The organism is Pseudomonas sp. RIT-PI-S, assembly GCF_025642975.1.
Lineage (GTDB): Bacteria > Pseudomonadota > Gammaproteobacteria > Pseudomonadales > Pseudomonadaceae > Aquipseudomonas.
In genome coordinates this window covers 56,075-113,745 of sequence record NZ_JANZKJ010000005.1, presented here as the reverse complement: position 1 = coordinate 113,745, position 57,671 = coordinate 56,075, and the positions used below count along the sequence as shown (strand labels likewise).

At 64.3% G+C, this 57,671-nt stretch carries 31 protein-coding genes and 1 pseudogene (2 of these 32 running past the window's edge); 16 read left to right on the top strand and 16 right to left on the bottom strand.

Features of this window, described 5'->3' with window-relative positions:
- Window positions 1-49: the 5' portion of a dihydrofolate reductase family protein gene (locus OGL93_RS09675; RefSeq protein ID WP_263262419.1), read on the bottom strand. The gene continues 638 nt to the left of window position 1, outside the view; the window shows 49 of its 687 coding nt (coding positions 1-49); its start codon is at window positions 47-49; its stop codon lies beyond the left edge, outside the window.
- 211 nt (window positions 50-260) lie between these two features.
- Between OGL93_RS09675 and cyoB the strand changes: the two genes are divergently transcribed.
- On the top strand, window positions 261-2,246 hold the full coding sequence (cyoB, locus tag OGL93_RS09670; protein WP_263262418.1) for a cytochrome o ubiquinol oxidase subunit I: 1,986 nt from the start codon (window positions 261-263) through the stop codon (window positions 2,244-2,246).
- A 379-nt stretch (window positions 2,247-2,625) separates the two neighbouring features.
- Here cyoB and OGL93_RS09665 read toward each other — a convergent pair whose 3' ends face one another.
- On the bottom strand, window positions 2,626-2,886 hold the full coding sequence (locus tag OGL93_RS09665) for a hypothetical protein (RefSeq protein WP_263262417.1): 261 nt from the start codon (window positions 2,884-2,886) through the stop codon (window positions 2,626-2,628).
- Between the two features lie 814 nt (window positions 2,887-3,700).
- Between OGL93_RS09665 and OGL93_RS09660 the strand changes: the two genes are divergently transcribed.
- The 6 genes from OGL93_RS09660 to OGL93_RS09635 are packed head-to-tail and all read left to right on the top strand — an operon-like array spanning window position 3,701 to window position 28,575.
- Window positions 3,701-13,444, top strand: a complete 9,744-nt coding sequence (locus tag OGL93_RS09660; RefSeq protein ID WP_263262416.1) for a non-ribosomal peptide synthetase — start codon at window positions 3,701-3,703, stop codon at window positions 13,442-13,444.
- Entirely contained in the window at window positions 13,441-17,577 is a 4,137-nt protein-coding gene (locus OGL93_RS09655; RefSeq protein WP_263262415.1) for an amino acid adenylation domain-containing protein, read from the top strand. Before OGL93_RS09660 ends, OGL93_RS09655 begins: the two co-directional genes overlap by 4 nt.
- Entirely contained in the window at window positions 17,574-26,792 is a 9,219-nt protein-coding gene (locus OGL93_RS09650) for a non-ribosomal peptide synthetase (protein WP_263262414.1), read from the top strand. The genes OGL93_RS09655 and OGL93_RS09650 overlap by 4 nt, the downstream gene beginning before the upstream one ends.
- Entirely contained in the window at window positions 26,782-27,489 is a 708-nt protein-coding gene (locus tag OGL93_RS09645; protein ID WP_263262413.1) for a hypothetical protein, read from the top strand. The genes OGL93_RS09650 and OGL93_RS09645 overlap by 11 nt, the downstream gene beginning before the upstream one ends.
- Window positions 27,486-27,692, top strand: coding sequence for an MbtH family NRPS accessory protein (locus OGL93_RS09640; protein ID WP_263262412.1), 207 nt, complete (start codon window positions 27,486-27,488; stop codon window positions 27,690-27,692). The genes OGL93_RS09645 and OGL93_RS09640 overlap by 4 nt, the downstream gene beginning before the upstream one ends.
- 10 nt (window positions 27,693-27,702) lie before the next feature.
- Window positions 27,703-28,575 carry a TauD/TfdA family dioxygenase gene (locus OGL93_RS09635; RefSeq protein ID WP_263262411.1) on the top strand — a complete coding sequence of 291 codons (873 nt, stop codon included), beginning with the start codon at window positions 27,703-27,705 and terminating at the stop codon, window positions 28,573-28,575.
- Window positions 28,576-29,083: 508 nt separating this feature from the next.
- Here OGL93_RS09635 and OGL93_RS09630 read toward each other — a convergent pair.
- The 7 genes from OGL93_RS09630 to OGL93_RS09600 all read right to left on the bottom strand — a co-directional run bounded on the left by OGL93_RS09630 (window position 29,084) and on the right by OGL93_RS09600 (window position 35,775).
- Window positions 29,084-29,779 carry a hypothetical protein gene (locus OGL93_RS09630; protein ID WP_263262410.1) on the bottom strand — a complete coding sequence of 232 codons (696 nt, stop codon included), beginning with the start codon at window positions 29,777-29,779 and terminating at the stop codon, window positions 29,084-29,086.
- The gene (locus tag OGL93_RS09625) at window positions 29,742-30,785 is read right to left on the bottom strand and encodes a GSCFA domain-containing protein (RefSeq protein ID WP_263262409.1); all 1,044 of its coding nucleotides are present in this window, start codon (window positions 30,783-30,785) and stop codon (window positions 29,742-29,744) included. The genes OGL93_RS09630 and OGL93_RS09625 overlap by 38 nt, the downstream gene beginning before the upstream one ends.
- Window positions 30,786-30,856: 71 nt before the next feature.
- Window positions 30,857-32,092: an MFS transporter gene (locus OGL93_RS09620; RefSeq protein WP_263262408.1), complete on the bottom strand. Its 1,236-nt coding sequence runs from the start codon at window positions 32,090-32,092 to the stop codon at window positions 30,857-30,859.
- Window positions 32,089-32,613 (bottom strand): GNAT family protein, encoded by a 525-nt coding sequence (locus OGL93_RS09615; RefSeq protein ID WP_263262407.1) that lies wholly within the window; start codon window positions 32,611-32,613, stop codon window positions 32,089-32,091. Before OGL93_RS09615 ends, OGL93_RS09620 begins: the two co-directional genes overlap by 4 nt.
- Window positions 32,614-32,697: 84 nt before the next feature.
- Window positions 32,698-33,219, bottom strand: a complete 522-nt coding sequence (locus OGL93_RS09610) for a GNAT family N-acetyltransferase (protein WP_263262406.1) — start codon at window positions 33,217-33,219, stop codon at window positions 32,698-32,700.
- Between the two features lie 121 nt (window positions 33,220-33,340).
- Window positions 33,341-34,144, bottom strand: coding sequence for a 2-oxo-tetronate isomerase (gene otnI, locus OGL93_RS09605; protein WP_263262405.1), 804 nt, complete (start codon window positions 34,142-34,144; stop codon window positions 33,341-33,343).
- 320 nt (window positions 34,145-34,464) lie between these two features.
- A complete protein-coding gene (locus tag OGL93_RS09600) occupies window positions 34,465-35,775 on the bottom strand; it encodes an MFS transporter (RefSeq protein WP_263262404.1) in 1,311 nt (436 codons plus the stop codon).
- A 170-nt stretch (window positions 35,776-35,945) separates the two neighbouring features.
- Between OGL93_RS09600 and OGL93_RS09595 the strand changes: the two genes are divergently transcribed.
- Both OGL93_RS09595 and OGL93_RS09590 read left to right on the top strand, forming a co-directional pair.
- Window positions 35,946-37,046, top strand: a complete 1,101-nt coding sequence (locus tag OGL93_RS09595; protein WP_263262403.1) for a sugar diacid recognition domain-containing protein — start codon at window positions 35,946-35,948, stop codon at window positions 37,044-37,046.
- Between the two features lie 97 nt (window positions 37,047-37,143).
- Window positions 37,144-38,289, top strand: coding sequence for a glycerate kinase (locus OGL93_RS09590; RefSeq protein ID WP_263262402.1), 1,146 nt, complete (start codon window positions 37,144-37,146; stop codon window positions 38,287-38,289).
- Window positions 38,290-38,346: 57 nt separating this feature from the next.
- Here the strand turns inward: OGL93_RS09590 and OGL93_RS09585 are convergent, their stop codons facing one another.
- Together OGL93_RS09585 and OGL93_RS09580 are read right to left on the bottom strand one after the other, a co-directional pair.
- Window positions 38,347-39,975 (bottom strand): HAMP domain-containing methyl-accepting chemotaxis protein, encoded by a 1,629-nt coding sequence (locus tag OGL93_RS09585; RefSeq protein WP_263262401.1) that lies wholly within the window; start codon window positions 39,973-39,975, stop codon window positions 38,347-38,349.
- A gap of 147 nt (window positions 39,976-40,122) precedes the next feature.
- The gene (locus OGL93_RS09580; RefSeq protein WP_263262533.1) at window positions 40,123-41,109 is read right to left on the bottom strand and encodes an NAD(P)H-quinone oxidoreductase; all 987 of its coding nucleotides are present in this window, start codon (window positions 41,107-41,109) and stop codon (window positions 40,123-40,125) included.
- 225 nt (window positions 41,110-41,334) lie between these two features.
- On the opposite strand from OGL93_RS09580, the gene OGL93_RS09575 reads away from it, so the two are divergent.
- Both OGL93_RS09575 and OGL93_RS09570 read left to right on the top strand, forming a co-directional pair.
- Window positions 41,335-43,548 carry an OsmC domain/YcaO domain-containing protein gene (locus OGL93_RS09575; RefSeq protein ID WP_263262400.1) on the top strand — a complete coding sequence of 738 codons (2,214 nt, stop codon included), beginning with the start codon at window positions 41,335-41,337 and terminating at the stop codon, window positions 43,546-43,548.
- A complete protein-coding gene (locus OGL93_RS09570; RefSeq protein WP_263262399.1) occupies window positions 43,545-44,168 on the top strand; it encodes a dTMP kinase in 624 nt (207 codons plus the stop codon). Before OGL93_RS09575 ends, OGL93_RS09570 begins: the two co-directional genes overlap by 4 nt.
- Before the next feature lie 51 nt (window positions 44,169-44,219).
- Here OGL93_RS09570 and OGL93_RS09565 read toward each other — a convergent pair whose 3' ends face one another.
- Entirely contained in the window at window positions 44,220-44,756 is a 537-nt protein-coding gene (locus OGL93_RS09565) for a GNAT family N-acetyltransferase (protein WP_263262398.1), read from the bottom strand.
- A gap of 103 nt (window positions 44,757-44,859) precedes the next feature.
- Window positions 44,860-45,186 (bottom strand): hypothetical protein, encoded by a 327-nt coding sequence (locus OGL93_RS09560; RefSeq protein WP_263262397.1) that lies wholly within the window; start codon window positions 45,184-45,186, stop codon window positions 44,860-44,862.
- Window positions 45,187-46,025: 839 nt separating this feature from the next.
- Between OGL93_RS09560 and OGL93_RS09555 the strand changes: the two genes are divergently transcribed.
- From OGL93_RS09555 to OGL93_RS09545, 3 genes and pseudogenes are all read left to right on the top strand, one after another.
- Window positions 46,026-46,241, top strand: a complete 216-nt coding sequence (locus OGL93_RS09555; RefSeq protein ID WP_263262396.1) for a hypothetical protein — start codon at window positions 46,026-46,028, stop codon at window positions 46,239-46,241.
- A gap of 51 nt (window positions 46,242-46,292) precedes the next feature.
- Window positions 46,293-47,000 (top strand): annotated as a pseudogene (locus OGL93_RS09550) (transposase); the annotation flags it as partial.
- A 327-nt stretch (window positions 47,001-47,327) separates the two neighbouring features.
- Complete coding sequence (locus tag OGL93_RS09545; protein ID WP_263262395.1) at window positions 47,328-47,810, top strand: hypothetical protein; 483 nt, start codon at window positions 47,328-47,330, stop codon at window positions 47,808-47,810.
- 499 nt (window positions 47,811-48,309) lie between these two features.
- Here OGL93_RS09545 and OGL93_RS09540 read toward each other — a convergent pair whose 3' ends face one another.
- From OGL93_RS09540 to OGL93_RS09530, 3 genes are all read right to left on the bottom strand, one after another.
- Entirely contained in the window at window positions 48,310-49,065 is a 756-nt protein-coding gene (locus OGL93_RS09540) for a hypothetical protein (RefSeq protein WP_263262394.1), read from the bottom strand.
- A 195-nt stretch (window positions 49,066-49,260) separates the two neighbouring features.
- Complete coding sequence (locus OGL93_RS09535; protein WP_263262393.1) at window positions 49,261-49,671, bottom strand: hypothetical protein; 411 nt, start codon at window positions 49,669-49,671, stop codon at window positions 49,261-49,263.
- A gap of 551 nt (window positions 49,672-50,222) precedes the next feature.
- The gene (locus OGL93_RS09530; RefSeq protein ID WP_263262392.1) at window positions 50,223-56,063 is read right to left on the bottom strand and encodes a DUF3320 domain-containing protein; all 5,841 of its coding nucleotides are present in this window, start codon (window positions 56,061-56,063) and stop codon (window positions 50,223-50,225) included.
- Between the two features lie 1,137 nt (window positions 56,064-57,200).
- Between OGL93_RS09530 and OGL93_RS09525 the strand changes: the two genes are divergently transcribed.
- Both OGL93_RS09525 and tnpB read left to right on the top strand, forming a co-directional pair.
- Window positions 57,201-57,536 carry a transposase gene (locus OGL93_RS09525; protein WP_263262391.1) on the top strand — a complete coding sequence of 112 codons (336 nt, stop codon included), beginning with the start codon at window positions 57,201-57,203 and terminating at the stop codon, window positions 57,534-57,536.
- Window positions 57,533-57,671 carry the beginning of an IS66 family insertion sequence element accessory protein TnpB gene (tnpB, locus tag OGL93_RS09520; RefSeq protein WP_263262390.1) on the top strand. The gene runs 197 nt beyond the window's last position, so only the first 139 of its 336 coding nucleotides appear in the window; its start codon is at window positions 57,533-57,535; its stop codon lies beyond the right edge, outside the window. Before OGL93_RS09525 ends, tnpB begins: the two co-directional genes overlap by 4 nt.

Sequence of the window (57,671 nt, the reverse complement as noted above, 5' to 3'; positions counted from 1 at the left end):
CATGGCCGTCCACAGACGACATCATGTGGCAGATGACATAGGGCTGCATAAGCGACTCCTCGGAAGGTAAGCGATCTACAACCGACTCGGAGGAGGGTGCGCGGGTTCAGTGCACCTCCCGGGCAACTGCCGGAGGGGCCAGCGCAAAGGAAACTGATCCGTTTTTTTTAACAACAACTGGAACTGACGGTATCAGTTCCCAGGGTTCATCATGCGCGCGCCCCCAAACGGGGCGGAAATGAACCCACCGGGGACAGCAGATGTTTGGAAAACTCACCTTGTCGGCCGTGCCTTGGCATGAGCCGATCGTCATGATCACGCTGGCCTGCGTGGCCCTCTTGGGCATCGCCCTGGCGGCCGCGCTGACGTATTACCGAAAATGGGGCTACTTGTGGCGCGAATGGCTGACCAGCGTCGATCACAAGCGCATTGGCGTGATGTATATCGTGGTGGCGCTGGTGATGCTGCTGCGCGGCTTCGCCGACGCCATCATGATGCGCAGCCAGCTGGCCCTGGCCACCGATGGCAGCCCCGGCTACCTGCCGCCGGAGCACTACGACCAGATATTCTCCGCCCACGGCGTGATCATGATCATCTTCATGGCGATGCCGTTCTTCACGGGCTTGATGAACATCATCCTGCCGTTGCAGATCGGCGCCCGTGACGTCGCCTTCCCGTTCCTGAACTCGCTGAGCTTCTGGTTGCTGGTGTCCGGCGCGGCGCTGGTAAACGTATCGCTGGGCCTGGGCGAATTCGCCAAGACCGGCTGGGTCGCGTACCCGCCGTTGTCGGAGCTGAGCTTCAGCCCCGGTGTCGGCGTGGACTATTACATCTGGGCGCTGCAGATCTCCGGCATCGGCACTACCCTCACCGGCATCAACTTCCTGGTCACCGTGCTGAAGATGCGCGCCCCCGGCATGAAGCTGATGGACATGCCGATCTTCACCTGGACCTGTTCCTGGGCGAACGTACTGATCGTCAGCTCCTTCCCGATCCTCACCGCCGCGCTGTTCATGCTCACCCTGGACCGCTACCTGGGCTTCCACCTGTTCACCAACGAGTTGGGCGGCAACCCGATGATGTACGTGAACCTGTTCTGGGCCTGGGGCCACCCGGAGGTGTACATCCTGGTGCTGCCGGCGTTCGGGATTTATTCGGAAGTGGTGTCGACCTTCTCCGGCAAGGCGTTGTTCGGCCACAAGTCGATGATCTACGCCAGTGGCGCGATCACCTTCCTGGGCTTCATGGTATGGCTGCACCACTTCTTCACCATGGGTTCCGGGGCGAACGTGAACGCCTTCTTCGGCATGGCCACGGCGCTGATTTCCGTGCCCACCGGGGTGAAGCTGTTCAACTGGCTGTTCACCATGTACCGCGGGCGCCTGCGCTTTACCACGCCCATGTGGTGGACCCTGAGCTTCCTGGTGACCTTCTCCATCGGCGGCATCACCGGGGTGTTGCTGTCCATCCCAGGGGCAGACTTCGTGCTGCACAACAGCCTGTTCGTGGTGGCGCATTTTCATAACGTGATCATCGGCGGCGCGGTGTTCGGCTACCTGGCCGGGATGACCTTCTGGTTCCCGAAAGTGTTCGGCTTCCGCCTGCAAGAGGGTTGGGGCAAGGCCGCCATCGTGCTGTGGACGGTCGGCTTCTACCTGGCCTTCATGCCGCTGTACGTGCTGGGCTTCATGGGCATGACGCGCCGCCTGAACGCCACCGACAACCCGCTATGGACACCCTGGCTGCACCTGGCGATGGTCGGCGCGGTGCTGATCGCCCTGGGGATCGCCTGCCAGCTGATCCAGCTGTACGTGAGCATCCGCGACCGCGACGCCCGGCGCGACTTGACCGGCGACCCCTGGGATGGCCGCACCCTGGAATGGGCGACCAGCTCGCCGCCGCCAATATACAACTTCGCCGTGCTGCCGCAGGTCAGCGGCATCGACACCTACCATGGGCATAAACGCCAGGGGCAGCACACGCCGCCACGCTACCGCCCGATCCATATGCCTAACAACACCAGCACCGGCGTGTTCATGGGCGCGTTCATCACCGCCATGGGCTTCGCGTTGGTGTGGCACATCTGGTGGCTGGCCCTGGCCGGGGTGGTGTGCACCATCGGTGCCTTCGTGTTGCACGCGGCCAAGGATGACCCCGGCTATTACATCCCGGTAGAAGACATCGAGCGGATTGAAGGCCGTCGCGCTACCGCCCCGGCCCGGAAGAAAGCGCCGTTGCCGGCGTAACATGCAGATAAGCCATCCGGGCCCCGTTGCCCGGATGCGCGGCACCACCCCCTCTTGGCCAGCACGATGACGCTGCTGCCAGCGGCCTGGGCGTACGCGTACGTGTCAGCGCCCTCGTGCTCAATACACATCCTCCCGACACACTCTTCTATGTCCACTAGGCGCTGGTGAAGACCCAGCGCCGCCTCTGGTCTGGTCACCCCTCGGCTTTGTCCCCGTCTATCTCGCCCCTTGCTTCACTCCCGCAAGGGCAGAGGCGCGCCTGGACGCGGTCGCTTCTGCGAGCGGGTTAACTCAGGAAGAGTGCGAATCAGAATGACCTTTCAGCCCGATGACCAAGCAGATCAATGGATTACCCAAAGTGGAGGCGAGACAGAGATCACTGACCCGACGGCATGGAAGAACAGCATCTTGCAGGTGCTAAACGAGCTGCATAAGTGCCTTCCTTGAAAGCGAACAGGTGGTTCAACCAGTTGAACGTTTTAGCGTTGAAGCGCAAGCCGTTTTGCCAGAACCAGGGCAGATTGCCGAGGCCCGTTAAATCCACCGGAATCAACTGCTGCATGCCAAGCGCCGTGGCGACGGGCTTGGCGGCGGTTTGAAGTTGCTCTAGAACGGTTTGTTTAAGGTCGTTGCTCATTGCCGGGATCTCCTGAAAGTACGCTCAGCCGACGCGTCATATATACGCACCGGTCCGCTGTCGCTGTGTTCAAGGGCGACGCTTCGAGAATCCCAAACCACTCCATTTCCAATAAGTAACGTTACGGTTAATTAACGTAATGCTCGAGGTGTAACATCGCCCATTCCAAGCCCATAGCAGCCATCTCAAAACGCCATGTCGCCGTAAACTGCATGCCAACCGCGCTGCGTCAACCCCCGGCACCGCGAAAAAAATTTATCAAGGCTGAATAAAGGATCAGCTACAGGCTGGGTTACTGAAAGAACAATAAAATCATTTGCTTAGAACGATAGTGGCAAATTAGTAGTTCCTTATTCAGTCAGATTTTTCTGATCGGTTTTTGAACTAACTTCCCACTTTTCGTTTGCGTCATCCGCAAACTTCATGGTTATTATCCGCGGCGCGCCGGGCCATAAGCCCGGTGCCAAGCGGTCGCCTGCGCCCACCCACGCGGCGACCACAGCCGATCGGGTCCACCCTAGCGCTGACACCCCGCGCGGGCCGTACCCCGTCGTTGATCCTCAAACGAAAGGTGAGGTTTCAATTGATCAAGCGGTATGCAAGCGCTCCCCCCACCGTATGCGCCTTGAGCAGTGTGGCGTATCGCGCCCACCAGCCTTGGGCCTCCCTGATCGGCTTGAGCACGTCCACCACCGTGAGCGCCCGCGCTCGCGGCGCGCCACCCGCCAGAGGGCAATGCCCGCCCCTCGGCGCCGCTGCCTGACCCCGACTCACGCCTCCCCAAAACAACAACAAGTCCTGGACGGGAACGCCGATGTTCGACCGTATTTCCTTGCGTGGCACCACCGCGCCCCACGTTGACGCTGGATCCAACGCTCCTTCGAACGAAGCCGTTCGCTGGCGGGCAAGCCTGAGCGCGGCACCCGTGCTGTTGGCCTTGCCCGGTGACAGGCCGCGCGCCGCCCGCCGAAGCCCGGGCTGTGCCGCCTTGGCCCTCGGTGTGGAAGCAGAGCTCAGCCGGCAGCTTCACGCCTTGGCGCAGCGCCATGCCGCCGATCTGGGCACCGTGCTGCTCGCTGCCTGGGGGGTGCTGCTGGCGCGCTTGGCTGGGCAAGGCGAAGTGGTGATCGCCGTGCAGGCTGGCCCCCTTGAACACCCGCTGGCGCTGCACCTTGCCGTGGATGATGGCCCTGACACGGCCCGCTTGCTTGGCCGAGCCAGCGAGGCGCTGGGGCAGGCGAGCCAACACTCACACCTGCCGCTCGAGCAACTGGCACAGGACCTTGGCATCGAGCGCAGCGCAGCCTATCCACCCTTGGCCCAGGTGCTGTTCGCCTGGAACGCGGCGGCCCCTGAGCCGTCGGCGTTCGAGCTGGCCCTGGAACTGGCCGACACGCAGGGCACGGTCAGCGGCCACCTGCACTACGCCACCGCGTTGTTCGACGAATCCAGTGCTCAGCGCTTCGCCGGCTACCTCTGCCAACTGCTGGCCGGCATGGTCGCTCAGCCTGAGCGGTCGGTACTGGCCCTGAACCTGCTAGGCGAGGCCGAGCACCAGCGCCTGGTGCACACCTGGAACGCAACGCAGCGGCCCTTCGATAACGACCGCTGTGTGCATCAGTTGTTTGAAGCCCAGGCCGCCGCCAACCCCGAGGCGGTGGCCGTGCGCTATGCGGGCGAGGCGCTCAGTTATGGCCAGCTCAATGCCCAGGCCAACCGCCTGGCCCATCACCTGCGCGGCCTTGGGGTTGGGCCGGACGCGCGGGTGGGGGTGTGCCTGGAGCGCTCGTTGGCCATGCCGGTGAGCGTGCTGGCCGTGCTCAAGGCCGGCGCGGCCTATGTGCCGCTGGACCCGACCTACCCACGGGCGCGCCTGGCGCACATGCTGGTGGACAGCGCGCCGCCGGTGGTGCTGACCCACGGCCCGGCGCAGGCCGCCTTGAGCGCCGCGCTGGAGGACCTGCCGCGGCAGCCGGCCCTGCTTGACCTGGGCCAGCCCGAGGCCTGGGCGGCGCAACCCGCCTGTGATCCGGACCCGAGCGCGCTAGGGCTGACCCCGCGCCACCTGGCTTACGTGATCTACACCTCCGGTTCCACCGGCACGCCCAAAGGGGTGATGGTGGAACACCGCGGCCTGCTGGCGGTGAGCGCTGCCTGGGAAACCCTCTACCGCCTGGGCGGCCCGCTCAACCACTTGCAAATGGCCGGGTTCTCCTTCGACGTGTTTAGCGCGGACCTGATCCGCGCCCTGGGCTTTGGTGGCACCCTGGTGTTGTGCCCCCAGGCCGCCTTGCTCGACCCGCCCAGCCTCTACCGCTTGCTGCAAGAACAGCGCATCGGCTTCGCCGACTTCGTACCCGCGGTGCTCGACCCCCTGTTGGCATGGCTGGAGGAAACCGGGCAGCACCTGACGTTCCTGCGCACGTTGGTGTGCGGTTCCGACATCTGGAGCGGCCAGAGCGCGCGGCGCCTGCGCCTGCGTTGTGGCGACAGCGTGCAACTGGTGCAGGCCTATGGGGTGACCGAGGCAAGCATCGACAGCACCTGCTACGAACTGGGCAGCGCCGACGCCATCGACAACGTGCTGCCGATTGGCCGGCCCCTGGCCAATACCCGGCTGTACCTGCTCGACCCGCTGGGCGCGCCAGTGCCCACTGGCGTAGCTGGCGAGTTGCACCTCGGCGGCGCTGGCGTCGCACGGGGCTACCTGAACCTGCCCGCGCTCACCGCCGAACGCTTTATCGACAGCCCCTTCGTGGCGGGCGAACGCCTTTACCGCAGCGGCGACCTGGCGCGCTACCGGCCAGATGGCAACCTGGAGTTCCTCGGCCGTAATGACTTCCAGGCGAAATTGCGCGGATTGCGCCTGGAGCTGGGGGACATCGAAGCGCAACTGGCCGCCGTGCCGGGCGTGGCGCAGAGCCTGGTGTTGCTGCGCCAGGACGCCCCCGGCGAGCCACGTCTGGTGGCCTACTACCGCCCGCGTGATGGCGCAGCCCTAACCCCCGGCGAGCTGCGCGAACACCTGGCCGCCCAGTTGCCCGGCTACATGGTGCCCAGCGCATTCGTGTGCCTGGCCGCGCTGCCAGTGACTGCCAATGGCAAGCTCGACCGCACGGCATTACCCGCACCCAGCGCCGAGGCGTTCGGCCAGCGGCACTACCAGGCCCCGCAGGGCCCGCTGGAAACCGCGCTGGCCAAGATCTGGGCCGAGGTGCTGGGGGCCGAGCGGGTCGGCCGCGAGGATCACTTTTTCGACCTGGGCGGCCACTCGCTGCTGGTAATGCGGGTGCTGGCCCAAGTGCGCCAGGGTTTGCACCTGCACGTGGCGCCCTCCGCGCTGTTCGCCGCGCCGACCTTGGCCGGCTTTGCCCATGTGCTCGAAGGCAGCCAGGGCCGCCCGCGGGCGGGGATCGTTACCGCCGAACGCCATGGCCCGCAGCCGCTGTCGTCGGCGCAGCAACGGCTGTGGTTCCTGGCGCAGATGAAGGGTGGCAACGCGGCCTACCACATGCCGCTGAACCTGCGCGTGCGCGGGCCATTGCAGCCGGCTGCGCTGGAACACGCCTTCACTCAGCTGGTGGCCAGGCATGACGCCCTGCGCACCACCTTCAGCGCTGTGGAAGGGGAAGGGCGGCAGCACGTGGCGCCGCCGGGGCAAGCGTTCACGCTGGCGCTGCTCGACCTGCAAGGCCACGCCGATGCCGAAGCACGTTTGGCCGCGCTGATCGACGAGGAAAGCCACGCGCCCTTCGACCTCGAACACGGCCCCTTGCTGCGCGCCCGCCTGGCGCGGCTGGGCCACGACCACCACGTGCTGTTGCTGACCCAGCACCACATCGTCTCCGATGGCTGGTCGGTGGGCGTGCTCACCCGCGAACTGGGCGAACTGTATGCCGCCGCCTGCCAGGGCCGCGACGCCGCGCTGCCGCCGTTACCAGTGCGTTATGTGGACTACGCCGCCTGGCAGCGGCAGTGGCTGGCCGGTGATGAACTGGCCCGGCAGGTGGGGTTCTGGCAGCGCACCTTGAGCGGCGCGCCGGTGCTGTTGGAACTGCCCACCGACCATAAGCGCCCGCCGGTGCAGACCTACCAGGGTGGCTTCGTGCCGCTGGTGTTCGACACCACCCTGACCGCCCGCCTCAAAGCGTTGAGTCGGGAGCAGGGCGTGACCCTGTTCATGACCCTGCTGGCAGGCTGGGCACTGGTGTTGGCGCGGCTGTCCGGGCAGGCGGACGTGGTCATCGGCGTGCCTTCGGCCAACCGGGCGCAGCCGGAGCTGGAAGGCTTGCTCGGCTTCTTCGTCAACACCCTGGCCCTGCGCATGACCGTTACCGGCGCACCTACCGTGGCCGATTGGCTGGGCCAGGCCCGCCAGGTGGCGCTGCATGCCCAGGAACATCAAGACCTCCCCTTCGAGCAGGTGGTAGAGGCCCTTAACCCGCCGCGCAGCCTGGCCCACAGCCCGTTGTTCCAGGTGCTGTTCGCCTGGGAGCAAGACCAAGGCCCAGACCTGGCCCTGGCCGGCCTTGAGGTCAGCCCGGTGACGGGCAACCACAGGGTGGCCAAGTTCGACCTGCAACTGGCCCTCAGCGAGCGAGAAGGGCAGATCGTTGGTGGGTTGGAATACGCTTCCAGCCTGTTCGAGCGCGCCAGCGTGGAAGGTTTTGGCGAGTACTTGCGCCGCGTGCTGGGGCAGATGGCCGAGCAGGCGGAGCAGCCCCTGGCGGCGCTCGACCTGCTCAGTGTCGAGCAGCGCTACCAGGTGGTCGAAGGGTTCAACCAGAGCGCCCGTGACCACGGCCCATTGCCCGGCTTCGTCACCCGTTTCGAAGCCATGGCGCGGCGAGCCCCCGAGGCGCTGGCACTGGTGGCGGGCAGCGAGCGCTGGACCTACGCCCAGCTCAACCAGGCCGCCAACCGCCTGGCCCACCACCTGATCAGCCTGGGCGTGGGCCCGGAGCAACGGGTGGGGGTTAGCCTTTCGCGCTCGCCAGCGATGGTGCTCGGCGTGCTGGCCATTCTCAAGGCGGGGGCGGCCTATGTGCCGTTCGACCCGGCCTATCCGCGCGAGCGGCTGGCCTTTATGTTCGCCGACGCCGCGCCGCGGGTGCTGTTGACCCAGGCCAGCCTGCGTGACGAACTGCCGTTGAACGAGGGCGTCCAGGTGCGCTGCCTGGACAGCGACACGCCAGCCTGGGCGCAGGCTGCCAGCACAGACCCGCAGGTCGCGGTCAGCCCTGATCACCTGGCCTACGTGCTCTATACCTCCGGCTCCACCGGCCGCCCCAAGGGCGTGGCGCACAGCCGTGCCGCGCTGGATAACCTCATCGCCTGGCAGCTCGAACAGCCGGCCTACCAAGGCCAGGCGCCCCGGCGTGCCCTGCAGTTCGCCTCGCTGAACTTCGACGTGTCGTTCCAGGAAATCTTCAGCACCCTGTGCAGCGGCGGCAGCCTGCTGCTGCTGAACGAGAACAGCCGCAAGGACCTCGCCAGCCTGCGCGCGACCTTGGTCGCCGAGGGTGTGCAGCGGGCCTTCCTGCCGTTCGCCGTGCTGCAACAGCTTGCCGGCTTCAGTGAGCCGCAGGCGCAGGCGCCCGCACCCGCCGGGGGCTGCGAGATCGTCACCGCCGGGGAAGCGTTACAGGTCAACGATGAGCTGCGCGCCTTTGTCCGCGGCCTTGGCGGCAGCCAGCTGCACAACCAATACGGGCCTACCGAGACCCACGTGGTCAGCCAGTTCAGCCTGGCCTGCGCCACCGCCGGGCAGTGGCCGGAGGCGCCGCCCATTGGCCGGCCCATCGACAACGCGCGGTTATACGTGCTCGACGCGAGCATGAACCCCGTGCCAGTGGGCGTGACCGGAGAGCTGTACATCGCCGGCGCCTGCCTGGCCCGGGGCTACCTGAACCGGCCGGGGCTCACCGCCGAGCGCTTCCTGCCCGACCCCTTCAGCACGGCCCCGGGCGCCCGGCTGTACCGCAGCGGTGACCTGGCGCGGTTCCGCGCCGACGGCAACATCGAGTACCTGGGGCGAAGCGACCAGCAGGTCAAGCTGCGCGGCTTTCGCGTGGAGCTGGGCGAGATCGACAGCCTGTTGCATCAGCAGCCCGGCGTACGTGAAGCCGCCGTGTTGCTGCGCGAAGACGCGCCCGGTGACCCGCGGCTGGTGGCCTACGTGGCCGGCGAGGCCCGGGAGGGCGCACTGCGCGCCGCGCTCAAACGCCACCTGCCGGAGCACATGCTGCCCGGCGCCTGGGTGTTCCTGGCGCACCTGCCATTGACCGGCAACGGCAAGCTGGACCGTCGCGCGTTGCCGGCGCCGGAGCGTGCCGCCGGCGCGGCCTATGTAGCGCCTGTGGATGAGCGCGAGCGACAGATGGCCCACGTGTGGGCCGAGGTGCTCAAACGCGAGCGGGTCGGCCGCGACGATCATTTCTTCGAGCTCGGCGGCCACTCCTTGTTGGCCACGCGAATGATCTACGCGCTCAACCAGCGTCTGGGCGGGCAGCTGTCGCTGGGTGACCTGTTTGAGGCGCCGCGCCTGCAAGACCTGGCCGCGCGGCTGGGCGAAACCGCCGGGAAGGGCGACGCGGAGCCGGCCTTCGAGCTGGTGCCGGATCGGGCCGCGCGGCATGAGCCGTTCCCCCTGACCGATATCCAGCAAGCCTACTGGTTCGGCCGGGAGGCGACGGTGGGGCTGGGCGGCGTCAGCGCCCATGGCTACGAAGAGCTGCGCATTCCAGACTTCGACCTGGCGCGCTTCGAGCAGGCGCTGAACCGCATGATCCAGCGCCACGGCATGCTCCGCGTGGTGTTCCGTAGCGATGGCACCCAGCAGGTGCTGGCGCAGGTGCCGACCTACCGCATGCCGGTGCACGACCTGCGCGGGTTGCCCGCCGGGCTGGCCCGGCAGAGCCTGGAGGCCACCCGCGAGCGGCAGTCCCACCAGGTGCTGGACGCGAGCCGCTGGCCGCTGTTCGAGTTCGCCGTAAGCCAGCTGGACGATGGCATCAGCCATTTGCACATCAGCCTGGACGCCCTGATCGTCGACGCCGCCAGCACGCAGATCCTCACCCGCGAGCTGATGGCGTTCTATGCCGACCCCAACCTGGCCCTGCCCGAGCCGGAGTTGACCTTCCGGGACTACGTGCTGGCCGAACAGCAACTGCGCCAGGGTCATGGCTACGAGCGCGCGCTGCGTTTCTGGCGCGAACGCGCCGCCGAGTTGGCACCGGCGCCGGAACTGCCGCTGGCACGCCAGCCGCAAGCCTTGGGCAACCCGCACTTCACCCGCCGCGACCGGGTGTTGGGCGTGGCGCAGTGGGACCAACTCAAGGCGGTGGCCAAGGACTTCGCCATCACCCCTTCGGTGCTGCTGCTCACCGCCTTCAGCCAGGTGCTCGCACTGTGGAGCCGGCAGCCGCGCTTTACCCTGAGCCTGCCGCTGTTCAACCGCCTGCCGTTGCACCCGGACGTGGACGCGATCATCGGCGACTTCACGTCGGTGGTGCTGCTAGAGGTCGCCATCGACGGCGCCGCCAGCTTCCACCACAATGCCCGCGCTGTGCAGGCGCGGCTGTGGCAGGCCATCGACCATTCGCAGGTCAGCGGCGTGCGGGTGCTGCGCGAGCTGTCCCAGGCTCGCGGGGTGCAGCAAACCGCGATGCCGATCGTGTTCAACAGCACGTTGTCCGAGGCGGCACCGGAGCTGGCCGAGTTCAACCTGGCCCACGCCTTGAACGCCAGCCACGAGCACAGCATCACGCAAACCCCGCAAGTGTGGCTCGACCACACCCTGCTGGAGCTGGACGGCTGCCTGCTGTTCAACTGGGACAGCATCGACGACCTGTTCCCGGCAGGGCTTATGGACGCGATGTTCGACGCCTACAACAGCCTGCTCGACCGCCTGGCCGAGCCTGCCAGCTGGGCCGCGAGCACCGCCGACCTGCTGCCGTTGGCGCGCCTGCCGGCCCCGGTGAACAGCCCGGCCGACTGGCCGCTGCTGCACGAATTGTTCGAGCGCCAGGCCCACGCCAGCCCGAACGCCCTGGCCCTGGTGGACCACGAGCGGCAACTGAGCTACAGCCAGTTACGCAGCGAGGCGCGCCAGCTCGGCGCTCGCTTGCAAACCCTGGGGCTGGAGCCCGGCCAACTGGTGGCGGTGACCATGGCCCGGGGCTGGCAGCAACTGGTGGCAACCCTCGGCATTTTGTATGCCGGTGGCGCCTACCTGCCGCTGGACCCCAGCCTGCCGGCCGAACGCAAGCGGCATATTTGCGAGCGGGCCGGTGTTGCCCTGGCGTTAACCCAACCCGCGCTGCTCGACAGCCTGGAGTGGCCGGCCCAGCTTCGCGTGCTGGCGGTCACCGCCTGGGCGGGGGGCGAGCCGTTGCCGTTGCGGCCGGTGGCGGTGGCCCCCGAGGCCCTGGCCTATGTCATCTACACCTCGGGGTCCACTGGCCAGCCCAAGGGGGTGGCCATCGACCACCGGGGCGCGGTCAATACCCTGCTCGACATCAACCGCCGCTTGCGCGTTGGCCCGGCGGACCGCGTGCTGGCCATTTCCTCGCTGAGCTTCGACCTCTCGGTGTACGACTTCTTCGGCACCCTGGCCGCGGGCGCCGCTGTGGTCATCCTCGAACCGCAACAGGCGCTGGACCCGGCCCATTGGCAGGCGCTGGTGGAACGCCACGGCGTGAGCCTGTGGAACTCGGTGCCGGCGCTGTTTGGCATGTGGCTGGAATACCTGGAGGGCGAGGGTAGGGTGATGCCGCCCAGCTTGCGCCTGGCCATGCTCTCCGGTGACTGGATTCCCCTGAACCTGCCCGAGCGCGCCTGGGCGTTGCAGCCCGAGGTGCAGTTGATCAGCCTGGGCGGCGCCACCGAAGCGTCGATCTGGTCGATCTGCTACCCGATCCAGCAGGTGGACCCCGGCTGGCGCAGCATCCCCTACGGCCGCGCCCTCGACCGGCAACGCTTCTATGTGCTGGACGACGCCCTGCAGGTGCGCCCGGCTTGGGTGCCTGGGCAGCTGTACATCGGCGGCATCGGCCTGGCGCAGGGCTATTGGCGAGACGAGGCGCTGAGTGCGGCGAGCTTCTTCCCACACCCGGTGACGGGTGAGCGGCTGTACCGCACCGGCGACCTGGGGCGCTTGCTGCCCGACGGCAACATCGAATTCCTCGGCCGTGAAGACAATCAGGTCAAGGTGCAGGGCTACCGCATCGAACTGGGTGAGATCGAGGCGGTGCTCAACCGCCATCCCGGCGTGGACAGCGCGGTGGTGCGGGTGCTTGGCGCCGCGCTGGAAGAAAAACGCCTGGCCGGCTATGTGCTCAAGGCCGACGCGCAACTGCAAGCGAGCGACATCGGCCATTACCTGGCTGACAAACTGCCGCCTTACATGGTGCCGGGCTCTTTCACCTTCGTGGATGCCTGGCCGCTGTCGGCCAACGGCAAGGTGGACAAGAAGCGCCTGCCTGAGCCTGTGACGCCAGCCGCCGAGGCCATGGGGGCCGGCGACGCCGTGGAGGTACAGGGGCCGGAGGAAGCGCAACTGGTGGCGATCGTGCAAACGGTGCTCAAGCGCGAGCCCATCGCCGGCGATGCCAACCTCCTCAGCCTGGGCGCCACCTCCATCGACATCGTGCGCATCAGCAATGCGCTCTCCAGTGCCCTGGGCTTCCGCCCGCATGTGGCGCAGCTGCTGGCGCAGCCGACCCTGCGTAACTTGCTCGGCCTGTACCGGGCACGCCCTGTGGGGCTGGCCGCCCCAGTCGCGGCGCCGGCCGACGCCGTGGCGGTGATCGAAGATCCGCAGCAACGCGCGCAATTCAAGGCCGAGCAGCGCGGCCGGCGTGCATTCCCCTCGGCTGCGGCGCAAGTGGCCCTCGAGTTGCCCTCCAGCCCAGCCTTTGCCCGACGTTACAGCGACTACCGCTCGGTGCGCCAGTACAGCGCGCAGCCCATGGACACCCAGGCGCTCGCCCAGCTGTTGGCGGCCCTGGCCCAAGGGCGGCTGGAGGGGCAAGTGAAGTACCAGTTCGCCTCGGCGGGCGGGCTCTACCCAATCCAGGCGTACCTGTCGGTCAAGCCTGGGCGAGTGCGTGGCGTGGCGGCGGGGGCCTATTACTACGACCCTTGCCAGCACCGCCTGCTGGCCGTGGGGCAGGGCTCGCTGAGCGCGGATGCCTACGACTACTTCGTTAACCGGCCGCTGTACGACGGCGCCGCCTTCGCGCTGTTCCTGATCGCCGACATGGCGGCGATCCGCCCGCTGTACGGCGAACGCAGCCGCGACTTTTGCCATATCGAGGCGGGTGCCATGGCCCAATTGCTGACCATGAGCGCCGCGGAACACGGCCTGGGCCTGTGCGGGGTGGGCACCCTGGAAGACCAGGCGTTGACCGCGCTGTTCGACCTCGGCCCTGGCCACCAGTTGATTTACTCGATGGTGGGTGGCCTGCGCGATGCCGGCGAAGTGCGCGAGGTGCCGCTCGAAGCCTTTACCGCCGCCCCCGCCGACGACCCCGACATGGAAGAGATCGAACTATGAATGCCCATGAACTGCTGGACCGGTTCGCGCGCCATGGCGTGACCCTCGAAGTGGATGGCGACAAGCTGCGCTGCAAGGCCCCGCGCGGCTTTCTCGACGAGGCCATGCTCGCGGCGCTCAAGCAGCACAAGACGGCGCTGATCGAGCTGTTGGCCGGGCACGACCAGGGCAAGGCGCTGCCGCGCCGGGCCGACCCCGCCGCGCCATGCCCGCTGTCGTTTTCGCAGCGGCAACTGTGGTTCCTGGACCGCCTGGAGCCCGGCAACGCCTTCTATAACGTGCCCTCGGCGGTGATGCTCGAGGGCGCGTTGCAAGTGCCCATGCTGGAGCGGGCGCTCAATGCCCTGGTGCAACGCCATGACGTACTGCGCGCGACCTTTTGCGACATCGACGGCGAGCCGCGCCAGGTGATTCACCCCGCCACACCGTTGCCGCTGCCGGTGGTCGACCTACGAGGGCTGGCGCCCGCGGCGCGGGAGCAAGAAGTGAAGGCACGGGTGGCCCACGAGGCCCGCGCGCCCTTCGACCTGAGCAGTGGCCCGTTGCTGCGGGCGTCGGTGCTGCGCCTGGCCGACGACCGCCACCTATGGCTGTACAGCGTGCACCACATCATCGCCGACGGCTGGTCGATGGGCATCGTGCTGCAGGAAGTGGCCCAGCTGTATGGGGATTTCCTTGCCGGAGAACCCGCCAGCCTGCCACCGCTGCCGGTGCAATACGCGGACTACGCCTGTTGGCAACAACAGCGCTTGAGCGGCGCGGCCCTCGAACGCCAGCTCGACTATTGGCGGGGAGCCCTGGCCGGCGCACCCACGCTTTCGACCCTGCCCGGCGACCGCCCGCGGCCGGCGGTGCAACGGTACCAGGGCGCGACCTTCAGCAGCGCGCTCAGCGGCGCCACCCTGCGCGACCTGCAAGCCTTGGCCCGGCACAGCCAGAGCACCTTGTTCAATGTGCTGCTCGGGGCCCTGGCGGTGCTGTTGTGGCGCCACAGCGGCCAGGCCGACCTGTGCATCGGCACGCCCTTCGCCAACCGCGGCCGCGAGGAACTCGAGCCGTTGATCGGCCACTTCGTCAACACCCTGGTGGTGCGCCAACGGCTGGAGCCACAGCGCACCTTCGCCGAGCTGCTGCGTGGCCTGCGCGAGCAGATGCTCGAGGTGCATGCCCACCAGGACGTGCCTTTCGAGCGCGTGGTGGAGGCGGTCAACCCCAGCCGCCACACCGGCCATTCGCCGCTGTTCCAAGTGATGCTGGTGCTGCAGAACACCCCGGGCGGCGCGGTGCGCATGCCGGGGCTAAGCATCGCCCCTTACGCTACCAGCAGCGCCACTGCCAAGTTCGACCTGGCCTTCGAGTGGGCCGAGCGGGACGGCCAGCTGAACCTGCTGGTGGAGTACAACACCGACCTCTACGACGCCGCGACCATCGAGCGCCTCAGCGGCCATTACCGGCACCTGCTGGCGCAGGTGGCCAGCGACGCCAAGCAACCGATTGCCGCGCTGCCGCTATTGGGCGACGGTGAACGCGAGCAGATCCTGGTGGAGTGGAACCGCAGCGCGGCCTTGAACCAGCCCGCCGGAGGCCTGCACCACCTGATAGAGGCGCAAGTGGCGCGGCGGCCACAGGCCACGGCGGTGGAATTCGAAGGGCAGCGCTTGAGCTATGCGCAGCTCAACGCCCAGGCCAACCGCCTGGCGCGGCACCTGTGCGGGCTGGGCGTGGGCCCGGATGTGCGCGTGGGCGTGTGCATCGAGCGCTCGCTTTCGCTGCCGGTGGCGCTGCTGGCGGTGCTCAAGGCCGGTGGCGCTTATGTGCCGCTGGACCCGAACTACCCGGCCGGGCGCCTGCGCCACATGCTCAGCGACAGCGCGCCCGCCGTGCTGCTCACCCTCGGCCCGGCCCGGGAGGTGCTCGCGCAGGCGCTGGACGGCACCGGCTGCGCCGCGCCGGTGCTGTGCCTGGAGGCCGATGCCCAGGCCTGGGCCGGGCTCGCCGACGGCAACCTGGGCGCGGATGAGCGGGTGCACAGCCCCGATGACCTGGCGTACGTGATCTACACCTCCGGCACCACCGGTTTGCCCAAGGGCGTCATGGTGGCCCATCGCGGCCTGAGCAACTTGCTGCTGTGGTGCCTGCAAGTGTGCGGGGAGGCCGGGGCAATGCTGCACAAGATCCCCTTTGGCTTCGACGCCTCCGCCTGGGAAACCTTCTGGCCGCTGGCCACCGGCGGCCGGCTGGTGATTGCCCGGCCCGGGGGCCACTTCGAGCCGGCCTACCTGGCCGAAGTGGTGCGCGAGCGCGAGGTCACCACCCTGGTGTTCGTGCCGGCCATGCTGCAACTGTTCCTCGAAGAGCCCGCCGTGAGCGGCTGCACCAGCCTGCGCGACGTGTTCTGTGGCGGGGGTGAACTGCCGCCGGCCTTGGCCCGGCGCTTGCGCGAGCGGTTGCCGCAGGCGCGCCTGCATAACGTGTATGGCCCTACCGAAACCACTGTGATCAACAGCGTGTGGACGCTGGAACCGGGCGCCGAAGTGCCGGCCACCCATGTGCCCATCGGCCGGCCCATCGCCAACAACTGCTTTTATGTACTGGACGCGCAAGGCGCGCCCGTGCCGGCCGGGGTCGCCGGGCACCTGCACATCGGTGGCGTGGGGGTGGCAAGGGGTTACCTGGGGCTGCCGCAGCTGACCGCCGAGCGCTTTATCGACAGCCCCTTCGTGCCAGGGGATCGCCTGTACCGCAGCGGCGACCTGGCGCGCTACCGGCCCGATGGCCAACTGGTGTTCCTCGGCCGCGACGACTTCCAGGTCAAGTTGCGTGGCGTGCGCCTGGAGTTGGGGGAAATCGAAGCGCGGCTGGAGGCGTACCCCGGCATTCGCGCGGCCGTGGTGCTGATGCTGGGCGATACCGCCGAGCAGCAACGCCTGGTCGCCTGCTGTGCGCTGGCCACCCCGGTGCAGGAACCGGCGGTGCAGGCGCACCTGGCCGAAACGCTGCCCCTGGGCGTGTTGCCCAATGCCTACCTGTGGCTGAACACCCTGCCGCTGACTCCCAATGGCAAGGTCGACCGTACCGCGCTGGCGGCATTAGCCGAGCAGGACCAGGCCAACCGCCCGGTCAACCTGGCCAGCCCGCGCGACCATATCGAACTGACCCTGTACGGGATCTGGAAGGAACTGCTGCTGGCGCCGCAGATCGGCATCCGCGACAACTTCTTCAGCGTGGGCGGCACCTCCATCGCCGCGATCAAGATGGCCCATCACATCGGCCAGGCGTTCGCCGTGCAAATGCCGGTGCGCGTGGTGCTCAGCCACCCGACCATCGAGGCCCTCGGCGGCTGGCTGCGCGCTGGTGCGCGGCCACCGGCGGCGCACAGCAACCTGATCGAATTCCGCGCGGGCGGCAATGGCCCCGCGGTGGTGTGCATCCACCCCGCCGGCGGCACCGCCTTCTGCTACCTGTCCTTGGCCAAAGTGCTGCCTGAAAGCGCCGGTGTGTATGGCGTGCAAGCGCCGGGGCTGAACCCAGGGGAAGCCACCGAGCCCACGGTCGAGGCCATGGCCGCGGCGTACCTGCGCTTGATCGAACCATTGTTGGGGCGGCCGTTGGTGCTCACCGGGTTGTCCTTCGGCGGCTTGGTGGCCTATGAGATGGCGCGCCGGCTCAACGCCGCCGGCTACCCCCGGCTGAGCCTGGTGCTGCTGGACACGCGGGGCTCCGACGACCCAGGGTTCCGCGAACAGATCGGCACGGTGGACATGGCCGAGTTCCGCGACAAGCTGGTGCGCTTCAACGGCATGTACCCCGGCATCGAAGACGCCCAGGTCGAGCGTTATTTCCACCTCTACAACCACAACCGCCTGGCCATGGCCGCCTACCCCTGTGAGCCCGCCGCCGGCCGGGTGGTGCTGATCCAGGCGCGGGAAGATTTCAGCCGGGAGCAATTGCGCGCGCTGCGTGGCTTTTGGCGCCGACGCGCCAGTGGCTACCTGGCGAAATTGGTTAACGGCGGCCACTGGGACATGCTCGAAAGCGCGGAAATCCAGCGGGTGGCAGACATCATCGGGCGCGAGCTGCAACGTATGGGCACCGCCGAAACCTCGCAAGCATTGCCGCAGGAGGCGAAATGATCGGTTCGTACGCAGCATTCCCAGGCCAGCCTTCGACCCTGCTGGCACGGTTCGCCGAACAGGTGCGGCGCGCGCCGCAAGCCCTGGCGGTGGTCGACCCGGCGCGCAACCTGAGCTATGCCGAACTGGCCGAGGCCAGCGAATGCATCGCCCGGGGCGTGCAAGCGCAGGGCGTTACTCGCGGCCAGGCCGTGGCGCTGTGCATGCCCCGTGGCTGGCAGTGGGTGGCCACCCTGCTGGGCGCCTTGAAGGCCGGCGCCACCGTGGTGCCGCTGGACCGCGCCAGCCCGCTCAGGCGGCGCGAGCAAATGCTCATCGACGCCGGTTGCGTCGGCCTGCTGGGGCTGGAGGAAAGCCCTGGCTGGGCGCTGCCGGCGCCGCTGTGGTACGCCGGCATCGATGCCTTGCTGGACCACCCGGCACAGCCGCCGCAGCCGATGCCCGAAGGGTTCGCCGAGGTGATGTTCCTGTTCTACACCTCAGGCAGCACCGGCACGCCGAAAGCGGTGGAGGTGGGTGAGCGCGGCCTGCTGCGCCTGGCGGAGCCCAGGGGTTATATCGACATCCGCCCCGGCGACCGCTTCGCCTGCCTCTCCAACCCCGCGTTCGACGCCTGTAGCTTCGAGCTGTGGGCGCCGCTGCTCAACGGCGGCTGCTGCGTGATGCTCGCCGAGCAAGACGTGCTCGAAGGCCGCCGCCTGGCCAAGGTGCTCGAGGAGCAGGGCGTGGATAGCCTGTTCATGACCGTGGCATTGTTCAACACCCTCAGTGCCGAGTGGCCGGGGTGTTTCGCCAGCCTGCGCCAAGTGCTGATTGGCGGCGAGCAACTGAGCGCTGCCGCGGTGCGCGCCTGGTATGCGGCGAACCCGCACAGTGACTGCCGCCTCTTCAACGTGTATGGCCCCACCGAGTGCACCACCTTTGCCCTGTGCTACCCGATCCCCCGGGACTTCGCCGCGGCAGTAGTGCCGATTGGCCGACCCTTGCCGGACACCGGCGCGCAGGTGCTGGACGAACGGCAGCGGCCAGTGGCAACGGGTGAGGTCGGGGAGCTGTACTTGTCTGGCAGCGGCGTTGCCCGCGGTTACCGGCAACGCCCCGAGGCCAGCGCACGCGCCTTCGTGCGGCTGCCCGCGCTCGACGGTGGCGCCCAGGTGCACTACCGCAGTGGGGACCGCGTGCGCCAGGGCGCCAATGGCCTGATCGAATACGTCGGCAGGGTCGACCGCCAGGTGAAGATCCGTGGCTTTCGGGTAGAGCCGGGCGAGGTGGAACAAACGCTATTGACGCACCCCGGGGTGGCGCAGGCGTATGTGTGTACGCAGCGCCAAGCGGCCGAAGACCACCAGTTGCTGGCGTTCATCGTGCCGCGCCCGGGGCTTGAGTACCTGGCCTTCAGCGCCTACCTGCGCGAACAGCTGGCGCCCTACATGCGGCCTCAGCGATTGTTCCTGGTGGAGCGGCTGCCGCTGACCGCCAATGGCAAGGTGGACCGCCAGGCGCTGCTGGCAGGGCCGTTGGCGCCCTGGCATGGGCCGTTGGCGCCCTGGCATGGGCCGGCGGAGCAGGCGGCCGACGATGACCCCGCGTCGCCGCTGCAATGGTTGCTGGCCCAGGCCCGTACCCTGCTGGCCCAACCCGCCGTGGGCGCGCAGGACGACTGGCTCGGCAGCGGCGGCAGTTCGCTCAACGCCATGCGCCTGCGCTCGGCTATCCGTGATCGCTGGAACTGTGAAGTCAGCGCGGCCGCCGTGTTGGCCGAGCCCTTCGCCGCGCTGGCGGCAAGGCTGGTCGATGGTCAGGGCGCGGCGGTTTATCCCGTGCCCTCATGCTCCACCGCCCAACGCGCGCCGGCCAGTGCAGAGCAACAGCGCTTGTGGTTGATCCAGCAGCGCACGCCAGAATCGACCGCCTACAACGTGCCGCTGACCCTGCACCTGCCGCAGGATGCAGACCTGGCCGCCGTGGAGCAGGCGCTGACGCAGTTGGTGGCGCGCCACCCAGCCCTGCGCACTGCCTTCGTGCAGGGGCCGGAGGGGCTCGACCAAGTGATCGCCGAGCATGGCGCGGCCTGCCAGGTGTTCGCCGCCGGCCAGTTCACCGAGGCCAGCTGGCCGGCCTTCGCCGAGCTGCTGTTCGCCACGCCCTTCGAGCTGGCCGTGCCTAGCCTGTTCCAGGCCTACCTGTTGCCGCTCGCCGAGGGCAGCAGCCGGCTGTTGCTGCACCTGCACCACATCATTGTCGACGGCTGGTCGCTGAACCTGCTGTTCGACGACCTCGACCGGCTGTACCGCGAGGCTGTGCAAGGCCGTGGCGACGACGAGCCAGCGCCGCGCCTGACCACCGTCGACTTCGCGAACTGGCAACGGCAATGGCGTGGCAGCGCCGCGTACCAGGGCCAGCGTCAGGCCCTGGCCCTCTGGCACCAACGGCAGCCCGCGCCATCGCCCGCGCTGCTGCCGCTGCAAGGCGGCGGCGCGCAGGCCGGGCTTTACCGTCAGGCCCTGGGCGCGGAGCGCGCCGGCGGCCTGGAACGCTTCTGTACCCAGCAGCGGCTGACCCGCTTCGAAGTGCTGTTGGGCGTGTTCACCTGGGGCGTCTATGCGCTGACAGGGTGCGAGCGCCCGCGTATCGCCAGCCCGGTGTCCAACCGGCCGTTGGCGGCCTTCGAACGCACCGTAGGCATGCTTGCCAACACCGTGCTGATTCCCACCGACCTCGACCCGGCCCTGAGCCTGGACGCGCAGCTGCGTCAGCAGGTAGCGGCGGCGCGCCAGGTGCTGGCATTGCAGGACGTTGCCCTGGAAGACCTGGTGCAAGACCTGCGGCTGTCCTCCAGCGCGCCCTTGTTCGACTTTATGTTCGTGCTGGAGAACACCGACTACGCCGCGTTGGCCCGCTCGGCCCTGGGCGCCACCGTCGAGCTGGCGCCAGCGACGCAGGCCAAATGTGCGCTAACGCTGACAGTGGTGGGCGAGGGCGCGGAAGTGGAAAGCTGGTGGGAATTCCACCGGGGGTACTTCAACGAGGCCCAGGTGCAGGCGCTGGATGAGCTGCTGCGCAGCGGCCTCGACCGTTTGCTGGCGCAGCCGACCCTGCCGCTGGGCGACTGGCTGGCGCCGTACCGCCGCGCCTTGCCGCCGGCCAGCGAAGGCGCCCGCGACGAGGCGCCGTTTGCCATCCTGGCCGATTGGTTCGAGCACCAGGCCCGCAGCACGCCGGCGGCCGCCGCAATGATGGACCGCCAGCGGCAGGTGAGCTATGCCGAACTCGACGCCCTGGCCGACGGCCTGGCTGCACGCCTGCTGCGCGAACAGCCCTGGCCCGACCAGAACGGGCCGGTGCAGGTGGTGTTGTTGCTGGAGGCGTCGCTGGAGCATGTGGTGGCGCTGTTGGCGCTGGCCAAGCTGAACATCACCGCGGTGCCGCTGGACCCCGCCTACCCGCTGGCGGTGCAACGGCAAGTGCTGGCGCTGGCGCAACCGCATTGTTTGTTGTTCGCCCGGGCCACCGAAGCCGCGCTGGAACGCCTCGGCGCTGGCCACTGCAATTGCCTGGAAGTAGTGCTGGGCCACACGGCTGTCGCCGAGCCATGGCAACGCCCGCGCCATGGCGGCGAGCGGCCGCTCTACACGCTGTTCACCTCAGGCTCCACTGGCACGCCCAAAGGGGTGCAGGTGATGGACCTAACCCTGTGCAACCTGTTGCAGTGGCAGCGGCGCGAGGGCGGGTTGGCGGCGAGGGCCAGCACCTTACAGTTCTCCATGCTGGCGTTCGACGTGTCGTTCCAGGAAGTGTTCAGCACCCTGTGTGGCGGTGGCTGCTATCACTTGATCACCCCAGGGTGGCGGCAAGACGCCGAGGCGCTGCTGGGCTACCTGGTGGAGGCCCGTATCGAACGGTTGTTCCTGCCCTGTGTGGCCTTGCAGCACCTGGCGCAGACCGCCGTCGCCCGTGGCGTTTATCCCGCCGAGCTGCGCGAGGTGATCACCGCCGGCGAGCAGCTGCTGTGCAGCGAGGCGCTGCGCCGGTGGTTCGAGGGCATGCCGCAGGCGAGCCTGTTCAACCATTACGGCCCCACCGAAACTCACGTGGTGAGCGCCTACCGCTTGCCGCCAGCGCCGGCGAGCTGGCCGCTGCGCGCGCCCATCGGCCAGGCGGTGAGCAATGCCCGCTTGCTGCTGGTGGACGCCCATGACCGCCCCGTACCGGCGGGCAGTCAGGGCCGCCTGTTGGTCGCGGGGCCGATGGTCCAGCGCTGCTACCTGGGCGACCCGGCGTTGAACGCGGCGCGCTTCGTCGAACGGGCTACGGCTGGCGGCGGCCGCCAGCTGTACTACCGCACCGGCGACCTGGCCTGGGCCGATGGCCACGGCTGCTTGCACTACCTGGGCCGCGACGACCAGCAAATCAAGCTCAGCGGGCACCGCCTGGAACTGGGGCAGGTGGAAACGGCGCTGTTGCAGCTGCCGCAGGTGGTCAACGCGGTGGTGACGTTCGAAGCCGAGCCGCCGCGGCTGACCGCCTATGTGCAATTGGACGGCACGGCGGTGCCCGTGCAGGCGCTGGACCGCCAAGTGGCCCAGCACCTGCCGGCGCAGGTGCGCATCGACCAGTACCGGCGCATCGAGCAGTGGCCGCGCACGCCCAGCGGCAAGATCGACCGCAAGGCCCTGGCGGGCGCGGGCGAGGCGCTGAGCCGGCAGCGGGAACCCCAGGCGATGGGCTTGAGCCCCCTGGAGCAGCAACTGAGCGAGCTGTTCCGCGAGGTGATCGGCCACGACATAGGCCCGGACGAAACCTTCTTCGACGCCGGTGCCACCAGCCTTGGGCTGATGCGTTTGCACGCGCGCTATAACCAGGCCCTGGCCACGCCTGTGAGCATGGCAGACCTGTTCGAGCAGGTCAGCATCCGCCGCCTGGCCGCGCACCTGAGCGCCGCACCAGCGGCCACGGCGCCACGGGCGGGCGTGCCGGCCGGGCTGGATCACCAGCCCATGGCGATCATCGGCATGGCCGTGAACGTTGCCGGCGCAAGCGACTTGGGGGCGTTCTGGCGGTTGGTGAGCGGGGGCGAACTGGGCATCGAACGCTTCAGCGCCGCCGACGGCCTGGTGGGCGCGCGCAGCCAGCTCGACGGCCTGCTGGCCTTCGACCCCGATTACTTTGGCATCAGCCGGCAGGAGGCCCGGCTGATGGATCCGCAGCAACGGCACCTGCTGATGGCCTGCGTGCAGGCACTGGAACATGCGGCCATCGTCCCTGGGGACGGCCAGCGCATCGGCTTGATCGCCAGCTGTGGCGAAACCACTTATTTCCAGCAGTTGCTGCGCGCCAGCGCCGAGGGCGACCTGCCGGATGGCTTCCAGCTGGCGTTGCACCACGACAAGGACTTTCTCGCCACCAAGGCCGCTTACCATCTGGGCCTGACTGGCCCGGCGATGAGCGCCCAGGCCGCCTGCGGCAGTTCGCTGATCGCCACGCACCTGGCCAGCGCCTTGCTGCGGCAGGGCGACAGCGACGTGATGCTGGCCGCCGGGGTGTTGATCGACCCCACCCTTACAGAGGGCTACCGCTACCGCTCGCAGCATATTTTCTCCAAGGATGGCTTGTGCCGACCGTTCAGCGAGGACGCCAGCGGCACCATCGGTGCCAGCGGCTATGGCGTGGTGGTGCTCAAGCCGCTGGCCCGGGCACAGGCCGACGGCGACCGTATCTATGCGCTGCTGGAAGGGTCTGCGCTCAACAATGACGGCCACGACAAGCTGAGCTATACGGCGCCCTCGGTGGCCGGCCAGCGCGGGGTGATCGCCGATGCGCTGAACCGCGCCGGAGTGCGCGGCGCCGACATCGGTTATGTGGAGGCCCACGGCACTGGCACCTTGCTCGGCGACCCGGTGGAGGTGGCCGCGCTGAGCGCAGCCTTCGGCGACGCGCCAGCCGGTGCCTGTGCACTGGCCTCGGTGAAGAGCCAGATCGGCCATCTGGGCGCGGCAGCGGGCGTGGTGGGGCTGATTCGCGCCGCGCTCGCGGTGTTCCATGGCGTCATCCCTCCAAACCTGGGGTTCTCTCGGGCCAACCCGCAGATCGACCTGGAGCGCTCGCCGTTCTATGTGCCCACCCAAGCGAGGCCATGGCCCGCTGGCCAGCGGCGCCTGGCAGGGGTGAGCAGCTTCGGCATCGGCGGCACCAACGCCCACGTGGTCATCGGCCAGGCACCGTTGGCGCCAGCACATGCAGAGGTTGAGGACGACACGCAGTTGCTGATGGTCTCGGCCCATAGCCGCTCGGCGCTGCTGCGCGACCTGGAGGCGGTCGATGCCTACTTGCAAGCGTTTCCCGAACACCACGGCGCGCTGCTGCGCTACTTGCAATCCGGCCGGCCGCAACAACGTTGGCGCTTCGCGATGCTGCTGCCGCCGGGCGAACGCTTGCCAACCGCGCCGGTGGTGCACGAAGTCGCCCAGAGCATCATCAATTCAGCCCCGCGCCTGGATGCCACCGGGCAGGCCCCAGCCGAGCTGCTGAGCGCCTGGTACCAGGGGGCGAACCTGGGCTGGCCAGGGCGCGCGGCGCCGCCTCCCTGGGACTTCCCGCCCTCGGCGTTCGACCTGGACAGTTACCGCTTCCAGGCCATTGCCACGCCCCCGTCGGCGGCCGCGGTGGCGTCGGACGATGAGGCCATCGAACGGAAACCGTTGGCCGAGTGGTTCTATCAGCGGCAATGGCTGCGCACGCGCCGGCTAAACGCGCTGGCTCCACTGGTGCGTCGCGAGCTGTTGGTGGTGTGCACTCACGAGGTGATCGAGCCGGCGCTGCTGGTGCAACTGCAAGGCGCTTACCAGCGGGTGGTTCAGGTGCGCGCCGGCAGCGGCTGGCGCGAGCTGGACGCCGACCGCTATGAACTGGACCCATTGGATGCGCAAGCCCTCGCGCGATTGCTCGACGTGCTGCACACCCCGGCCTTGGGCGAGCTGGACTGGCTGCACGCCTTGCCGCTGGCGGTCACCGGTGCGGTGGATGAGCGCAGCCTGGCGGCGGCGCAATGGGCCTGCCTGGATACCCCCTGCGCGCTGTTGCAAGGCTGGGGGCAGCGCGCGCGAACCGCAGCGTTGCGGCTGTGGCTGGTGTCGTGGCAGGCCTGCCCGGTCGACGGCCACGTGGCGCGGCCGGAGCTAGCGGCGCTGGCCGGGGTGAACGAAGTGGCGCCGCAGGAATACCCGGTGCGCTGCCATTGGCTGGACTGGCCGTCGCCCCGCCTGGCCGACCACGCGGCTGAACTCACGGCCTTGTTGGCCGAGCCGAGCGTGGCGCCGAGGCGCATGGCCGTGCGCGGCGGCTACCTGTGGCAACCGCGGTTGCTGCCCAGCCCCCTGCCGGCGGTGCCGCCAAGCACGGATGCCTTGCCCGCGGGCGGCACGTTCCTGGTGCTGGGAGGCAGCGGCGGGATCGGCCGCAGTTTGGGCGAATACCTGTTGCGGGCTCCGCAACGGCGCGTGGTGTTGCTCTCGCGCCAGGGCGAAGTGCCGGCGGCCCTGGCCCACCATGGCGTGCGCGTGCAGGCTGTTGCCGCCGATCTCGGCGACCTGGCGCGCTGGCCCCGGGTGCTGGACGACCTGGCCGAACGCCATGGCCCGTTCGCTGGGGTGATCCACGCTGCGGGCATGGGTGCCGGCAGCCTGATCCGCCTGCGGGACCCTCGGCAACTCGGCGAGGCGATGGCCGCCAAGACCCGCGGCCTGCTCGCGGTGGAAGCGCTGATCGCGCGGATGACGCCGGGCTTCGTGTTGTATTGCTCGTCCATGTCGGCGATGTTCGGCGGCGCCGGCCACCTGGACTACGCGGCGAGCAACGCCATGCTCGACGGCTTCACTTTTTACGCCGGCGGCGCGAGCAACGGTTGCCAGCGCTTGTGCATCGACTGGGACATCTGGCGCGAGGTTGGCATGGCGGTAGGGGCCAGCAGTGGAGACGCCGCGCACCAGCAGCACCTTACGGTGGGCTTGACGGTGGACGAGGGCTGCCAGGTGTTCGAGCGGGCCATGGCGGTGCGTTTGCCGCAACTGCTGGTCAGCACCACTGCCCTGGACAGCGCCCGGCGTTTCTATCCGCGGCGGCAGGGGGTCGCAATGGCGCCGGCGCAGGCCGAACCCGCTGCGCCACAAGCCATCGAGCCCAGCCTGCGCCAACGCCTGCACGGGTGCCTGTGCAAGTGGCTCGGCGTGGAAGCACTGGCCGACGACGACAACCTCTACGACCTGGGCGCGGACTCGTTGACCCTGCTCGACCTCATCGACGAACTGCAGGCGGCCACCGGCGAGGTGTTCCAGTTGTCGCAGTTCAGCCATCAGGTCAGCCTGGGCGAAGTCCTCGCCCTGGTCAGGGCCAGCAGCGAGCGGGCCCGGCCCTCGGCGCGGGACGGCTGGGCCAACGCGGTGTTGCTCGATCCCTGGCATGCCGGCGCTGGCCGCCAGTGGCTGTACCTGATTCACCCGGTGGGCGGCGATGTGCAGGCCTATCGGGAACTGGTGGCGGCGCTGCACCCGGACATCGGCGTGTGCGTGATCGCCGACCCGGCCCTGCGCCTGCCAGACCTGCCGCCGATCAGCCTCGACGAACGCGCGGCAGCCTACCTGCAAGCCATCCAGGCGCGTCATCCGCAAGGCGCCGAATGGCAGGTGGCGGGCTGGTCGTTTGGCGCCTGGGTGGCACAAGCCCTGTGCGCCCTGGCACCCGCCGCAGGGCTGGCGCCGCCACGGCTGTACTTGATCGACCCGCCAGCGCCCGACGCCGGCAAGGCGCTGGCGGCTATCGACGAGCAGGCCATCACCCAGGTGTTCCAGCGCGAGTTCGCCCAGCGTTGGCCCGGCGCCATCGACGGCGCGTTGCCCGCGGACCTGCAAGCCTACCTGCAACGGCTGACCCACTGCTGCCGCAACAACATCGCCAGCATGGCGGCGTTCGAGCCACCCAGCCTTGCGGCCACGCCGACGCAGCTGTTCATCGCTCGCCAGGCGAACCCTTATGGGTTTGGCACGAGCTGGCAGCTGGACGAGCTGAAACGCGCCTGGCAGGGCAAGCTGGGCTGCCTGGAAAGCTGGCAGCCGATGGACACCGACCATTACGGCATCGTCAGCGGCCGCTGGGCACGCGACATCGCCGCCGCCATTAGCGCTGCCACGCAAGGCCGGGAGGGCGCGCGGCATGCGTCCTGAGCAGGCGGCAATGAGCGACCCGCACTGGCTGGCGGTATTGGCGCGCGTATTGGCCGAGGAGGGCGCCCAGGCAGGCGCCGAAGGCGAGCACCCAAGCGTGCTGGCTTGCGAAGGGCTCGCCGACCCGCTGGCGTGGTGTGGGCTGCATGCCTGGTATGCGGACGTTGTGGTGCCGTTGCTCGGTGACGCCCTGGCAGACCAGCGGCCGGCATTGGATCGCCTGCAAAGCCTGCACCGCCGCGCCGCACTGGGGGTGTACGGCGGCCGCGGCGAATGGCGGGCCGCCCTCGCACCCGTGTTGCAGCCGCTGTATCGGCGCGCCTATGCGTACGAGGCGGCCTACGCCCAGGCGTACCAGAGCGCGCTGCACTACGCCGCGGCGACGGCCAACGCCGAGAGCCTTGCCGAGGACTTCGACTCGGCCGAAAGCTTTGCCCGGTATTACGCCCACCTGAGCACCGAGGCTAATGCCGGCGCGTTCGCCAGCGCTCATGCCGCGGCCACCCTGGAACTGGCCGCCAGCGCTTTCGCTCAGCGCGATGGCGATGCCTACGCGGCGATCGCCAGCGCCATGGCCCGGGTATGCGTATGCGCCTGCGCGCGGGAGCCCGCGCAACGGCTGCTGCTCTACCAGCACCTGGCGGCCGGCTTGCTGGGCTGCCTGACCCTTTCAATTCGACCGCGGAACACGACATGACCGAGACGACCTTCGATGTGGTGATCAATGACCAGGGCCAGTATTCCGTGTGGCCGGCGGGCAAGCCGATGGCGCTCGGCTGGCGCGCGGCAGGTATGCGCGGCGAACGCCAGGCCTGCCTGCGTTACATCGACCAGCACTGGACCGACATGCGCCCGCGCTCACTGCGCGAAGCGCCAGGGGCAGGTTCGGCTAACCAATAGGTGAGGGAACATGGATCAATCAGCACTTGACGCAATCGAACGCATCGCCGGCGAGCAGCGCGCACCCTATCGCAGCCTCAGGGTGGAGCGCCTGACCCCGGTGATCGGCGCCGAAATCACCGGCGTCGACCTGGCCCGGCCATTGAGCGACTCACAACTGGCGGAGATCCGCCGCGCGCTGCTGGAAAACCATGTGCTGGTGTTCCGCGACCAGCAGTTGAGCGTGGAGGAGCACAAGGCGTTCGGGCGGCTGTTCGGCACCTTGCGCGCTTTGCCGCTGGAGGACATCGACGGCGACGACCCGGAGCTGGTGGTGATCCGCGCCAACGCGCAGTCGCGCTACGTTGCCGGTGAGGCCTGGCACACCGACGGCACTGCCGACCCGGAACCCTCCATGGGTTCGCTGTTATACGTGAAGGAAACACCGGCCATCGGCTGCGGCGGCGACACGCTGTTCGCCAACATGCACCTGGCGCTGGAGATGCTGTCGCCGGCCATGCAAGGGTTTCTCGGTGGGCTGACGGCGATCCATGACGGGGCGATGCCCTGGAAGGGCTTCGAAACGCCGCCCGGCCTGCCGAAAACCGAACACCCGGTGGTGGTGCGCCACCCTGATACCGGGCGCAAGAGCCTCTTCGTGAACCCCGGCTTCACCTCGCATATCGTTCAGTTGGCCGGCGGTGAGAGCCAGGCGCTGTTGAACATGCTGTTCGACCTGGTGGCACGCGAACCGATCCTGCATTGCCGTGTGCGCTGGGCGCCCAACACCCTGGTGTTCTGGGACAACCGCTGCACCCAGCACCATGCGGTGTGGGACTACTTCCCGCACTCGCGCTACGGCGAACGGGTGACAATCCTCGGCACCCGACCCCAGGGTTCGTAGCCGTTCCCGGGCTTTGCCCGGTCCCACAGTGGGGGGGGGGTGCGCTCTGTGGGGCTGGGTGTGGCTTTTGTGGGAGACCTTGGGGCTTGGCTTGCCTGGCTGGCAGGTTCCCGGGCTTTGCCCGGTCCCACAGTGGGGGCGCGCGCTCTGTGGGCCTGGGTGTGGCTTGTGTGGGAGATTGTAGGGGGTTGGCTTGCATGGCTGGCAGGTTCCCGGGCTTTGCCCGGTCCCACAGGGGGGGTGCGCTCTGTGGGGCTGGGTGTGGCTTGTGTGGGAGACCTTAGGGGTTGGCTTGATGGCTGTCAGGTTCCCGGGCTTTGCCCGGTCCCACAGTGGGGGGTGCGCTCTGTGGGGCTGGGTGTGGCTTGTGTGGGAGGTTGTAGGGGTTGGCTTGCATGGCTGTCAGGTTCCCGGGCTTTGCCCGGTCCCACAGTGGGGGGGTGCGCTCTGTGGGCAGGTGCGGCGTCTGTGGGAGCGGGCGGAGCCCGCGAATGGACGGCGTGCGCGGTTACAGGCCGGCCTGCAACAGCCGTTCGACGATCAAGTCGCCGAACGCCTGGTTGCCGTGCAGGGGGTCGTTCGCTTCGCAGAAGTTGGGATGCTGCAGGCCGCTGTCGTCGTTGGCGGCCGCGCGTACGTCGATCACTTCCACGCCCAGCCCTTGCAAACGATCGATCAGCCATCGCTGCGCGGCCATGAACACCCGTGGGTCCGCGGTGTCTGGCACCCGTTGCGGCGGCAGCACCGCCAGCACCCGGAGCTCGAGCGCTAACGCCTGTTCATAGAACGCCAGGGCCGGCGCCGAGACGGTGGCCATCAGCGCGGCGAACAGCGTGCCGTCGAGAAAGCCAGGGTCGAATTCGCCATCGGGGCCCTGATAGCACAGCCAGTTATGCGCCGTGGCCAGAAAATGCAGGCTCAACCCCACGGTGCTGACCAAGGGTACGTCGAGCTCGCCCAATGCCGGGGCATTGGCTTCGGCCAAGGCCTGGCGGTACAGGCGATCCATTTCAGCCTCGCGGAACATGATGTCCCCCGGTGCCAGGCGGAAGAAGTCCGTGGCGAAATCCCGCCCTGCGCCCAGCGGGCCGCCGCCGCACGGCACGCCTCGGACCTTGGCAGCGTTGCCGATCACGCCGGCGTGGGAATCGCCCAGCAACAGGAACCTAGGGCTTGGCGTAGTAATCGAGCAGGGCGTCTTCACACGCGAGGTCCTCACTGGGCAGGCGATTGCCGGGGGTAGGGGTGGAGCTGAACGCCTGGGTGGCGTCCAGGCCCGCGAAGAACTGCCGCATCACGAACGCCACGCCCTCGGCGGTGACCTCGCGCTGGTTGGGTTGGTAAAAGGCGCCCTTGAACGGCGTGCCGGTGATGATCTCGTAAGAGGGGAAGTAATCCACGTTGGGGTGGCTTTCGCAGAGTTCCCCGGCCACCGCGCGCAACACCGATTTCGAATAGGTGGTCGCCACCAGCGCATGCTGGCCCGTGGCGGTGGCGGTCAGGGGCACCGGCGACACGGTCAGCAGCAGGCGCAGCCCTGGGTTGACCGAGCGCATCAGCGCCAGGGCAGCCGTCATCTCGCGGTAGGTGTTGGCGAAGCCGAAGTTGTGGAATTCATGGACCTGCGGGTTGAAGGTCCCGCGCACCGTCCCCGGGCACAGCGGATAGAACAGGCCGCTGTGGCGGTCGACCCAGGCCTCGGTCAAGCCGAGGGTAAACACGAACACCTTGGCGCGGCGTACGGCATCGCCAATGGCGGCGAGGGTGCGCGCGCGGTCGGCCCGCAGCGCGTCTTCGCTGGCGAAGCCATCAGGTGCTATCGCCGGGCGGAACGGGTCGAAACAGCGCCCGCCCTGGTGCCATACCTCTTCAGGCACAGCCTTCGCACCCAGTGCCCATTCCAGCCACTGGCGCAGCATCGCGGGGGTGTACAGGTTGCCGGTGCGGAAGGAGAACACGCCGTAGTGGTGGGCTTTGCAGGCCGCTGGCGACAGCTCGGCCGGCGCCGGCTCGGCATCCAGCCAGTGCATGCCGCGCTCCACCAACGCGCGGCCGATGTGCTGGGCGAAACACGAACCGGCAGTGACGATGGCGTCCTTGGGGTCGATGGCGAAGGCAGGTTGCCACAGCTCGCCGATATTCATCGCGGGCTGGTCGGCGACCGCGCTGCGCCAGAAGGCGCGCGGCGGCAGGCATTGATAGGGGTTCACGGCACGGCTCCTGGTCGAGGCGCTACCCAGTAAAGACCATCCACCGCTACGTTGCCCGGTAACTGTTCGCTTTAGGGCGCAGGCTCGGCCAGTGCCTGCGGTTGGCTACCTTGCAGAGCGCGGTAGCCGAGCACGCCGATGGGCACGCAGGCGATGGCCAACAGCGAGAACCAGCCCACGCCGCCGACCTTGGCGATGGCCAGTGCACCGAGCCACGGCGACAGCGCCGATCCCAGCCCGGCAAGCATGGAAATGCCGATGAAGCTGCCGCGCATGCCTGGTGGCGCCAGGCGGTCTACCAGGGTGCCGAACAGTGGCATGACTACGATCTCGGCGAAGGTGGCGAACATCACCGCCAGCAGCCAGCCGAACCACCAGGCATGAACGTTGGCGGCAATGATCCCGTGGGCAACCATCATGCATGCCAGCGCCGCCAGGTACGCGGTTTTGTCCGCCAGGGCGATCAGCCGGGGCATGAGCAGCAGGTGCACCGCCAGCACCACCGCGGCGTTGGTAACGCTCATCATGGCGATCAGGTGGTTGATGTCCTGGACCTGCAATTGCAGCAGGTAGAAGGTCAGCGGCTCGTCGATCTGGGCATAGAGCAGTACCAGAAAGAAATTCATCACGATGACGGTCAGCAGCAGCTTGCTCCCCAGCAGGGCGCGAAACACCGTGGCCAGGGGCGGTGAAACCACCTTCGCGGCCCGCGCGTGTCGCCCTCGGGTGGCGTTGGCGATCACCAGCGCCAGGCCCAGGTTGGCACAGACGGCGACAGCGAACACCGCGTCGCTGGCACAGTTGGCGAACCACAGCCCCAGCAGCGGGCCGATGGCCGCCGCGCAGTTGATCAGGTAATAGCGAATATGGAACAGGAAGGTACGTTGCGCGTCGCTGCTGGCGGTGTCGCTCAACAGCATCCGTAGCAACGGCTCAAGGATGCTCTGGGCCACCGCAAAGACGACGATCGCTACGAAGTAACTGCTCTGGCTGGGGAGCAGGCCCATCAGTGCATAACCCCCCATGCACAACGCGCAGCCTGCCAGCATCAGGTTGCGCGCATCGAAGCGGTCCCCCAGCCAGCCGCTGAGCGGCGACAAGGCGATGGTGACCAGCGCGCCGATGGCCAACTGCGCGCCGATCTCGGTGATAGGGGTGCCGAAGCGTTTGTTCATGGCCACGGCGATAAAGGGCCAGATCATAAAGGAGGCGACCCGCGCCCCGGCCATGCCCAGCAGTAGCCAATGGGTGATCCGGGGCAGGGCGCGCAGGGCAGCCCAGGTGCTAGGCGTGGGCGGCGGGCTCATCGCGCCGCGCCCAGGGCGTATTGGTAGACCAGATCGTCGAACCACTGCTCGCCAATTCGATAGGCCTGGGGCACCCGGCGCTCGAAGACGAACCCACACTTTTCCATGACCCGGCAGGACGCCACGTTGCCATCCGTCACCGTGGACTCCAGCGAGCTAAGCCCAATGGCGTGGGCGTAGTCGATCATCGCCTGGCAGCACTCGGCGCCATAGCCGCGGCCCTGGTATTCCGGCAGCAGCAGCGTGCCCAGTTCGGCGTGGCCCGGCGTCAGGATGCGCAGGCCGGAAACCCCCACCGCCTCGCCGCGGGCGAGCTCCGTGACCACCAGGCACAGCCAATGCTCGGCCTGCGGGCTCCAGGCCGGCAGGCGGTGCTCGAAGCCGCGGCGCACGTCAGCCTCGGCGATTTCACCGAACACGAACTGCATGGTCTGTGGTTCGCGGTGAAGCCTTGAGAACAGCGGCCAGTCGGCCTCGACCAGCGTGCGGAAACTGAGGCGTTCTGTGTGCAGTTCCAGCATCCAGCGCTCCTGCGGGTGCGAAAGAGGATGGACCGTTGTAAGGGGGATCGGGGCAAAGATCAACGGACCAGTTGGGGAGTACCCTCATACCGCAGCGATGCGGTAGCGGTAGATCAGGTCGTCGAACCACTGCCCATCGATCTGGTGGGCATGGGTTACGCGCCGTTCGAACACGAACCCGCACTTCTCCAACACCCGGCAGGACGCCACGTTGCCATCGGTCACGGTGGACTCCAGCGACTCCAAGCCGATGTCCCGGGCATAGCCAATGATCGCCTGGCGGCAATCGGTGCCGTAGCCGCGCCCCTGGTGCTCAGGCACCAGCAAGGTGCCGACCTCGGCGTGGCCCGGCGCCATGATGCGAAACCCAGTCACGCCCACCGCCTGGCCGCTACCCCGTTCGCTGGCCACCAGGCACAGCCAATGCTCGGCGTGCGGGGTCCACGCGGGCAGCCGGTGTTCGAAGCCACGACGTATCTCAGCGTCGGCCAGCTCGCCGAACACGTAGCGCATGGTCTTGGGTTCACGATGAAGGCGGTAGAACAACGGCCAGTCGGCCTCGACCAGCGTGCGGAAACTGAGGCGTTCGGTGTGCAGCTCCAGCATTCGGTACTCCGGCTCAATGGGAGAAACGAATTGTTGTAGGCGGCGCGGCAGCAAAGATCAACGCGCTATCCGACGAAGGGGGGCGGCCTGGCGATTGCCCGACAGGCCCGGGCGCGGCGGCTTAACGCCCAGGGCCGCGGGCCAGGGCCTGCCAGCCGCGCAACCACTGCAAGCCCTCGCTGGTGTTGCCGCGAGGGCGGTATTCGCAACCGACCCAGCCGCTGTAGCCCAGCTGATCGATGAGCTGAAACATAAAGGGGTAGTTCACTTCGTTCTGTGCGTCCGGTTCCTGCCGGTCAGGCACGCCCGCAATCTGGATGTGGCCCACATCGGTGAAGCCGCGGCGCAGCGTGGTCGCGACGTCGCCCTCCATGATCTGACAGTGGTAAATGTCGAACTGGACCTTGAGATTGGGCTGGCCCACCTCGTTGCACACCGCTTGGGCCTGTGCCTGATGGTTGAGGAAAAAGCCCGGGATGTCCCGGGTGTTGATGGGCTCGATCAACACGGTAACGCCCGCCTTGGCGGCGGCCGCGGCGGCGAAACCGAGGTTTTCCAGGTAGGTGGCGTGATGACGGGCGCGGTCTGCGCCAGGCGGCAGTAGGCCGGCCATCACATGGATACGGTCGTTGCCTAGCACGGCGGCATAGTCCAGTGCCTGCTCGAACCCGGCGCGAAATTCCGCCTCACGCCCAGGCAGCGAGGCCGTGCCGCGTTCATTCGCGGCCAGCTCGCCAGGCGGCGCGTTGAACAGCACCTGCGCCAAGCCGTGGTCGTCCAGGCGCTGCTTCAATTCACGGGCGCTATAGGCATAAGGGAACAAGTACTCCACGGCTTCGAAGCCATCGGCGGCGGCCGCGGCGAAACGCTCGAGAAAGTCGTATTCGGGGTACAGCATGCTGAGGTTGGCGGCGAAACGAGGCATGGGCGTGCTGTTCCTGGCGATTGAAAGTGCTGAGCACCGCTCGGTGCCACGGGTGGACGTTAACACCGGGCGCGTGCCGCTGCACGCGGGCGCCTGGGCCCTGGCGGTTTGTTGGAGGCGCCGGAGGATTGTTCGCATGGGGTGCGAGCGGGTGTGCGATGGCGTGCAACACCGACCGTGCACTGCATTTAACGGCTTCGGTGCACCCTTAAACGACTAACCCATGGCAACTAGCAACCACCCATACGGTGAGGACGATAGGCACCGTGGTGCTCGACCGAGCGCGCCAGGCGGCGAGCTCATTCCCTCCCATCGGGCCACTACACCCGCAACCGCCGCGTCATGCGCAAGGCCAGCCCGCTACCCGCCACGATCACCCCCGCCAGCAGGTACAGCGCCATGTCCGTCGACCCGGTGGCGTCCTTCACGAACCCCACGATATACGGGCTGAGAAAGCCTGCCAGCTGCCCCATGGAGTTGATCAACGCCAGGCCACCGGCCGCCGCGCTGGCGCTGAGCAGCGCCGTGGGCACCGGCCAGAACATCGGCAGGCCGGTGAGGGCACCCATGGTGGCGATGGTCAGGCCGAGGATCGCAATGGCCGGGGTGCTGGCGAAGCTCACCGCGATCACCAGCCCAACGGCGCCCATCAGCATGGGCACCACCAGGTGCCAGCGGCGCTCCTTGCGCAGGTCCGCCGAGCGGCCCACCAGCAGCATGAACACCGCGGCCAACAGGTAAGGGATCGCGCTCAGCCAGCCGATCACCAGGTTATCCGCGAAGCCCATGTTCTTGATGATCGAGGGCAACCAGAAGTTGATCGCATATACCCCGCTCTGGATGCAGAAGTAGACCAGGCCGAAGGCCCAGATCGCCGGGTTCTTGAACACTTGTAGCAGGGAGTCGCTGGTGGTTTTGGGCGTGTTGGCCAGGTCTGTGGCCTGGTCGGCCTCCAGCACTGAACGCTCGTGGGCGGTGAGCCATTTGGCGGCGGCGAAGTTATCGCTGAGCAGGAAGTACGCCAGAGCACCGAGGATGACCGTAGGCACACCTTGCAGCAGGAACATCCACTGCCAGCCGGCCAGCCCGCCCTGGCCTACGGCGAAGTGGTTCAAGATCCACCCCGACAGCGGGCTGCCGAGCAAGCCGGACACCGGAATCGCCGACATGAACAGCGCCATGATTCGCCCGCGGCGGAAGGTCGGGAACCACTGCGAGAGGTACAGCACCACGCCAGGGAAGAACCCAGCCTCGGCGGCGCCGGTGAACAGCCGCAGCACGTAGAAGTGCGTGGGCGTGGTCACGAACAGCAGGCAGGTGGACAAGGTGCCCCAGGCTATCATCATCAGGGCGATCCAGCGCCGCGGCCCGAAGCGGGTCAACGCCAGGTTGCTCGGCACGCCGCACAGCACGTAACCGATAAAGAAAATGCCGGCACCCAGGCCGTACACCGTCTCGCTGAACTTCAAGGCGTCGAGCATTTGCAGCTTGGCGAAGCCGACGTTGACGCGGTCCAGGTAGTTGAACAGGTAACACACGAAAATGAACGGGATCAGGCGCAGGGTGATGCGCTTGTAGACGGCGTGTTTACCGTTCTCATTGGCCAGCGGAGCGGCGGCACTCTGTAACATGGCATTCTCTCTTTATTATGATTTTTGGCGCGGCGAGGGTTGCGATGCTCGCCCGTTGAGTCTCGGCCATTGGGGCAGCCCTGTCTTTGTGCCCGCGCACAGTGGCCAATGATTGCGGTTGTGCCGTTGAACAACCTTACAACTAGCCGTTTTCGAAGGGATTAGGGTCCATGTTCGAGCTGGATAACGACTTGGCGCAGGAGATCGTTGATCGAACGATGGCCATTCTTCCGTACAACGTCAACGTGATGGACAGCCAGGGGCTGATCCTTGGCAGTGGCGAGCCTGGGCGCATCAACACCCGCCATGAAGGGGCGCAGCTGGTACTCGCCAACGGCCGTGTGGTGGAGATCGACGGCCACACGGCCAAGCACCTCAAAGGCGTGCAGCCGGGTATCAACCTGCCGCTGTTGCACGACCAGCGGTTGATCGGCGTGCTGGGGATCACCGGAGAACCAGCACAGTTGCGCACCTACGCCGAGCTGGTGCGCATGACTGCCGAGATGCTGGTGAGCCAGCGCCACCAGCAGGCCGAGCAGCACTGGCGGCGCCAGCGCTGCGCTGACCTGCTGGCGCTGCTGCTGGCGGAGCAGGGAGATTCGCCGCGCCTGGTGGACGAAGCGCAGCAGCTGGGGCTCAAGCCGCAGCTGCCGCGCATCCCCTACCTGTTCGAGCTGGGGCCCGGGCAGGCGGCCGATGCCCTGGCCGCCTGGTTGACGGCGCGTTACCCAGACAGCTGGTGCGTGAGCTCCGCGCCGATGTCCTTGCTGTGGTGCCGGCCCGCGTCCAGCACCGTGGACGACCCGCGCCTGTTGGACAAGCTCGAGGCCCTCAGCTGGAACGTTCTGCGGGTTGCGGTAGGCGTGCCTGCCCACGGGCTGGCGGGGCTGCGCCGGGGTTATCGCAGGGTAGGGGACCTGCTTGCCTATGGCCGCGAAGTGCTGCCGCACACGCGCCTGCTGAGCCTTACGCGCTATCGCTTGCCGGTGCTGCTGTGGCCCCACCGCGACAACGACGCCGTCGAGGAACTGCTCGACCCATTACGCCGGGTGTTGGCCAAGGACAGCAACGGCCAACTGCTGGCTACCCTGCGCAGTTGGTGCGCGCATGATGGCCAGAGCCAGGCCTGCGCGGATGCCCTGGGCATCCACCGCAACAGCCTGCGTTATCGCATGGAGCGCATTGCCGAACTCAGCGCGGTGGACCCGCTGACCCTCGACGGCATGCTCGCGCTGTACCTGGGCGTGCAGCTATTGCCCGGCGTTTTGTAGAAATGACCAACGAACCCCACTCACGCTTGTGCATCGGACAGGCGTCATTGCCGCGACCAGCTGGCAGCATGGGCACCATAAAAACCGGAGAACGCCCATGAACATCGTTATCGCACCAGACTCCTTCAAGGACAGCCTGAGCGCCGCCGCAGCCGCCGCGGCGATCGCCCAAGGCCTGGCGCAGGTTTGGCCGGATGCGCGGTTGCTCCAGTGCCCGATGGCAGACGGCGGGGAGGGGACGGTAGACGCCGTATTGGCCGCTTGCCAAGGCACAGTGCGCAGCCATCGCGTGCAGGGGCCGCTGGGCAGCTCGGTGGAGGCACGCTGGGGCTGGTTGGCCGAAAGCCACACCGCGATCATCGAAATGGCCGAGGCCAGCGGCTTGCAGCTGGTCGCCCCAGGCCGCCGCGACGCCTGCGCGAGCAGCACCTTCGGCACCGGGGAATTGATCCGCGCAGCCCTGGATGCCGGGGCGCGGCGGATCATCCTGGCCATCGGCGGCAGCGCTACCAATGACGGCGGCGCCGGGGCCATGCAGGCGCTGGGGGTACGCTTGCTGGACGCCCAGGGGGAGCCGTTGGCCCGGGGCGGCTTGGCGTTGGCGGATTTGGCGCGCATCGACCTCACGCACATGGACCCTCGCCTGGCCCAGGTGCGTTTCGAGATCGCCGCGGACGTGAATAATCCGCTGTGCGGGCCCCACGGCGCCTCAGCCATTTTCGGCCCGCAGAAAGGGGCGACCCCTACGCAGGTCGCCCAGCTCGATGCCGCCCTGGGGCACTTCGCCGAGCACTGCGCTAGTGTTCTTCCCCGGGATGTGCGGGACGAGCCCGGCAGCGGCGCGGCAGGCGGCCTGGGCTTTGCCGCCAAGGCGTTTCTGGCGGCGCAGTTCCGGCCGGGGGTAGAGGTGGTCGCGGAGTTGGTTGGCCTTGACCGCGCCGTGCAGGGTGCCGATTTGGTGATCACCGGCGAGGGCCGTTTCGACGCCCAGACCCTGCGCGGTAAAACCCCCTTCGGCGTGGCCCGCATTGCCCAACGGCATCAGGTGCCGGTGGTGGTCATCGCCGGCACCTTGGGCGAGGGCTACGAGCAGATGTATGCCCACGGCGTGGATGCGGCGTTCGCCTTGCCGTCGGGCCCGCTGAGCCTGGAGCAGGCTTGCGGCGAGGCCGCCGGGTTGCTGCGTGCGCGGGCGGCGGACATTGCCCGGCTGTGGCGGGCAGCGGCAGGGCGCACCCGCTGAAGAGAGCGGGCTAGCGCCCCTTGCTTGACCGCGCCGCCCTACCAAGGAGCGGCGCCGCTACGCAAACTTGAAGCGCCGCACCAGGGTTTCCAGCTCGCCAGCGAGGCTGGAAAGTTGCTGGCCGGCGTCCACCGTTTGTTTGTTGCCGCTTTCGGTTGCCAGCGACAGGTCGCGGATGCTCACCAGGTTGCGGTCGACTTCGCGGGACACATGGGCCTGCTGCTCGGAGGCCGCGGCGATCTGCGAGTTGCGGTCTTCGATCAACTTCACCGCCTGCAGGATATCGTTGAGCGCGGTGCCCGCGGCTTGTGCGATCTCAAAGGTTTCATGGACCTGTGCCGTGCTGTCCTGCATGGCCCCGACCGCATCGGACGAGCCCGCCTGGATGGCACCGATCATCTGTTCGATTTCCCGCGTCGACGCCTGGGTACGATGCGCCAGCGCCCGCACCTCATCCGCCACCACCGCGAAGCCCCGGCCTTGCTCACCCGCACGGGCCGCCTCGATAGCGGCGTTGAGCGCCAGCAAGTTGGTTTGCTCGGCGATGGCGCCGATTACCCCGAGGACCTTGCTGATGCCCTGGGCCTGGCTGGCCAGGCCTTCGACCTGCGTCGAGGTTTTCTGTACCTGTTGAGTCAGCCGCTGCATGGCGCCGAGGGTCTTTTTCACCTCTTCGTTACCGGCGACCGCCGCACTGCAGGACTGCCGCGCGGATTCGGAGGTCGAGGCCGCGTTGCGCGCCACTTCTTCGACCGCGGCGCTCATCTGGGTAACCGCCGTGGCTGCCTGATCGATCTCGGCGTTCTGCCGGGAAAGCGTCTGGCTGGTCTGGTGAGTCACGCCGTTCATGGTTCCGGCCGCGGCGTTCAGGCGGGCCGAAGAACTGGAAATCCCGTGGAGGGTGTCTTTGAGGTTGCCTTGCATCTGTGCCAGTGCGCGCATCAGGCCGGCCGCTTCGTCGGCACCTGCCTGGTCGATAGTTGCGGTCAACTCTCCGGTGGCGATGGCGTTGGCCACCTTCAGCGAGGCGTTGATCGGTTGGGACAGGCTGCGGGTCAGGCGCCAGGCCAGAACCAGGGTACTGGCCACGGCCAACAGCATGATCATCAGCATCACCTGGATGCTGTGTTGGTAGATGCCCGCGGCGTACTGGCCAGCTTGCTTGGCACCGTTGGCATTGGCTTCGCGCAGGGCACTGAGCGTCTCCTGGTAAGCCTGAGCGCGCTGGCGCTGGTCGCTGTTGGCCAGGGCGATGGCCTGGTCGCGGCTGGTTTGCGCCAGGGCCACCACGTGGTCCAGCCCATCCAGGTACGCCTTCATCAACTGCGCGGCGTGCTCGAAGCCGGCGCGTTCGGCTTCATTGGAAATCAAATGATCGCGGTAGAAGGTGGTGCGGTCATTCATCAGGTCGCGGTTGAGCTGGATCTGCTGGATCGCCGTGCTCTCCGCCGCCGGGTCATTGCTGGCCAGCAGCCTGAGGCTTTCGAGGCGGGTGTGCAGCAGCGCTACTTGAATATCGTCCGCCGTCTGGATGCTGGCCAGCCAGTCGGATTCCATCGTTTGTTCGGTCGAGCGCAGCTCCTTGATCTGCTCGAAGGCAAACGCGCCCAGCAGCATCAGGAACAACGTAATGGTGCCAAAGCACAATGCGGCACGAGGAGCGATGCGTAATGAGCGGAGATTCATCGAAGGGGCATTCCCGAAGAGGTCGGAGGGGCTACGACAGGTTATCTGCCGCCTTCGGAAAATCTCGAGTGATAGCGGTGGCGCAATCGCAAGATCGAGCCCGCAGCCAGGCGGCCCGCCACCGTTGGTGGCGAGCCGGCCCACCCGTCAGGCCTCGTTCACCAGCACGATCTTGCCGATATGCCCGCGCGAGTCCATCAATTCATGGGCGGCCCGCGCGTTTTTCAGGTCGAAGGTCTTGAAGATCAGCGGCTTCACCTCACCCTTGCGGATGTGCGGCCAAACCTGGGCTTCGAGCTCGTCGATGATGAGCTTTTTCTCGTCGTGGCTGCGCGAGCGCAGGGTCGAGCCAATGTGCGTCAGGCGCTTGGCCAACATCGGGAACAGGTCGACGTTGGTCGCAGGCCCCTTGGCCACGCCGATCTGCACGATGCGGCCATTCATGGCGGCGGCTTGGAAGTTACGAGCGACGTAGTCCCCGGCGATGATGTCGACCACCACGTCCACGCCGCGCTTATCGGTCAGCCGCATCACTTCGGCAACGAAATCCTGCTCGGTGTAGTTGATGGCGTGGTCCGCCCCGAGGCGCTTGCTGGCGGCTTGCTGCTGCTCGTTCTTGACTGTGGTGAAGATCGTCGAGGCGCCGAACGCTTTGGCGAGCATCGTCGCACTGGTACCGATCCCCGAAGCGCCACCGTGAATCAGCACCGTTTCGCCTGCCTTGAACTGCCCGCGCTGGAACAGGTTGGCCCATACCGTCATGAAGGATTCCGGCACCGCGGCGGCTTCCACCAGGCTCAGGCCCTCCGGCACGTGCAGGGTAGTGCGCTCGTCGGCCACGGCGTATTCGGCGTAACCGCCGCCCGGCACCAGTGCCATGACGCTATCGCCAATGGTGAATTCACTCACCTGTGTGCCCACGGCGACCACCTCGCCGGCGATCTCCAGCCCGGGGATGTCCGAAGCGCCCGGCGGCGGGTCGTACAGGCCCTTGCGCTGAAGCACGTCCGGGCCATTCACGCCGGCGGCGCGTACATGGATCAGCACCTCCCGCGCGCCCGGTTGAGGGGTAGGGCGCTGGGTCGCGGTCAATGCCTCCGGCCCGCCCGGCTGGCGGATCTCAATGGCGGTCATCTGGGGGGGAATCTTGGCAGCAGTCATGGGAAAGCCTCGGAATGACAAGCGGAGTGTGGGATGGAGTTCGGGCAGGCGCATGAGTGCCGTGGATCATCCTCACTTATGACTGACGTTCAACGCGAATGATCGCTTCGGTCACCCTCAGGCAAATGCCCGTCCGCGTTCTGCGCAGATGATGGATAATGGCCGGCAAGCTCTTGACCCTTTTCGTGGTAACCCCGCATGGAAATAAAAGTTAACTTCCTCGATAACCTTCGCCTGGAAGCCAAGTTCGATGACTTCACCGTCATCGCCGATCAGCCTATCCGCTACAAGGGCGACGGCTCCGCCCCGGGCCCCTTCGATTATTTCCTGGCGTCTTCGGCGCTGTGCGCGGCGTACTTCGTGAAGCTGTACTGCCAGACCCGCGATATCCCCACCGAGCACATTCGGCTGTCGCAGAACAACATCGTGGACCCGGAAAACCGTTACAACCAGATCTTCAAGATCCAGGTGGAGTTGCCCGCGGACATCTCGGAAAAAGACCGCCAAGGCATCTTGCGCTCCATCGACCGTTGCACGGTGAAGAAGGTCGTGCAAACCGGGCCCGAGTTCGTGATCGAGGAGGTGGAAAACCTCGATGCCGACGCCCAGGCACTGTTGATGCTCGACACGGACGCCGGCGCCAGCACTTATATCCCGGGCAAGGACCTGCCCCTGGAACAGACCATCGCCAACATGTCGCAGATCCTGGCGGGCCTGGGCATGAAGATCGAAATCGCGTCGTGGCGCAATATCGTGCCCAATGTGTGGTCGCTGCATGTACGCGACGCGCAGTCGCCGATGTGCTTCACCAACGGCAAGGGCTCGACCAAGGAAAGCGCGCTGGCCTCGGCCTTGGGCGAGTTCATCGAGCGCTTGAACTGCAACTTCTTCTATAACGACCAGTACTGGGGCGAAGAACTCGCCAATGCCGACTTCGTGCATTACCCGGATGAACGCTGGTTCAAGCCGGGCCCGAGAGACGCCTTGCCCGCCGAGATACTCGATGCCCACTGCCTGGGCATCTACAACCCGGATGAGGAACTGCGTGGCTCCCACCTGTACGACACCAACTCCGGTAACGTGCAGCGGGGCATTTGCTCGTTGCCATTCGTGCGCCAATCCGACGGCGAGGTGGTGTATTTCCCTTCCAACCTGATCGAGAACCTGTACCTGAGCAATGGCATGAGCGCCGGCAATACGCTCGCCGAGGCGCAGGTGCAGTGCTTGTCGGAAATCTTCGAGCGGGCGGTGAAACGCGAGATCCTCGAAGGCGAACTCTGCCTGCCGGACGTGCCACAGGCGGTGCTGGCGAAATACCCCGGCATCCTCGCTGGCATTCAAGGGCTCGAAGCGCAGGGCTTCCCAGTGCTGGTGAAGGACGCGTCCCTGGGCGGCGAGTTCCCGGTGATGTGCGTGACCCTGATGAACCCGCGCACCGGCGGCGTGTTCGCGTCCTTCGGCGCGCACCCGAGCCTTGAAGTGGCGCTGGAGCGCAGCCTGACCGAGCTGCTGCAAGGCCGCAGTTTCGAAGGCCTGAACGACCTGCCTCAGCCCACCTTCGAAAGCCACGCGCTGACCGAGCCGAACAACTTCGTGGAGCACTTCATCGACTCCAGCGGGGTCGTGTCGTGGCGTTTCTTCAGCGCCAAGGCCGATTTCGAGTTCGTGGAGTGGGACTTCTCCAGCCACGGCGAAGATTCCAACGCAGAGGAAGCCGCCGCCCTGTTCGGCATCCTCGAAAGCCTGGGCCATGAAGTGTACATGGCGGTGTACGAGCACCTGGGCGCCACCGCCTGCCGCATCCTGGTGCCGGGTTATTCGGAAATCTACCCGGTGGAAGACCTCATCTGGGACAACACCAACAAGGCGTTGCGGTTCCGCGAAGACATCCTGACCCTGCACAGCCTTAACGATGCACGCCTCAAGGCCTTGCTCAAGCGCCTGGAAAACTGCGACGTGGATGACTACACCACCATCACCACGCTGATCGGGGTGGAGTTCGACGACAACACCGTCTGGGGCCAGTTGACCCTGCTTGAACTCAAACTGCTGATCCAGCTGGCCTTGAAGCGCTTCGAGGACGCCAAAGAACTGGTGGAAACCTTCCTGCAGTTCAACGACAACACCGTCGAGCGCGGGCTGTTCTACCAGGCGTTGAACGTGGTGCTGGAAGTGAAGCTGGACGACGAGTTGGATATCGCCGACTACGAGGCCAATTTCCGCCGGATGTTCGGCGACGCACGCATGGATGCGGCGCTGGGCTCGCTGGACGGCAGCGTACGCTTCCACGGCCTGACCCCCACCAGCATGAAGCTCGAGGGGCTGGATAGGCATCTGCGGTTGATCGAGAGTTATAAGAAGTTGCACGCGGCCAGGGGGAGGGTGGCTGGGCTGGCATCATCTGAACGATGAATCGTTCTTTGTTCATTTCTGTGGATGGCCCCAAAGGCACCGGAAAAACCACCCTGTTGGAGGCCGTCACCAAAGTGCTGAGGGCCGACAGCAGGAAGGTAATCCGCCTTTGCGAGAAGAAAAGTGACCCTTGCCGGGGCCAAACGATGGCCCTCGTTAACACACTCGTTAGAAACCCCAGCCGGGATTTGGAGCTGGGGGTTTGCGAGCGCTTAGCGGATAGCCGCACTTGGATTTCCCAACACGTGGTGGCTAAACAACCACCGGGCAGCATCATTTTGATCGATCGCTGGTACCCGTCGGATGCCGCCTTTCGCCGGATAATCCCGTTCGCAGACATCTTGAAGTTGAACATTGAGCGGAACGTGCAAGTGCCAGACCTGCATGTTGGGGTCGTCACCGCTCCAGATATTTCATGGAGGAGGGCAGCGGCACGCACGCGTGGGCTTAGCAGTACGGTGATGCATACGCTGGAAGAGCATGTCGCTTGTACCCAAGCGTTCGAGCGTGCGGTGGCAGAGCATGGCTGGGTGCTTTGCCGTAATGAAGGCACGGTCGAAGACGCAACGATGCAGGTGGTTTCCGAGATCCATAAAGTGCTTCGATACCTGGGAGCCTGAACCGCCGCCTTCGACATAGCCAAGCAGGTTTACGCGCTACAGGGCGCCAAGTCATTCAAAAAACTTGGCAAACAGCGCGTTCTCATGCGTCTCGTTTTGAAGGGTGTAGGAGGTAGGGCCCAGGTACTCATAGCCCTGCCGAGGATAAAAGCCGAGCGCCCGCGGGTTCCCAACCCAGACCGTGGCCCAAAGCAGGGGCGCGCCGCCTAGCCGGGCGTGGCGCTCAGCACTTTGAAGTAATGCGAACCCAATACCTTTGCCGGTGAACCGCTCCTGAACATATAAACGTTGCAGCTGCGCGGCGTTCGAATTGGCAATCAGGTTATGTTCGGTATGCAGGGCGATCTGCGCGAAACCTACAAGATGATGATTGATCTCCGCGACCACCAGTAAGGTGCCAGGCGTGGCCATGACGTTTGAAAGAGTGGCGGGCGAGAAGGCATCCAATGCTGCCTGGGCGATCGAGTCGCGAACGCCTTCAGTGGCATAAGTATCGAGAAAAACCTGTATGCCAAGCAGCCCGAGGGACAAGGCGTCTTCGGGTGAGGCAATACGCGTGATGACTTGGGTGGGGCCGTTAAAGGTCATCCAGAAGCACTCCTTGCGTGCCCAGTGGTGCAGGGGAATGCCATGGTATATGCAGAATGGCAGTCAGGCGTGGAAGCAGAGCAATTGAGTTACGGGCCACGCCTCACGCACATTCTTTGGCCGCCTGCGAAAAGCCAGAGCCGATCAGGCTGCGTTCGTACACGAACACCTTGCCACCGCGGGCCGCCTTGTAGGCATCGATGACGTTGTCTGCCGCAATCGAACTCGGCACCACGATCCGGTAATTTCGCTGGGTTTGGGACAACTCCGGCCGCAGCGCATTGCCTTGCAGCTTGGGCATCAGGCACGCGGCGTAAGACTCCGGGGATTTTGCCGTTTCCAACGTGAGGGTCGGTTCGTTGGGGGCTGTTGCACAGCCCGCCAGGAGTGATAACGCGATCAAGCTTATGGGAAAGCATGTGAAGCGCATGGACGTTTACCTTATAGCGGCGTGTGCCGGAGGGCAGGGAAGTAGCCGCTATTTTCGATAGCCGAGCCGGTGAAGAGAATGTGCGATGGGTGATAGTGGCTATTGTTGGAGGCGATAGTGGGGGCGGGTAAGCCGCAGTTATGGAAACACCTGGGCGCTCCTGAGCCCCGGGCTTGATCAGGAAGACAGGAATGGAAGCACTTACCCAGATTCTAAAAGAGACAATTGAAGCGGCTGACCGGCCATTACTGCTGAAGGTTTTGATGAACTGATGGGGTTTTATGCTGAGGATGCATGTCTCGTGGTCAAGCCCGGGTTGACCGTGACAGGCAAGAACACTATTCACCTCGCCTTTATCGCCATTGCAGAGCACTTTAATCACCGCATAGTCGTCACGCAGGGAGATGCAGGTTATACCGGCCGGTGATGTAGCGCTGGCTATCCTGGAGACACGGCTAAGCCACCGATGATGCCGGTACAAAAACCGAGATTACGCGCCTGGCGACCTATGTATTTCGGCAGAGCCTAGGAAAGTGGCTATGTGCAATAGACAACTCTTATGGGACTTACTTACCCGACAATTGACTCGCAAAAAATTTAGCCCGAGAGCATGGCGTCAAGGCGGATCTGACTGATTCAAAGCAAGGGGGTCTAGGAGCTTCTCAGAGCCATTCTCTGAAGCCCTCGAAAACACTTTTGTGACGTACGTTCTTGCGGGCCAGTACGCTGTCGCCAGGCGATGGGTGATACGCGTTCTTGCCCGTCGATTCCCTTTGTCATCGCCAAGCTGGAATAGCATGATTAAGCTTTAAGGCTGGTAATTCAGTGGGGGCCGGGCTTTGAGTGAACTATTGGATGTATTGGCTGACTTTGTTTTCCAGGCGATTTGCTTTCCTATCGGCTGGCCTTTTATGAAGGCCCTCACCCTGGGGAAGTACCCCGTTAAAGGTTCTTGGTTTTCAGAAAGCCCTTCAGCCCAATGGACGTCTGCGATTGGGCTAGCCGTTTTGGTCATCGGGATGATGGCAGCATTGAAGCAGTTTGTAGTGGTCTAATGAGACCGGACACCCATTTAGGGGAGAATGCTCGCCATAGAGAGGCGTCCAATGACCAAGCAACGGCGTACCTTTACCCCCGAATTAAAACGTGAAGCCGCCAGCCTGGTGCTCGACCAGGGCTATAGCTACATTGAGGCAGCCCAGTCGCTCGGGTTAGTTGAATCAGTATGGCGTCGGCGGGTCAGCCAGCTCCAGCAGGAGCGTGGCGGTGTCACCCCGACCAGCAAGGTGTTAACACCTGAGCAGCAAAAATCCAAGAACTGGTAGCCCGAATCAATCGTCTGGAACGAGAAAATTCGATCCTAAAAAAGGCTACCGCGCTCTTGATGGCCGAGGAGCACGAGCGCTCGCGTTAGTCGATCAGCCTCGCTCCGAGGAGCCGGTTGATCTGTTGTGCTCGGTATTTTAAGTCACCCGATCTTGCTACTACGCGTACTGTAGAAAACGCCGGTCCACTGATGCCGAACGGGTGATTTTGTGCCGCCATGTGAACGAACTGTTTACCCAAAGCCGAAGCGCTGCGGGCAGTCGAAGCATCATGCTGATGATGAAAGAGGACGGCGCGCAAATCGGGCGATTCAAGGTCCGTAAGTTGATGCGCGAGATGAACCTGATCAGCAACAACTGGGCTCCCATGCCTACAAAAAGGCCACCGTGGAGCGACCTGATATCGAACGTACTTGATCGAGAGTTCAGCGTAGCATCCCCAACAAGGTCTGGTGCGGTGACATCAAGTACGTTTGGGCCGAAGGTCGACGGCAATGCTGATACATCACGCCAATGCCCACCCTGAGCGTTGACGATGAAAGAGGTCGCAGCAGCGGCTGGCCAGGCGACATTTGGGTTTGCAAACATCCACTACGGAGCTTTGGGGTCGTTACTGACCAAAGCTCTCGCTATTCCCTCCCCGAAATGGCAAGTCCACACTTTGGCCAGCTTTGACGAACATCCAGATGAGCGCCGGCGGCGGGGCCTGATTCATCCTCCGCTACTAGAGGCATTGACGGCGCTAGGCTGGTTGGTCGACACAGCACTGCCCGTAGACGGGAATCTGATGCCGCAAAGGGGCCGAAGAAACCAGGCGTGATCGGTATTGTCGCCCTTATCGCTGAGTTGAGGAAGGCAGGCTTCATTGGCGGTGAACCTCCCGGAGGCAAAGCGAGTCTTTTTCGACACGCTGCGCTCGAGCATCCGGTGTATGTCAAAACTAGCACTGCTAACGCGCCCAAGATACGAGCTCCGTTGATAGTCCATCCGGATTACCAAGATCTCACGAGTTCATGGCTTGAAATAGACGGACTGGAAATTGGGACTCAGGCCTTGTACCACAACTCTGGATTATCGAAGTTTCCTACCCGATTCCATGAAGGCCTAAAGGAAATACCGTATGGGATTGCGCTCGGTTTTCACCAAGAAGGGGCTCTAAAACAATTTCTCGAAGTCTTGCTGGAGTCTCCGGCTAATGCAGCGGGGCCAGAAGCTGGCGCTCCACAGCTAGCGTCAAATTTAGACCAGCAATCTATTGAAGACCCGGTTGCCCGGATGACATTGAGCGTAATGCGCTAATTAAGGCGCGTATAGGGCAAGGCGGGTATTGGAATGCCCTCCTGAGCTACTGGAAAGGTTGCGCGGTCACAGGTTGTCTCGAGGTATCCCTACTGCGGGCGTCCCATATTAGGCCTTGGAGTAGAGCCAATGATGAAGAGCGGCTAGATCCTTTCAATGGCTTGCTGCTTGCTCCTCACTTAGACATTGCCTTCGATCAAGGATTGATTACTTTCGGGGCGTCGGGGGAACTAGTCATCAGTCCGATGCTGAGCGTTGAGGACGCCCAACTTCTCAATCTTGACGTACGCCAGCGGCTATCCCAAATCGAGAAGCGGCATGAGTACTATCTTACCTGGCATCGTGAATGGATTTTTCAGTCTGTTAAGTCGATCCAGTGACTGCTAACGTCGCCAAACTCAAACAAGGGTGCTAAGCCCAAAACCGACGGTGCGGATATGGCAAAACGCCAGTCGGCTAGCGTAAATACTATACGGGATAGTCAAAGTTGCAATCTGGATCAATCATCAGACTGGTGCAAGGCACGCTGCAGCTCCTGATACTTTCTATGAGCGTCATGCTGGCGATCTTCAGTTTCCTTCTGGGCTTGGCGTTGTTGCTCGGCGAGGGGCGGATACCAAATCCATCGATCCTTCACTTCTTGTTCATACGTCCAGACAATCCCGTAGTACAGAGCAAGCAGAGATACCACAACTCCCCCCCAGGTCAGGTACGATTGGAGCAGCCTCATGATTGATGGGGTGTGATGCAGGTAGCCCAAAATGTAGTCACTCGCGACCAGTATCGTCAGCCCTGTGAGCAGAGTTCTTGCATCGGTTTTTTTAACTTGACCCTCCCTGACGTCCAAACTGTGCTGTACGCAGAGTTTGAGCAGGAAATCACTTTTCTCTTCAAGCGCCAGCCTTTTCAAGTCCCTCGGCCGCACGCAGTCCGGTGGGAGCGGATGGTGCTCCGAGGTAGGCTGCGCCAAGACATTAAGAACGTGGACGATGGCCGGTACAACTAGTGAAACGAAGCACATGAATACGAGTGACGCACACAGTATTTTGCCGGCGTTGGTGAGGACGGTTTCGGTGTCAAAAGAGGAACTGGCTAGGTCGTGGCCCGTTAAGACAATCAATGAGATATCAGCAAACAGGCCCACGTAGACTGCTTTCAAGCACCAGTTGAAGTCCCATATCTTTTCTATAATTCCCGATGCTAGTCCTGAAGCGACGGCTTTAGCGTCGTTGCCGGTGTGATGCTCTGCATTCATATGGTTTTCCGGAATTTCATACAGCATCGCGATTGGAAGCCTGCAACCTTTCGCTGCCCTGGGGGAATGCTGCATAGGGCCTGAAGAATGGCGTCTAGTGAGTCAGACCGAAGCTGATCGGCACGGGATAGGCGGCCATGATTCTGAAATCTAATCGCCGCCCGTCCTTAATACAGTGCAATAACAAATCCTGACTCAGATCGACTCAAGGATCTCTCTACGACGACTGCTGTATTCGTCCTCGTCAATGAGATTGCGCTCCTTAAGAGACAACAGCTTTTGTAGACGCGCTTCGATGTCGTTCACAGGCGGCGCTGCTACATGGACATCCAGGGAGCGCTCACTGGCGCCAGCACATGCGGCATTGATGTCGTTCATCAACGCGACTTCGTCAAAGACCGTTTGGCCTTTCTTGTCGCGCATAAGGTTCGAATATGCGCGCCCTAGTGCCAAGGTCTGCTGGCGTAAATCTGCGTTGCGAGGGTCGGCTTTGAGATTCGCCAGTGAGCACTGGTAGGCCTCTCGTGCTTCTGTCTTTGCCTTTTCCTGGGTGTGAGCCCACCAAACTGCGATGACTACGACGGCAATCAGAATGACCCAGATCATTTCAACAATCCTTTGATGGTGTGAGTGAAGATTGGCGAATGATACTACATAGCCGTCTTTCGTCTACGCAAAGGGCATCCGCTATAGGGTTAGCACTGGCCACACTTTTAGGGGCTGCGGCTGTAGACAAAGTTTCGGCTCGTCCATGTCGCGGCCTTCGCAGGGGCAATGTGATGAGGTGGCCAGCGTTTCTTGCGGCTTAGCAAATGAGAAGCCAGTCGAGTCTCGTGGCTTCTCGTGAGGAAGGCTAGGTCATGGTGCGTTCGAAAGTTTTGTCCGCTTTCCACGAAGGGTGGCAAGTTTAGACTTGGTGAGGCTCTGATATTTCAGTATCTCACGCTGCGTTTTCCCGCGATAAGCATCGGTTTTGGAGGCGAATCGTTGTGCTTGGACAAGCATCAGCTCGGACTCTTCCAGGATGCTGATCTGCGCACCGGCTCTTCAGATCCCTTCAGTTATTTAATTTAACATAATGTGCATTATCAGTAATTGTATATTGCAAGCTGAGCAAGCTGACTGGCAGCGATCTAATGAATTATCCAGCGCCTGTTCTACGCATTCAAAATCCTCTCTATTCGCTGCCGCGCAGTCCCCGTGAGTCGCTTGACGCCGAGTAACCGCGCAACCTCCAACGCAGGGTCAGCCGCGTCAATGATGCTCGCCGCAATGCGCAGCTCCTCTGCCGCTATCTCCTCGATCGAACGCGCATCATTGGCAGATGCCGGAACGCGGTATGTCGACCACTCCATCACATCACCTTCGGCATGCCAGACGAAGACTTCTTCAAAGCCGGCCTGTTGAACGTGATGGTGCCGATCAGCCAATTCCAAGACTCGATCCCGAATGAGTCGACCTGACCGTTGGAAGCCATGCGCACGCGCCACACGCTGTACCAGAAGCGCATCCAGAATCGGCGCTTCCTGGCGTAGTATCTCTTCGATGATCTGACGCAGCACTGGCGTGTATTCCGGCACATGAAACTGCTCGGCTTGGATCAATGGTGTGAGAGACGATAGATCCGCGACTCGATATTCAGCTTGGCGACCTAGCGGTGTCTCCACGCTGTAAGCCCGCGCCATGCGAACTTTCGCGATATCCTCCGTTGCCTCATCGTCGGTAGTTATGGGTGTTTCATCCAGCGCATCAAGGATCTCAGCGGTCTCTGCCGGGCGGGCAAAGTCAATAATCACTGCCGCAGGTATCGATTCTTCCACCGGAATTGAGGCGACTGCCGATCGTGATGCAGCCAGAAGGTCGTTGAGAGCTGCGTGTAGCTTCTGGAGAGCGTCCTCCTTGTCTATCCACCATTCCGTAGACCATAGGCGTACCAGGTTCCACCCCAGACCTTTCAGGATCGCTCCCCTCACCTTGTCACGATCACGAGCAGTGGCAGCACTGTGGTAAGTCGCGCCATCGCACTCGACACCCGCCAGGTAATCACCCGGGCGATCAGGGTGAACAATTCCCAGATCGATACGGAAGCGCGATACACCGATCTGCGGAACCACCTGCCAGCCAAGGCGCCGCAAGCCCTGAGCTATCGCTTCTTCGAACGGCGAGTCGTAACCGCCGACCGAGCCATGTACCGCTTCGGCCAAGGCTCTTGGACCCCTTTGAGCGAACTCGAGGAAATGCTTCAGATCGCGAACTGCTCGAGCATTAGTTCTATTCAAATCAATCATCGACGGATCGAAGGACGAGAACACCAGCATCTCTCGGCGAGACCGGGTAATCGCAACGTTCAGTCGGCGCCATCCACCATCTCTGTTGAGTGGACCGAAGTTCATCGACATGACTTGGGCACCAGGCTCAGTCGGGCCATATCCGATCCCAAGCATGATCAAATCGCGCTCATCACCCTGGACAGTTTCCAGATTTTTAACCACAACGGGTTCAGTCTGGGTGTCCTGAAAGAAAGGCTCGATTTGTGGGTACTGCTTACGCGCAGCATCCAGCAGGTCGTTGATCAGCTTCTGCTGATCAGAGTTGAGCGTGATGATCCCAATCGAATGACCCGCTGCAATAAACGCTGGATCCGTTAAACGCTTAACGGTCTCGCTGACGATGGCCTCGGCTTCAGCCTGATTGTGGCGCCCTTTCCCTTTCGCATACACGCCCTCAACCCTACGCCACTCGACAGCGCTCGCCCGGGTCTCTGCTGCCGGGAAGGTAATCAGATTGCTGTCGTAGTAACGGTGGTTCGAGAACGCAATCAGGCTCTCATGGCGACTCCGGTAATGCCAGCTCAAGCTATGGCTCGGCACCCCTGCCCCGAGGCATTCATCCAGGATGCTCTCCATGTCTTCCGCGGTGTCATCGTCACCAGCATTCGGACCGCGGCTGAAGAAGTTTGTAGGCGGCATTTGGCGCGGGTCGCCGGCGATCACAACCTGTTTACCGCGGGCAATCGAACCTATTGCATCCCATGGGGCAATTTGAGAGGCCTCGTCGAAGATGACCAGATCGAATGGAGGCTGATCTGCTGGCAGGAATTGCGCGATCGACAACGGGCTCATGAGCATGCACGGCGCCAGGCGGTTCAGCGCATCCCCCATTTCAATAGCCAATTGGCGTACTGGCTTATGCCTACGCGACTTCTGCAATTCATGCTTCAGCGTGGCGAAGCCGCTGCCTTTGGGAATGTCATTCTTAGACGGGATGAAACCACACAATTTGGCCCGGATGTAGCGTACGGTCAGTTTCGCGAGTTCATCGTCCAGACGAATGAATGAACCTATGTCGCTCATGTGCTCGGCGGCGACGAAGTTCCGCAGAAGCGGCTCGCTGTCGATGCCGTGGGTCGCGAACCAATGGGCATAGGCTGTGACGAAGGTTTCCTCGGTTGCGGTTGGTAATAGACTACCCGCTTCCAATGCCAGAGCCAGATTAGCCAACCCAACCTCAGTGGCCTGCTCTCGAACGCGGCACCAATCACACCACGCCTTGAGCTGCTCCTTTTGCTGCTGGATGGACAGTGAAGTAGCTCGCAATGCGGCGACACTCACGTTTTCGTCTGGGTTGGTTCCTGCCAACCCAGCAAATTGCCGAGCTGAATCGTCGTAGCGGGAAATGGCCTGCTGCAATGCCGTCAGCGCGGTACCGATTTGTCCGCTTGGCGCTAGCATCTCATTTGCATCGACAACCAGACGCGCGACTGCGCCGCGCAATGTAACCAAGTGGTCGGGTGACTCAGCTAGCGCACTCAACAGGCTGCGCAGAATCTCAGCGAGGGCGACAGCGCGTTGTGTTTTGGTCGTGTCGCTGGACAGCCCTTGCCAACCCGGAATCGATTGCATGTCTCCAGACAATGCATCCAGCTCCACCAGGTGGGTATTCAGCCGCTGCAAAATAGCGAGATCACCGAGGGTGTCTGGGATACCTGCTGCGCCACCCAATGAGGCAAGCTTCTTGCCCACTTTCTTCTTCGCGAACGTCGCCAGGAACCAGAACTTGCCTTCTGCCTTTTGCCACTCTGCTTTCATCGCCTCGAATTGAATGCGACGGCAAGCTTCGTTGGCATAGTTCAGGGACAGGCTTTCCTCTAGCTCCCGGTAGCTCACGATCAACTCGCACGCACGGCGAGCAGCCTCGATACGCGCAACGGCATCGGGAGCAAACGCGAATGAGAGGTTTATGCCGTGGGACTGCGTGATTAGAGTCACCAGCTCGTTGAGCTGTTGGATCTGAAGGATTTCAGCGACGGGCAATGCGAGATGCGTAAGGCTGAGTACCCTTTCGCTCGCGGCGTTCAATGCATCCAGGGCCTGTGGCAGCTCCCGCGATGTACTTGCAATCTGGGATTGCCATGCATTCGACCATTCGGTCTGAATTAGAGCGCCGAACTTGCCTGACAGATCTCTTGCGGCAGTGCCGTTGAGGCCAAGTCGGCGCGCGATATCGAGCAACTGATTGTATTCAGCAGCACTGTGCTGAGTGGTCGAAGGCCAGGTGAGTTTGGGCGTATGAGGACCGTGGTCTCGAACGACTCGGCCAATCGACTGATGCAAGGAAAGGTCGTTATCCCAACGTCGATGAAGGACCTCGACCAAGCCGTTGAGCCTTGAACGCAGGGTTTGAAGCCGAGAGGCTTCACGCTCCCACTCCTCGGCGCTCAATGCGTCGCTCACGTCCCATGCGCGGTCCAGTTGCTTGAGGACCTCTACCTTGGACGCTTTGCTTGAGTGCAGCTCCAGGCAGAACTCACCCAGGCCTTTCTCTGCCAAGCGACGATAAACCACATCAAGTGCAGCACGCTTTTCTGCCACGAAAAGTACGCGACGCCCCAGCGCCAGATTGTGAGCAATCATGTTCGCGATGGTTTGCGACTTGCCGGTACCAGGGGGCCCGTCCATGACAAAGCTGCGAGTGCTACCTGAGGCCACCACCGCAGCAAGCTGAGAAGAGTCAGAAGGCAACGGGGCAAACATCTGAGCAGGTGTTACGGTTGAATCCAATCGCTCAGGCCGAGGGAAATCTTCTGAGCTGGAGACCCCCTCACCGGTTTGATCAGGCTCCAGCAGATGCCTGACCAGCGGGCTTTGCAGCAACTGCGCAGAGTTGGCGTTCAGGTCTTTCCACATCAGGTATTTGGCAAACGAGAATGTGCCGAGCACCAGCTCTGTGCTTACCTCGAAACCCGGTATGTCGCGAACAGCACGCCGTACCATGTTCCAGACGCCGGTGACATCAATGCCGCTCTCATCAGTTGGTAGCTCACCATCAAGGCCGGGGATCACCAACTCGAAGTCATGGCGAAGCAGTTCGAGCAGCGTCAGGTTAAAGCGTGGCTCCTCATCGAGCAGGCTCAGCGTCACACCGGACAGCGCACTTTTTCGGTCAAGCTTCACTGGCAGCAAGATCAGCGGTGCTGAATATGTCTTCGGATCGTCGGCGGCTTTCTTCCACTTAAGGAAACCGATGGCCAAGAAGAGTGTATTTGCACCCCCCTCCTCCAGATCGCTCCGTGCCTTGCGGAACAATTCGATCAGCGTTGATTCAAGCTTGGCCTTCTCTAAGCTAGCGAGGACTTCGCCGCGGCCAAGCGCCTGACGTGCGACCTCGTCGACCAAGCTTTCGTTGTTCTGTTGCTCATAGAGAGCTACGTCGCGGCCGCTGCTCTTCAAGTCGGGTACCGGCACGACACGGATACGCCCGCCGCTGGCAAGCACATCCTCAAGAGCAGCTGGATCTGGGCAAAGAAGACGCACGCCCTTGGCGCTGTCTGGCAGATGCAGCAGTCGGTTACGAGTAGTTAGATCGAGAAGCTTGCGTTGCCAGAGTGTTAGCTTGCCGGCCGGGCCTTCATTCTCACTGTTGATTTCGACATCAAAGCCTGGAAGCGCTGGAGCATCTTCCAATCCTTCAGCAACGGGCACAGCATCGGTGGTGGTGCCTGATGTCTCTACCGCTGAAACCAGCGCCATCGGCCGGATTTTCTGCATTCGGGCGCGATGCAGATCGATGGCCATGATGAACTGTTCATCATCCAGCTGCCTTTCGGCAACCGCCATTGCCTGACTAAAACTTGGAGGGTTTGCCTGTGTCGCCAACGTGGTCTCGAAGACGACCATCTCCTTCAAGTCCAAGCGTTTGCGCACTGCCGAGGCTTCATCCGTCAGCAGTTGTGAGAACTCTTGAGGCTGTAGCCAGATACCGGCAAACGCGTGCCCTTTTGTCATCAAAAGCAACGGATTCAATCCAGCTTGCTCCAGCGCCGCAGCGAAGAGCAGCGCTGTATCGAGACAAGTCGCCACGCCGTTGTCCAGGACCACACTTGGAGGCCGGATCTTCTGGCCCTGTTGTTCGAAGCTGGCTGGAGGTAGCGCGTAGCTCAGTTGGAAGCTGCACACCCCTGACCATATCGCTGAGGCCAGCTCCCATGTGCGCGTGCGGGACTTGCTCTCATAGCCGTCAATGCCGTCTTTCTTGCCTGCTCGGCGCAGCACTTGAGACGCAGCTTTGAGCACACGGTCTACGGCTGGGTCGTTTGGCATGCAGAAGGCAGCCAGCAACTCCGGCATTGCACTCAAACCACCCCACTCTGCACGAGCCAACAGCTCAGTGGGAAAGCGCTGCTCAACGAGAAGGTTGTCATCTTGGGACAGACGCACCACGACATCAGCGGTCAGACTTTCGCTCAGTCCTGAAAGGTAGCCGGCGTTGAGCTTGATATCGCGGTCATTGATGCCGAGACGATCACCGACATTGAGTCGATCAATATGCCAGGTCCGGCTCTCAACAAACTCCGGATCAGTGCTAAGGGTCAGGACCAGATTTTCAAGATTTGTCTCTTGCTGATTCCAGACGCTCAACTCACGTATGAGTGGTACGGCATTCTGGTGAGAGGCGAAGCCGATTTTACGGGCGATCAGCGCCTCAATCTTGATGTTCATTCACGGGCTCCTACTGCTGCGAGCGCTGGCCTCATGAAGAGGCCGCCAAATGACGCCTATAGTCCATGAGTAATCAGTGGTTGGGAATTTGTTTATAGGCGAATTTGCACGTTTTGGGCGCTTCTATCGTGAGCTAGACGACGGCGACAGGCATTGCAATGACCTGTATCTCGTAAGCGCTACAAAAAATCAGCCTGGTCATAGGCATATCGGGCAATCGGCCACGGCCAGGTGATGTGGAAACTTGATGAGGCGTGATCAGCGCGCCCGGAAAAGACTACCCCTATCCGGAAATATTTTCCCTATGGGTCTTGCAATCTGGCACGTGCTTGGCAGGCAGATATCACCGCCGCAGGCTTCTCCCATCCCTCACTCGGGAATGGTCGTTTCGCAGGTACGTACGGTTCGTGCTTGGCCCGGTTTGAGTCACTGGGGTAGGGGCAATCGCAAGAATTCGAATTACCTGACCACTGTCGATCCGTTTTCTGCTCAGGTCTTTTCATCAATGGATGGTTTGCCATTGCATTCAAGATGAGTCTGGCGGACATCTTCACGAGTGCAAGTGGTGTGAGATACGCTGCCAGACGTTCATATCCTCAGCCAGGATCAAGAATCAAAAGGCCCTGCAGCTCATCGGGCGTTTTCCGAGCCGTCCAGATCCAGTGTTTGCCATTGGATCCGTATCCATTTTTAGAACGCCACGTTTACTTGCATACAAGAAAAATTACCCGATGCCAGAAATCTTGAAGCATGCCGACCTGCATCCCGAAGTAGCACATCTATCAATCTCCCAGCTCCAAGAGCTACACACTCGCTACCTTGCGGGTGAAAAGCTCCCTGTTCTCTTCTCTGAATACAGCGTTCAATCGACACGGAACAGCCTCGAGGTTCTCCTCCCCCTGATATATATTGACGCAAGGTGTCCGGCGTGTGGAGACCTACTCCAGCAGAGATGGAAGACCAAAACGGGTGGCGATTCAGCTCCCTTCTGTAAGCCTTGCAACCATGTCGAGACCCTAAGCTGCTCTTGCAAGGTATGCGTCTGGCCAAGGCATCTACCCGCCACCGCAGAGCCAAGACATGGTGTGCACTTAAATTTAAGTGGGCACCAGTTTTAGCCTTTTAAGCGGGTATTTCATGCAGCCAACACGCCGTTACTATTCAAAATCCTTCAAGGCCCAAGTTATTCAAGAGTGTGGCCAGCCCGGCGCTTCGATTGCCAGCATCGCACTTGGCCATAGCCTCAACGAAAACCTTGTCCATAAATGGATTCGAGTACACACGCAGAAGAACAGTACCGCGCTTCAACCTGCATTTGTTCCGCTACCCCTACCGTCAGCCGGAGCAAATTCTCAAGCGACATCGTCGAACATCTGCGTTGAGATCCAGCACCCGCTTGGCATCGTCAAAGTGAACTGGCCAACCGACAACACCGCTGCCTGCGCGACCTTTCTTCGAGACCTGCTGCGATGATCCGCATCGACTCCATCTGGCTCGCCACCGAGCCGATGGACATGCGTGCAGGCACCGAGACTGCATTAGCCAGGGTGATAGCGGTGTTCGGTGCGGCGAAGCCGCACTGTGCTTACCTCTTCGCCAACCGCCGCG

Bases quoted from the DNA above. Each gene is read 5' to 3' on its own strand.
- cyoB (WP_263262418.1), top strand. From the start codon at position 261: ATGTTTGGAAAACTCACCTTGTCGGCCGTGCCTTGGCATGAGCCGATC.
- OGL93_RS09665 (WP_263262417.1), bottom strand. From the start codon at position 2,886: ATGAGCAACGACCTTAAACAAACCGTTCTAGAGCAACTTCAAACCGCC.
- OGL93_RS09660 (WP_263262416.1), top strand. From the start codon at position 3,701: ATGTTCGACCGTATTTCCTTGCGTGGCACCACCGCGCCCCACGTTGAC.
- OGL93_RS09655 (WP_263262415.1), top strand. From the start codon at position 13,441: ATGAATGCCCATGAACTGCTGGACCGGTTCGCGCGCCATGGCGTGACC.
- OGL93_RS09650 (WP_263262414.1), top strand. From the start codon at position 17,574: ATGATCGGTTCGTACGCAGCATTCCCAGGCCAGCCTTCGACCCTGCTG.
- OGL93_RS09645 (WP_263262413.1), top strand. From the start codon at position 26,782: ATGCGTCCTGAGCAGGCGGCAATGAGCGACCCGCACTGGCTGGCGGTA.
- OGL93_RS09640 (WP_263262412.1), top strand. From the start codon at position 27,486: ATGACCGAGACGACCTTCGATGTGGTGATCAATGACCAGGGCCAGTAT.
- OGL93_RS09635 (WP_263262411.1), top strand. From the start codon at position 27,703: ATGGATCAATCAGCACTTGACGCAATCGAACGCATCGCCGGCGAGCAG.
- OGL93_RS09620 (WP_263262408.1), bottom strand. From the start codon at position 32,092: ATGAGCCCGCCGCCCACGCCTAGCACCTGGGCTGCCCTGCGCGCCCTG.
- OGL93_RS09615 (WP_263262407.1), bottom strand. From the start codon at position 32,613: ATGCTGGAACTGCACACAGAACGCCTCAGTTTCCGCACGCTGGTCGAG.
- OGL93_RS09610 (WP_263262406.1), bottom strand. From the start codon at position 33,219: ATGCTGGAGCTGCACACCGAACGCCTCAGTTTCCGCACGCTGGTCGAG.
- otnI (WP_263262405.1), bottom strand. From the start codon at position 34,144: ATGCCTCGTTTCGCCGCCAACCTCAGCATGCTGTACCCCGAATACGAC.
- OGL93_RS09600 (WP_263262404.1), bottom strand. From the start codon at position 35,775: ATGTTACAGAGTGCCGCCGCTCCGCTGGCCAATGAGAACGGTAAACAC.
- OGL93_RS09595 (WP_263262403.1), top strand. From the start codon at position 35,946: ATGTTCGAGCTGGATAACGACTTGGCGCAGGAGATCGTTGATCGAACG.
- OGL93_RS09590 (WP_263262402.1), top strand. From the start codon at position 37,144: ATGAACATCGTTATCGCACCAGACTCCTTCAAGGACAGCCTGAGCGCC.
- OGL93_RS09585 (WP_263262401.1), bottom strand. From the start codon at position 39,975: ATGAATCTCCGCTCATTACGCATCGCTCCTCGTGCCGCATTGTGCTTT.
- OGL93_RS09580 (WP_263262533.1), bottom strand. From the start codon at position 41,109: ATGACCGCCATTGAGATCCGCCAGCCGGGCGGGCCGGAGGCATTGACC.
- OGL93_RS09575 (WP_263262400.1), top strand. From the start codon at position 41,335: ATGGAAATAAAAGTTAACTTCCTCGATAACCTTCGCCTGGAAGCCAAG.
- OGL93_RS09570 (WP_263262399.1), top strand. From the start codon at position 43,545: ATGAATCGTTCTTTGTTCATTTCTGTGGATGGCCCCAAAGGCACCGGA.
- OGL93_RS09565 (WP_263262398.1), bottom strand. From the start codon at position 44,756: ATGACCTTTAACGGCCCCACCCAAGTCATCACGCGTATTGCCTCACCC.
- OGL93_RS09560 (WP_263262397.1), bottom strand. From the start codon at position 45,186: ATGCGCTTCACATGCTTTCCCATAAGCTTGATCGCGTTATCACTCCTG.
- OGL93_RS09540 (WP_263262394.1), bottom strand. From the start codon at position 49,065: ATGAATGCAGAGCATCACACCGGCAACGACGCTAAAGCCGTCGCTTCA.
- OGL93_RS09535 (WP_263262393.1), bottom strand. From the start codon at position 49,671: ATGATCTGGGTCATTCTGATTGCCGTCGTAGTCATCGCAGTTTGGTGG.
- OGL93_RS09530 (WP_263262392.1), bottom strand. From the start codon at position 56,063: ATGAACATCAAGATTGAGGCGCTGATCGCCCGTAAAATCGGCTTCGCC.
- OGL93_RS09525 (WP_263262391.1), top strand. From the start codon at position 57,201: ATGCAGCCAACACGCCGTTACTATTCAAAATCCTTCAAGGCCCAAGTT.